Genomic DNA, 57,671 nt, shown 5'->3' with positions numbered 1-57,671 from the left:
GTCAGACGGCACGATATGAAATACAGGATAACTTCATCCGTTTTTGGTTCAACTATTTCGATCGTCACCGTTCTTTGATTGAAATCAAGAATTTCATAGGTTTACAGTCTATCGTCAAATCAGATTATCCAATTTATTCAGGCATCATGTTGGAGCGATATTTTAAACAACAATTTGCCGAAAGTTTCCAGTATCGTGCTATTGGTTCATGGTGGGAACCCAAAGGCAATCAAAATGAGATTGATGTTGTTGCACTAAAATTAGAGAAAAACCAAGCTGTTGCCGCTGAAGTAAAACGACAACGCAAAAATTTCAAGCCGGAACTATTTGCTAAAAAAGTGGAGCATCTAAAAAATAAATTATTGCCTAAGTATCATATTGATATGTGTTGTTTATCATTGGACGATATGTGATTTGCGTTTTAAAAATGACTTAAATCATTTTTATATAACACCTACGTTATTTTATCCCCATCATAAATTCCCGTATTTTGTAGTGTTACAGATGATATATGAAACACACGTTCCACATCCCGGTATTAGGTTTGGCTTTTTCCATCGACTCTCCATTAAAAGTTGCAAAATTTGGTATCTCTTCGGTGATGTCTATTGTTGACGATGAGCTTATCGAGCGAATACGGGCTTTCTATGCCCAAGAAAACCAATTTTATTATGTTCCCATAAAGAAAGCGGAGGAGGATTATCGTGCCAAGCGAATCACTGCTTATCTCAATTTAGTACAACAAATTATTGACACACAAATTTTTCATATCAAGAACGACGAATTTCTGCCGGATTCTGATTTAACAAACTACTTTGAACTATTGCCAGATACCGATCTGAGCAAACAGCGTTATAAAAAAATGTTAAATACGGATGATATTAATGAAAAAGCGGCTTTGCAGGAAGAATTAAAAGCCATGGTTGTTCCCGGAGAAATTGATGTCAATATTATGGCAAAGGTTGATAAACTCAACGTGGATACAAAAGGAAATATATTAGATGATAAGTATGCAGATGCTTTAGCTGCATTACGAGGTTTTGCCCAATCCAACCTACGTTCTTCCGTTGTTCTGTCAGCCGGTATGAATCCTCGTCTATATAATTACCTTACTGAATTACCGTCCTTCTTTCCAAATCGATACGGCGTATTGGAAAAACGGATTATCCTGAAAGTATCAGACTATCGCTCCGCCTACATTCAAGCGAAATATCTTGCAAAAAAAGGTTTGTGGGTTTCTGAATTTCGCATAGAGTCCGGGTTAAATTGCGGAGGACATGCTTTCGCAACAGACGGCTATTTACTAGGTCCTATTCTGGAAGAGTTTAAACAAAAGAAAGAGGAACTTGTTCAAGAGCTTTCCAGCATATATAGAGCGGCCCTCCTTGAAAAGGGCATATCGAGTGTACATACCCTTCCTATTAGGTTCAGTGTACAGGGAGGAATAGGGACAGCAGAAGAACATATATTTCTTTTAACATACTACGGTTTTGATAGTGCCGGATGGGGTTCACCATTTTTATTAGTTCCAGAAGCAACTACAGTCGACAACGATACATTAGCCAAATTGATACAGGCGAACAAAGAGGATTTCTATCTAAGCGATTCTTCTCCACTCGGCGTTCCTTTCCATAATTTTAAAGGAAGTACAGCGGAACAAAGGCGGATGGAGCGTATCGCCAAGGGAGTTCCGGGAAGTCCGTGTACAAAGCAATACCTCGTATCCAACACGGAGTTTTCTAAAGAACCGGTATGTACCGCTTCCCGAGTTTATCAGCACGCTAAAATCAAAGAATTAAAAAACCTCCAACTTCCCGAAACGGAATTTCAAGAGCAGTTCGATAAAATTACGGCAAAAACTTGTCTATGCGAAGGTCTTGCCGCTTCTGCTTATCTGAAATATAGCATACAGAAGCCTAAAGAGAACACAGCAGTCTCTATCTGCCCCGGTCCAAATATGGCCTATTTTAAAGGTCCTTACATGCTACAGGAAATGATAGATCATATATATGGTCGCCGTCCATTGAGCTTGAAAACTAGACCTCATCTTTTTGTAAACGAATTACAGCTCTACGTAGATTATTTCAAAAACTTGGTGAAAAACGGTGTTGATGATGTAAAGAAACTGAAAGTTATCCAGAAATTTAAGGATCAACTCGTACAAGGCATAGCCTACTATCGCACGATAACAAAAGAGATGGAGAAGTTCGGTTTTAAAGAAACGTCAGGTTTTATATCTGTTTTAAGCAATTACGAACAGGACTTGAAAGGGCAACCTACCCGGATGCACAGTCCAGCCCTTAACCGTTAGCCGTTCTATTTTATTTTTCTAAATTTCCCAAAAACGCCTAACGGAAGTTTAGATCCCGCAGTTGCTTGTAAATAGAGCTCCCCTATTTCGAGATTTTCCACTTGTGGAAAAGCCGTTATTATTAGGTTCTCTACAATGACCGAAGAAAATCCTAAAGAATACGTATTTAAAATCAGGAAATGTTCTTTCGGGTCGAGAAGCTGTACCACATCACGCATCATCTCCATAATATGGTCTTCAAGCTTCCACTTTTCTCCTTTAGGTCCATGTCCATACGCCGGAGGGTCCAATATAATGCCCTGGTATTTGTTACCACGCTTCAATTCTCTTTTTACAAATTTAAGTGCATCCTCTACCACCCAACGGATATTATCCAATCCTGACTGTTCCTGATTTTCGTTTGCCCAGGTAACCACCTGCTTAATAGAATCTACGTGTGTTGTATCCGCTCCCGCAGCCTTTGCAATGAGCGAAGCACCACCTGTGTAAGCAAACAAATTCAACACTTTAGGATGAGGGGTTTTAAAAGATTTGACGGACTCCGATATATAATCCCAATTCACCGCTTGTTCTGGAAATATACCAACATGTTTGAACGAAGTTAGTCCCAAACGGAATTTAATGGCTACATCCTTATTTTTATAGGTAATATGCCAACGATCCTGCGTTTGGATATTTTTTTTTATCCATTCCCCCGACGTTGCCGACCGTCCTTTAAAGCGGATATGGTGCCTTTTCACCCACTCCGCCTCCGAGAAGGTTTTTGGCCATACCGCTTGTGGTTCGGGACGAATCACCACCACATCCCCAAAGCGTTCTAGTTTTTCAAAATCACCACAATCAATAAGTTCGTAATCTTTCCAATGTCGTGGCGTAAGAAGTTGTATGTTTGTTATTGAAGTCATTATTAGATATGAGATATTTGTATTTAGATAATCGAGATGCTAAATACTTTATAATAAATATCAGATTAAATAGCGCAAAGATAGATATTAGAAGTGAGATGTTGTATTATTTAATAGAATCTCTTGCGGCCTTCATCAACGGACTTGCGAAGACAAAATCATTCAACTCCTGCACATCCGAACGCAGCATCTCTTCATTAGATCCTTCCCAAAATTTCTGTCCTTTATATAAAAACAAAATATAATCACCTATTCCCATCACGGAGTTCATATCATGTGTTACCACTAATGTCGTACATTGATACTCCTCTGTCAATTCCTGAATCAATTCATCAATTAATATCGATGTGGCCGGATCAAGGCCTGAGTTGGGTTCGTCACAAAACAAATATTTAGGGCTCATGCTAATCGCTCTTGCAATCCCAACCCTCTTTTTCATTCCTCCCGACAGTTCGGATGGATATAATTTATTGACATTCTTCAAATTGACACGATCGAGACAGAAGTTGGCACGTTCTATTTTCTCTGCCTGGCTCATATCAGTAAACATATTCAACGTAAAAATAATATTCTGTTCAACCGTCATGGAATCGAACAAAGCAGAGTTTTGAAACAACATACCAAGATTTCTTCGGATGGGTATACGTTCTTCAAAGTCCATTCCTGTAAATTCCTGTTGGCCAAAAAACACTTTTCCTTGGTCGGGATCATGAAGTCCGACAATACACTTTAACAATGTACTTTTGCCAGAACCTGACCCCCCTATAATTAAGTTCACTTTACCGGGTTCAAAAATGGCGTCAATGCCTTTCAATACCTCGTTATCCCCAAATGATTTGTATATATTCTGAATCTCAATCATATTAATTTGTCTAATGCTTAACTGTCTATGTGCTTAACTGCTACCGGTTGGGTAAACCGATTAATCAATTAAACGATTGACAATATTATAACATCAATGCGGTAATGATATAATCACAAACCAAAATCGCAATACAGCCAATCACTACTGCTTTTGTCCCAGCTTGTCCGACCTCCAATGCACCACCTCTAACATAAAAACCTTTATATGCAGGAACCGAAGTAATAATAAATCCGTAAATTATCGCTTTCACAATGGCTACAGTCACGGTGAAACCATTAAAACCTTCTTGTATACCTTGAATATAATCCGATGGAGCTACCGCACCAGACAGGCTACCTCCTATCAATCCACCGGTAATAGCACAGAAAATGGCAATAGTTACCAATACCGGAACCATAATAACACCCGCGATAATCTTGGGTAAGATCAAAAATCCAGGTGCATTAATGCCCATAATCTCCAAGGCATCGATTTGTTCTGTTACACGCATCGAACCTATTTGCGAAGAAATAGCCGAGCCAACCTTGCCCATCAACACCAAGCCCGAAATGGTAGGTCCCAGTTCTAAAATGTTGGAATCCCGGTTAATTTGTCCAATAACTGTGGTCGGAATGAGATCAGACACCAACTGAAAAGCGATTTGCAGTGTCATAACTGCTCCGATAAAGGTCGAAATAATCAAAATCAAGCTCAATGAGCCTATACCTATTTCGTTCATCTCATGAAAAATCTCTTTTAAATATATCTTCCATTTTTCAGGTTTTTTGAAGACCTTTCGCAACAACAGGATATAGGAACCAAAATGATGAAATATCATAGAATAATCGACCTTTCGTTAAATACTAGTGCAATATACACATTTGCATGGAAGAAATTTCACCGATAGAATGGTTTATTTCACCGAAAATATGAACAACATAACCTAAAAGTAGTTTTGTAAAAAAATCGTAACTTGTAGTTTTGTGAAGCATTTTATTTAGGTTTACGAGGAAATAGCGACGTATGGAGAATAAGATAACATCCGGCATTTGGTTTGTCTTTATAGGAGTGGTTCTTTTATTGCACAACCTGGACATCATACACTTTAATTTTTGGGCTACAATCAAATACTGGCCGTTACTCATCATTATTGTAGGAGTCAATTTAATCGCCCAAAATAAGCGATATGGAAACTACATTAAAGTTGGTTGTAACGTTCTATTTTTAGGATGGATTTTTTATGTGGGTATGACGGCTTCTAAAACAGATTGGACAGAACAGCTATATAACAGCAAATACATCAATATTGAAAATACGGATAAGGATGGTCCGCTATCCGATATGGTCCAACTCCCGTTTGATCCTGAAATGAAAGAGTCTATCCTGGAGTTTAACGGAGGAGCTGGGAAATTTGAATTGAGCGTTGAAGAAAGTGTTAATCTCGTATCGACCAGATCCAAGACGAACGACATGGGCATGACCATGAAAACAGAGCAAGAGAAAGGTAAACAAAAAGTCGTTATCAATGCGAAACCAACCTCAAAAAGTAAAAAGTCAGACGCGGTTCTAATAGATCTTCATCCCGATGTACTTTGGAACCTAAATTTAAACTATGGTGCAGCTAATATTAGCGGCGATTTGTCTACACTAAAATTCGAAAAACTGGAGATCAACACCGGAGCAAGCAACATGACCCTAAAATTAGGGCTCCCTCAAGTACCTAATTCAAAAATTGATATCGCCACCGCCGCATCAAAAATCCATTTTCGCATCCCAAAAGACGCAGCTATTAAAGTAGAATATACCTCTATTTTATCAAAAAATTCTTTTGAGGGTTTTGAAACGAACAAAAGTGGTATCGCAAAAACGGCGAATTATGACGAAGCGGAGAACAAGTTTGATATCGAGTTGGAAGGAGCCGCCAATAATTTCACCATATCTCGATATTAACTTTGTTCTTTTCCTTTTTCTTGATAAAAAGGAGACAAAACCGACCGGAGTGAGCTCATGGATACCAAAATAAACACGAATCCATAAATCAAGGCTGAATATAGTTTTGCTATTTCCCATCGAATCAATTGTTTTTCAAGGCGATGGGGCTATGATGAGCATCTGTATTATGCTCATCATGGTTTCTTTGTCTATTCCTAAACAAAATAAAACTCGCTACGCTCAAACATTATTTTGTTTTTAACGGAATAGCCTGCGTAAAATGTTCGCAAAACAATATAAGGCCGTTTGAATCCACACAACTGCTAAGCAATATTGATCGCGTTCAGTTACGCCCTTGCAATACCCCACCCTTAAACTCTAATGCCACATATAAAATTTTGAAATATGTAGAAATAAAATGAATGTATTACCCCTTCTTTCAAAATTTTAAAGTGGCGATTTTTTTGGTTCTTTTTTGAGGGAAAAAAGAACTTAAAACAATTACCTTTGTACCTAGGCATGGACACAAAAAACGCAATCATTTTACCCGGAGGATACTGTAATTCCAAAACATCTTATAGTCGGTTTTTGACGCGGGAGGTAACCGTGGGGGATATTCCTATGGGAGGAGACCATCCCATTCGTATCCAAAGTATGACGACTGTAGACACGATGGATACATTGGGGTCTGTAGAACAGACCATCCGCATGGTAGATGCCGGATGTGAGTATGTACGAATTACGGCGCCAAGCATCAAAGAGGCCGAAAATTTAGCCAATATTAAGAAAGAACTGAAAATGCGAGGGTATGACGTTCCTTTGGTTGCGGACATCCATTTTACTCCCAATGCGGCGGAAGTAGCCGCCCGTATCGTGGAAAAGGTACGTATAAACCCCGGTAACTACGCCGACAAAAAGAAATTTGACCAAATAGAATATACGGATGTGGCCTATCAAGGTGAACTGGAACGTATCTATAAAAAGTTTGCACCTTTAGTTAAAATATGCCAAGAATACGGTACTGCTATGCGTATTGGCACCAACCACGGTTCGCTTTCTGATCGTATTATGAGTCGATACGGTGATACGCCCGAAGGCATGGTAGAATCCGCATTGGAATTTATACGGATTTGTGAAGATCTACGATTCTATAATCTCGTCGTGTCGATGAAATCGTCCAACCCACAAGTAATGGTGCGCGCCTATCGTTTATTAGTCGAAAAAATGGTGGAAGAGAACATGAACTATCCGCTTCACCTAGGTGTTACGGAAGCGGGAGACGGTGAAGATGGGCGGGTAAAATCCGCCGTAGGTATTGGAACATTATTAGAAGATGGGTTAGGAGACACTATTCGGGTGTCCCTAACAGAAGAACCAGAAAACGAAATTCCCGTTGCTCGCGCTTTAGCCAATCGATATGCCGACCGCAAGAAACAACAGGAATCTACCGCCGCACGTGAACTTGTCAACTTATCCGGTCATACGGATACCAATCCTTATGAGGCATTGGAAGTTAACGCATTTATCGGCGGTTCTTTAGTTCCACGTGTGGTTGCAGATATTTCACGCGAAAATTTGAAAGACCCATTCATATTGACTGCCGTAGGTTATCGATACGACGCGTTAAATGATAAATACCATATGGGTGACCAATCAGTAGACTTTGTTTATCTCGGTTCGCAATTGCCTTCGTTTACATTGCCTGGAAATCTCAAAGTACTCTATGACTACGACACTTGGAAAAATTTAAAAGACAAAGCTAACAAACACCCTGTCTATACCTTGAAAAGCTTTCAAGACGCTGAAGTACACGATCCTTCTTTAAATTTGATAATATTAACAAACGATGATCTAGCGGGAGCATATTTTGCGAATTTACAGATAGACAACACCGTTGTTTTCATTTTGGGAACCAATCAGCCCCATGGAATGGCAGACCAACGGCAGTTTTTCAACAATATGCAAGCCATCGGTGTAAACAATCCGGTTATCATCAAACGAAGTTATCCGGTAGCGGAATTCTCGGGTCCTATCGGAGACATTATGCATCCAGAAGAACCGATCTCCAAGATCCAGCTATATGCTGCCACCGATATGGGGGCTTTATTGGTTGACGGATTGGGTTCGGGCATCTGGATAGATTCACCCGCAACTCCTTTGGATAAGCTAGTCTCATTATCCTTTGGAATCTTACAAGCAACGCGTTCCCGCATTTCAAAGACAGAATATATATCCTGTCCAAGTTGTGGAAGAACGCTCTTTGATTTACAGGAAACCACGCAAATGATCAGAAGCCGTACCAATCATTTAAAAGGTTTAAAAATCGGTATTATGGGCTGTATTGTAAACGGACCCGGCGAAATGGCTGACGCAGATTATGGATATGTAGGTGCAGGACCCGACAAAATAACACTTTATCGAGGTAAAGAAGTCGTGAAGAGAAATGTAAGCTCTGCCAATGCTTTAGATGAGTTGATAGAGATTATAAAAAGTGATGGATTGTGGGTAAATGAGGAATCTGATGACAATCTTTAGCGACAAAGTAAAGAAAACGGATTATAGAAAGGAGCACGAACTACCTTACAGAAATACGTTTCACAACGGTTTCGGTGCCGGAAGATACTCGTACAAAATAAAAGCCTGTAGAGAGTTTTCCATCCGTATCAAAAGACAGACTTTGTAACCCTGCATCCAGACGACCATTCATTAAGTTTAAAACCTCATTTCCTAACGCATCCATTACTTTAATGACTACGGTGTTTTGTTGGCTTAGCGTAAAGTTTAAAGTAATCTGCTCCGCTACGGGATTGTAAAATACCTTTACATTATTAATCAACTTTTCGTTCTCCGGATCGATGGCATGTTTAGTAAAATTAGCAAAAGAATGAAAGGTTGTATTTGTTTTGCCAGTGACAGTATGGATATGCATAGCGTTCCCTATGCTAAGCATTGCTATGCTTGCCAGAGTAAATAATGCTATTTTTTTCCTTAATTCTGTCATGTTATATGTTCATCTGTAAGTAGAAGTAGAGTAATTGATACTAACAAAGTTACTTTTTTTGATGTATGGTTGGATACTTTTTTTATTTTTTTTTCGCCCTTTAACAATTTTTAACAAGAATGTACGTTGTGATTTTTGTTACAAAAAAACTAAACATATTTTAATGTATGTTTGCAGTATAATTTTTAAAGAATGAAACCCAGTAAGCATTCCGGTGCAAATAAGCTAAGTCTGGCTGGCTTATTAATTAGTTTAGGCATCATTTTCGGAGATATTGGCACCTCGCCCCTCTATGTCGTAAAAGCGATTTTCAACAAGGGTATCATAGAAGAAAGCCTTATTTTAGGCAGTTTATCTTGTGTTTTTTGGACATTGACTTTACAAACTACGATAAAATATGTGTGGATTACTTTGCAGGCTGATAATAAAGGCGAGGGGGGTATCCTATCTCTTTATTCCTTGGTTCGTAAAAAGGCAAAATGGCTCATTATTCCTGCTATTATCGGCGCCAGTGCGTTACTAGCAGACGGCATGATTACGCCAGCGATCACTATTTCATCCGCCATTGAAGGTTTAGCCATACGAAACCCTGACATACCGACCGTACCTATTGTCATCACGATTATAAGTTTATTATTCCTTATACAACGATTCGGAACCTCCATTGTCGGGCGTATTTTTGGCCCGTTGATGTTTGTATGGTTTAGCATGATCGGCGTTCTGGGGTTATTATATATTGTACGGGCTCCGGAAGTATTTTACGCTTTGAACCCCTACTATGCTGTTGCGACGATTATCAGCCATCCAAACGCTCTTTTCTTAATCGGCGCAATATTCCTGTGTACAACCGGAGCAGAAGCGCTATATTCCGATATGGGGCATTGTGGAAAATCCAATATTCGCATAAGTTGGATATTTGTTAAGCTCATGCTCCTATTCAATTATTTCGGACAAGGAGGATGGCTCATGGAGCATGCGGGCTCACAAATCGGAGATACAAACCCTTTTTACGCTATTATGCCCAGTGCATTTGTCGGCTATGGTGTCATTATCGCTACTATAGCGGCAATCATAGCCAGCCAGGCGATGATATCCGGGTCTTTCACATTAATTTCAGAAGCCGTACGTTTAAATATCTGGCCAAAAGTCTCCATCCGCTACCCCAGCGAACATAAGGGACAGCTATACGTACCATCCATAAATCTTATTCTATATATCGGTTGTATGTTGATAATAGCCGTATTTCAACATTCTTCTAATATGGAAGCCGCCTATGGATTGGCTATTAACCTGACGTTTATTGCCACCACAATTTTAATGTGTGTTTTTCTGTCGAGGGTGCACGTCTCCAACGTATGGATTGTGATTTTTGCTTTGTTTTATTTCACTATAGAACTCGTATTTCTTGCTGGAAACCTAGTGAAGCTGACACATGGCGGATGGTTGACACTACTGTTAGCCACCGCCCTATTTGTGGTGATGTTTGCATGGTATGGTGCACGCAAAATCAAGAATAGTTTTGTCCGCTTCGCCGATATCCGACCGTATTTCCCCATTATTGCGGAGCTAAGCGAGGATAAGTCCGTCCCTGTATTTGCGTCGAACCTTGTGTATTTAACAAGTGCGAATAACAAAAATGAAATTGAATCCAAAATTATTTATTCTATCTTAAACAAAAAACCCAAACGAGCAGATGTATATTGGCTTGTACATGTTGATGTAATGGACAATCCCCACACCAGGGAGTACCTCGTGGAACAACTCATACCCCAAAAACTAATCCGAATAGACTTTAAATTGGGTTTTAGGGAAGAACAGCGTATTAGTTTATTATTTCGAAAAGTTGTCGAAGATATGGTTGAGAAAGGTGAGATTGATATCACGAGTAACTATAATACCTTAAGAAAACATGGCATAGCCGGTGATTTCAATTTTGTGGTATTGGAGAAAATAATCGCCAAAACACACGACCTGAAATGGCATGAAAAAATTATTTTGGAAATATATAAAACATTAAAGAAATTCAGTTTATCTGAGGAGAAAGGTTTTGGTTTGGACAGTAGCTTTGTAACGCTTGAACGTGTCCCATTAAATATGCCCAATACGAAGGAAGTTTCGCTCCGAAGACTCCCATAGCGGTTATCTTTTAAATTTTGTATCTTTACACGTTAAAAAAATAGCATTTCATGTCACATAAAGCAGGATTCGTCAGTATTATCGGGAAGCCCAATGCAGGGAAATCTACCTTAATGAATGCATTGGTAGGTGAAAAAATGTCCATCATTACACCTAAAGCACAAACTACCCGACATCGAATCATGGGAATTGTGAATGACGATGACCACCAAATCATATTCTCGGACACACCTGGTATCATAAAGCCAAACTATTCCTTGCAGGAATCCATGATGAATTTTGTGCAAGGGTCTCTTATTGGTGCAGACGTGATTTTATTTGTGACGGATATCCACGAGAAATACGACGAGAGTGATGTCATCGAAAAATTAAGTAAAACATCCTCTCCTGTAGCTGTTCTTATCAATAAGATCGATAAATCATCGGAAGAAGAAGTCAGAAGTAAAATAACTTTTTGGCAAGAGAAACTAAACCCTGATGCTGTTTTTGCTATTTCTGCCCTGCTCAACCATGGCGTAGCAGGCATTATGGAATATATTAAAGAGCAGCTTCCTATCCATCCTCCCTACTATGAAAAAGATGAGCTAACGGATAAAAGTATGCGTTTCTTTGCGTCTGAAATGATCCGGGAAAAAATCTTTAAGCTATACGACAAAGAAATCCCATACAGTACCGAAGTTATCGTTACGTCTTATAAAGAAGAACAAAACATCACCCGGATTGCAGCTGAGATTATTGTGGAACGTGACTCCCAAAAAAATATTCTTATAGGAAAAGCCGGAGCAATGATAAAAAAAGTGGGCACGTATGCTCGGCAGGATATTGAGGAATTTATAGATGGAAAAGTGTTTTTGGAACTTTTTGTCAAGGTAATTCCCGATTGGCGCCGCAAGAAAAACTACTTAAAAAAGTTCGGGTATGATGACTAGGCATGAAAATATTCCCTTAATGCCTTGACCTGTTTTTGATTAAGTACCTTACCAAGTTCTTCCTCAGATGCTTCTTTTACTTTTTTGGCAGACTTAAAGATCTTCAATAGTTTTTCTACGGAAGTTTTTCCTACCCCGGGGATATTCTCCAGTTCGGATACAAATGTTTTTCTACTACGCTGATTACGGTGAAAAGTAATCCCAAAACGATGTGCTTCATCACGTAGATGCTGGATAATTTTTAAGGTTTCCGATTTCTTGTCTAGATACAACGGATATTGATCGCCAGGATAATAGATTTCTTCCAAACGCTTGGCGATACCGATAACCGTCACTTTCTTTTCTATCCCTAGTAGCTTTAGACTTTTCATAGCGGCCCCTAACTGTCCCTTACCACCGTCAATTACGATCAATTGGGGGAGCTGTTGATCCTCATCCAATAATCTTCTATAACGTCGAAAAACCGCCTCTTCCATTGTCGCAAAATCATTGGGGCCGACGACGGTCTTTACATTGAAATGCCGATAATCCTTTTTAGAAGGTTTAGCATCCTTGAAAACCACAATAGCGGACACAGGATAATTCCCCTGTATATTGGAATTATCAAAACATTCGATATGCCGCGGAAGCACATTCAGACGTAGATCTTTTTGCATCTGGTTTAGAATACGCTCTGTTTTCACTTCTGGGTTCAACTTCTCGTACTGTAGCATACGCTCCTTTTTAAAATAAGCGACATTCTTACGCGATAATTCCAACAGGCTTTTCTTATCCCCTGCTTTGGGAACCGTGAACTTCATGTCGTTATTTTCTTCGATATGAATATCAAAGGGAACAATGATCTCTCTAGACGTACTTTTGAACCGTTCTCTAAATTCCGGAATCGCTAAAGCCAGTAATTCTTCTTCTGATTCATCCAAACGTTTCTTCATTTCCAACGTCTGGGTTTGGATAACAACCCCATGTACTACTTTCAAGTAGTTTACAAAAGCGTAATTATCCTCTGATGCAATATTAAATACATCCACATTCGTAATCGACGAGCTGACAACGGTAGATTTACTTTGATAATTAGCAAGTTTTTCTAACTTCGTCTTCACCTTATGTGCCGCTTCAAAATCTAGCGCCGTCACCGCATCATTCATTTGGGTTTTCAAACGGTTGGTCACCACGGCAATCTTGCCGTTCAATATATCTTTTATATCAGCAAGATTCTGATTATAATCTTCCTCCGATTGATAGCCCTCACATGGTCCCTTACAGTTGCCAATCTGGTATTCCAGACAAATTTTGTACTTGCCTTTGGCTATGTTTTCGGGAGATAAATTAAGATTGCAGGTACGCAAGGGAAAAAGTTCCCGAATCATATCCAGAATGATATGCATCATGCCTACAGAAGCATAAGGCCCATAATAACGTGACCCATCCCGAATGTATTTGCGTGTCCAAAAAACACGCGGAAAACGTTCGTTCTTAATGACAATCCAGGGATACGTTTTGTCATCTTTCAGCATGACGTTGTAACGAGGTTTATGCTTCTTAATGAGGTTATTTTCCAGCAACCACGCATCGATTTCCGTATCGACGATGGTAAACGCGATACGGTTTATTTTCCGTACTAATACACGGGTTTTACTATTGAGCTGATGTTCATTTACAAAATAAGAACCTACCCGATTACGTAAATTCTTCGCTTTTCCCACATAGATGAGTTCATTATTTTTATCAAAATATTGATAAACACCCGGTTTACGGGGTATTTTTTTTAACTCGTCTTTGTAATCAAATACGCTCATATCATCAAAATGCCGAACAACAAATTTCGTTAAAATCTGCTGTTCGGCGTTTATAAATTCTATTTAAATTAACCAAGAATATTAGAATCCCAACCGGTCATCGTTTAACGAACCTTCACTAGATGGTGCACCTAAAAACTCCTGATACTGACTACAATCTATTTCACGTGTTAATCCACCCGGAGGAAGTGGAAAATCCTCCTGTGTGTAATGCAGCTCTTTGTCACCATACACTTTCTTCATGTACAATCCAAATATGGGAAGTGCCGCCTGTGCGCCCTGTCCGGATGCCATACTATAGAAACGGATACCACGGTCTTCCGCTCCTGTCCATACGCCGGTTACCAAATCAGGCGTAATACCGATAAACCAAGCATCCGAGTTATCATTCGTTGTACCAGTTTTACCGCCGATCGGATTTTTAAATCCACCAAATTCCGCACGTCGTAGGCGAGAACCTGTACCTCCATCGACTACACCCTTCAACATATCGACCATAATATAGGCCGATTCGCCGTTTAAGGCTTTCACCACAGTCGGCGTTTTCTCATAGATAGGGGTACCATTTTTATCCTCCACACGCAAGATCATCGTCGGTTCAATCCACGTACCGTGGTTTACAAACGCGGCATAAGCTCCGACCATATCATATACAGAGGCTTCATAGGCCCCCAATGCAATAGACGGATAATTCGGTACATTAGATGTTATCCCCATGCGTTTGGTCAATGACGCGACCGTTGCCGCCCCCACTTCATTGATGACATAAGCAGAAGCAAAGTTTTGTGAATATTTTAACGCATTTTTCAACGTAATAGGGTCTCCGCCTTGAACTGTTCCACGAGGTGTCCAGTTGCCGTAAGTACGGGAATGGTTAGGAACCGGAAAACAGGGAGAATATCCATTATCAATCGCAGCAGCATAGGTAAACGGCTTCGCTGTTGAACCCACTTGCCTTTGCGCCAGCTTTACGTGATCGAATTTAAAATGCTCGAAACTGGTGCCGCCGACCCATGCCTTGATATGACCTGTTTTCGGTTCCATAGACATGACGGCGTTTCGTAGAAAAAGCTTGTTGTAACGAATAGAATCCATTGGTGTCATGACCGTATCTACATTTCCTTTATAAGTAAACAAGGTCATCGGCACTTTCTTATTAAATTCTTGTTTAATTTCCTCTTCCGACAGACCAGTCTCTTTCAACACACGATAACGGTCGGAGCGACGCATGCCAGAAATCAATAATTTCGCATTTTCTCCCTTAAATGGATCCAAATTCCGATACTGTCTATCAAAATCCCGCTGTAGTTTTTCCATCCATTCCCTTTGCGCATCTTCTGCATATTGCTGCATCGCGTAGTTGATCGGTGTATACACTTTCAATCCATCACGATCCAAATCGTAGGGTGTGCCATCTGCTCGAGTAATGGATAAACGTTTAAATTCCTTTTTTAATTCTTCTTTCAATACCGCGCGGAAATAAGGCGCCATGCCCTCTCCATAATTCGATATACGAAGCTTCAAATCCAATGCTTGCTCCTTAGCCTTCTGTCCTTCTTCCTTGGTTAGAAAATTTTGGTCAACCATATTATTCAACACGGTATTCCGACGTTTTATAGAATTCTCCGGGAATCTTACAGGTGAATAGATATAGGTACCTTTCAACATCCCTACCAACGTGGCAGCTTGTTCTGGAGTCAATTGATCAGGCGTAGTATCAAAATACGTTCTGGCAGCCGATTTTATACCAAAGGTATTGTAGGCTCCAAAATCGACCGTATTGAAATACATCGTGATGATTTCCTCTTTGGTATAACTCCTTTCCAGACGAACCGCGGTAATCCACTCCTGGAATTTCTGCATGATACGCTTAGACGTATTACGTTCTCTCCGTTCGGAGAATAGATTTAAAGCCAACTGTTGGGTAATCGTACTCCCTCCTTGCTTCTTATTAAGAAGTGTGGTGTAAATAACGGAAGTTATCGTACGAGAATAGTCAATACCGGAATGCTCATAAAAACGTTTGTCTTCTGTAGAAATCAGCGCGTGGACTAAATTGGGAGACAATTCGCTGTATTTTACATTGGAGCGATTGTGTTTATAATAGGTGCCCAAAACCTTGAGATCATCGGTCAATATCTCCGAAGCCAAATTGCTCTTCGGATTTTCCAGTTCCTCAAAAGATGGTAATTTGCCAAACGCGCCCAAACGCACACTTACGAGGAAAAGTGCTCCAAGTATAACGATGCTGCACAATATCATCCAAAAATTCCGGGTATATCGTTTAATATCGATGTCTGTCAACTTCTGCTTTGATTCTCTCTTCATTGCATCTATGATAGGGTTCCGCTACAAAGTTAACATTCTCGTTTTAATAAGTTTAAAAAAGTTTAGAAGGAAGTCCTAAGACTTCTCAATAAGGCACACAGCATAAGCCACAACACCTTCTTGACGCCCTATGAAACCCATTGTTTCATTGGTCGTCGCCTTGATGGATATGTCATCTATATCCATCCCCGCAGCTTTAGCAATATTTTCTTTCATGGCGAGGATGTACGGCTTAATCTTTGGAGCTTCCAAACAGAGCATACCATCAATATTGCCCAACATGTATCCCTTTTCTTTTAGGAGTTTTACACATTCTTCCAGCAATATGAGACTACTGATCCCTTTCCATTTAGGATCGGTATTAGGAAAATGAAATCCGATATCTTCTAAGTTTGCCGCACCTAGTATAGCATCACATATTGCATGCACTAAGACATCCGCGTCCGAATGTCCGAACGCTCCCGCGTGGTGTTCCAATTGTACGCCGCCTATTACAAATGGATGTCCTTCTTTCATTTGATGGACATCAAAACCAAAACCTACCTTTATCTTCATAACAACACGAACATACAAAAATTTATTTGCTACTTTTGATTTCTCATCTACTTGATGAAAAATTTTAAAATTTATCCGGCAAAATAGGTTACTATTTGATTAAAAAGGTATTAATAAGTGAGTAAGGAAAAAAGCGATTTACAGATTGATTCCGAAATCATTGACGGCATCAGGGAAGGGGATAACCTTGCTATCCAGCAATTATATCAAATACATTTCCCACCCATTGCCAATATGGTTATCAACAATCGTGGTAGCAGAGAGGAGGCGCAGGATATTTTCCAAGAAACCGTGATGGTGCTGTATAATAAAATCAGTGATGGTGATTTTGTTTTGAGCAGCAAATTACAAACATTCTTATATGCGATTTCCAAACGATTGTGGCTTAAACACCTTACTCGTGGCGAGGCGAAATATCGTAAGGATTCAATAGATGATTACGGGGAATCGCTAGCTGCTGAAGAAGTGATCGAAGATCATGAGATGAAGGAAGCTAATCTCGTTCAAATGGAAGATGCATTAAACGGATTAGGAGAACCCTGTCGAACGATCTTATATGATTTTTATATACAAGGGGAATCGATGGCAGCTATTTGTGAAAAATTTGGTTACACGAACGCCGATAATGCAAAGACGCAAAAGTATAAATGTCTTCAGCGTTTAAAAAAGATATTTTTCAAAAAGTAAGTTACAATTAAATGGGCATGAAAGGCTTAAATCAACAGGAGTTTACAGCGTGGGCGGATGCATACCTTCGGGGAGAACTTTCCCACGAAGATCAATTGAAGTTTGAAATGTATTGTGCAGAAAACCCGGCAAATGCCGAACTTTTCGCACAGCACAAAGCCTTTTTAACCACCATGAAAAGAGCAGAGTCACGTTCAAATTTCAAGCGAAATTTAGAACATATTGCGCAGGACTACCATAAAGTTCACACCCCAAAACCGGCAACTAAAGTTATCAGCTTATGGGATAGATTGAAGCTCAATGCTGCTGTGGCGGCTGCTATTGCCATTGTATCGGTATTTTCGACTTTATGGTTAACGGGATATTATAAAAACCTCAGAAAAGCGACATCCGATTACAGTGCGTTACGTCGAGATATGAATACGGTAAAACGTAATGTAAACGCACAGAATGCGGCTATTCAAAACATCAACAACACCAAAGACAACACCAAAGACAACGTTAAGGAAACGATGCATTACGGTGCGACGGGATTTATGATTACAAAAAATGGCTACGTCGTCACGAACTACCATGTTATCACCGGAGCTGACTCGGTACACTTGCAGAATCATAAAGGAGAATCTTTCAAGGCGGATATTGTATTCACGAATCCGGAAAAGGATTTGGCGATCCTACATATCAACGACTCCACTTTTAAATCTATAAAGAGCATCCCATATACTTTTAAGAGACAAGACTCTGATATGGGGGAAGATGTTTACACCATTGGCTTCCCTAGAGATGAGGCAGTTTATGGACAAGGTTATCTCAGTTCTTCTACTGGATACGCCGGCGACACACTTGCTTATCAAATATCAATCCCGGTAAACCCAGGTAACAGCGGTGGCCCATTACTAGATAAAGAAGGTAATGTCATTGGGATTATCAGTGGAAAACAAAAGGGAATAGATGGTGCCGCTTTTGCAATCAAGACGAAGGCGCTGATGGAAACATTGAATAGTATCCCGGCGGACTCTCTTAATGGAAAAAATGTCGTTCTGAACAATAAAAATTTATTGCAAAATTTGTCACGAACCGATCAGATAAAAAAACTACAGGATTACGTTTATATCGTGAAGGTTTATTAAAAAGAAACGGGCAAAATAAGATTTGCCCGTTTCTTTTTTATTTATTCGGTTGTGGCGTAACACGCAAGTAAGGTTTTACTTCGGTGTAGCCTTTTGGGAATTTAGCCGGAATGTCCTCTGTTTTTATCGCAGGAACAACAATTACATCCTCGCCATCTTTCCAGTCTGCAGGTGTAGCTACAGAATATTCGTCCGTCAATTGAAGTGAATCAATCACCCGTAAAATCTCATTGAAATTCCGACCTGTAGAAGCCGGGTAAGTTAATGTCAATTTAATTTTCTTATCCGGGCCGATAACAAATACCGAGCGTACCGTTGCTGTAGCAGAAGCATTTGGATGAATCATATCATACAACTCAGCTACCTGACGATCTTTATCTGCAATAATCGGGAAATCTACGTCGCAATTCTGTGTTTCGTTGATATCTTTAATCCAACCGAGGTGGTCTTCCACTGAATCGACACTTAATGCTAATACTTTCGTATTTCTTTTTTCAAACTCTGATTTCAACTGTGCAGTACGGCCAAGCTCTGTTGTACACACAGGAGTGTAATCTGAAGGGTGCGAATATAAAACTGCCCAGCCACCGTCAATATATTCGTAAAAGTCAATTTTTCCTATGGATGTGTCTGCCTGGAAGTTTGGAGCAACATCGCCTAATCGTAAACTCATATCTTAAAAATTTTAAGGTTTTTTAATAAACATTTTTATTCTCTACAAATTTAGTAGATTATTTGAGTTTTCAAAATGGAACTGCATCTCATTTCTGTAATCTTTCGGCGATAAGTGTCAGATTCCCGTAATCTTCAAAGGAGAAACTCCCCAACTTCTGCGACACATGCTCCAAGAGAAATTTCGAATTTCGTAGGAGTTGCTGTTGTGTTTCATCTGCAGGAGACAGCAAAGCATCGCGCAAGAAAAGTAGCGCTAATGGACGAATTTGCTCCGTCTGCAACTCCTGCTCCACATAAGTCAAAAGTTCATTCTGGGGAAGTCCTAATAACCAGTCTCTATCTTTTCCAAAAAAGTTACGATAGCCTTCCTCCACAACCGCTGGCTCAGCAGGTTCATCAAAAGCCTCATATTTATCAACGAGCAAACGCAAAAACTTGCCCATTTCATTGATCCAATTCAGGATTGTATCTTTCTCGTATCTAATACCCATTACGCACTTGTCATTTGTTAGGACCCATCGCTTTTAAAGGACGTAATTCTAGAGACAATACACTATCTAATTTGTCCATTGCCCATAACATACCATTTCTCCGTTACCAATTTCTCTAAAGCGAAAGGCCCTCTCGCATGGAGTTTCTGTGTAGAGATCCCTATTTCAGCTCCAAGCCCAAAAGCACCGCCATCCGTGAATCGCGTAGACGCATTCGTGTAAACTGCAGCTGCATCCACCGTTTCCATGTACGTATGGATACGTTCGGAATCTGTTGAAACAATACATTCCGAATGCTTGGAAGAATGTTCAGCAATATGTGTTAAGGCCTCATCAAAATTTTCCACTACCTTGATCGAACACTGCAACGATAGAAACTCTCGACCAAAGTCTTCTTCTTTAGCTAATTCCAACAATGGATAGCCAAGCTCTTTTAAAATGGAAAACGCCGTTTCATCTGCATAGATTTTTACACTACTTTCTTTAAAATAAGGAATAACCTTACCTAATAGATCTTTCGCTACTTCCTTATCAACCAAAACAGTATCCAACGCATTACATACCGATGGTCGCTGTATTTTAGCATTCGCTATAATTTTCGCAGCCTTATCCAAGTCGCCCGTCCGCTCTACATACGTATGGCATACTCCTGCTCCCGTTTCAATAACTGGAACCTTTGCCTGTTCACGGACTAAATCAATAAGCGCTTGTGACCCTCTTGGGATAATGATGTCTACATATTGTGTAGCGGAAAGCAATTCACTCACAAATGCCCTATCCGTCGGCAACAATTGCACAATATGTACATTTAAGTTATGTCTACGTAATTCTTCTTGTATAATCTCGACCAACACACTATTCGTAAACCAAGCATCGGATCCTCCTCGTAATACACACACATTCCCAGATCGTATACATAATGCAGCCACGTCTACGGTTACATTTGGCCTGGATTCATAAATCACGCCTACCACTCCGAGAGGAACAGTTTTCTTCTCAACCAACAATCCATTCTCTAGTTCTTTGCTAGAAAGCAATAACCCTGTCGGATCTGGTAGGTTTGCAACATCGATCAAACTAGCTGATAATGCCAAAATCCGGTCTCTATCCAACAATAATCTATCGAACCGCGGATCTTCTTGATCCATACGCTCCAAGTCTTTCTTATTCTCCAGAATAATATCATCTACACGTTGTTCAAGTGAATTAGCAATATCTCTTAATAACTGTTGTTTCCCATTATCGCTCAAACGTTTAATCGCTATGGTAGCTTCATGAGCAGCCTTTAACTCTTCCTGGATACTTTCCTTCGTCATCTAAAAATCCCTTTCCTTTTTTAATTATATGTTACAAAACAACCCATCACAATAACACAATATCATCGGCATGCGCTATTGCTACGTTCTTTTTCTTGCGGATCGATTCCACATTCATGACATCAATTTTTGATTTTGCCACAGCGAATACCTCTCCTTCTTCATTAGCTATTTGAAAAACCTCACCTGTTTCCAAGGCTTGATTGATGGCTACTACACCTACAGCTAACAGGCTTTTACGATTTTGAATGGCGTTCGCCGCACCCTCATCAACATGTACCAATGCTTTGATAAGACTGCCCGTTGCAAGCCACTTGTTCCTCGAAGATACCTTTTTTTTCTGGGGTAAACAAACGGTTCCTGTCTCACCTTTAACCGCTTTTAAAATCCCATCCTCCGTTTGCATACTGAAGATAACCGTTTGTATGCCCATTTGATTTGCCAGCCTTGCGAAATTGAGTTTGGAGGTCATTCCTCCTAAACCGACAGCCGATTTCTCTTTCTTCACAAATGAAAACACATCTTTATCAATCGTAGAGATTTGTGAAACCACCTTTCCTTTACTATCCAAAACCCCTGGAACAGACGTGCTGAACAGCAGTTGTTCTGCACCAAACCCTACCGCTATCAATGTTGCCAATTCATCATTGTCTGAGAATTTTAGTTCCTTATTGCTGACCACATCGTTCTCATTAGCAATCGGAATGATGTTATTCTTCCAAAGCTCTTGATAAGTATCCTTGAGTTGAAGAAATTGTGCTCTATTCGCAAAATGCTGTCTTTCGCATAGACTTTGCGCCAAGGCAATATTAAAAGGTTTAAAATATGTACTATATGTGCGGACAAGCAGCGGATTCCCAATGGCCGCTGCAGCCTTCCGCGCCGATAAACTTCCATCATAATTTTTTAAATACTTTTTTCCAGCAGCGACAGCACCTGACGATACCAGAACAATATTATATTTCGACTGCAGCTGAGCCGTCTGCCGGGCAATTTCCAACACAATGCGTTCATCAACATCTCCCTCTTTGGTTGTAATCGCAGCCGAACCAAATTTTATGACCAATACAGGTTTCTTCATCTATTTTAGCAATTTGACAAAAACAAAATAACTTGCTTAAAGAAATGTAAATGTAATAAGGATTTTTGTCGGAACAAATTATTTAAATTAGACTTTGGTATGGTTTATGGGAGTCTATTTGTAAAAAGAAAAAATACAATGAAGTACCTAGCACTCATATTGGTTTCGTTTACACTTTTTTCTTGTCAGGGTTCTGACCAGAAGGGCACGCTTAAAGACAGTTCTTCCTCCCTCCCACCTATCGGTGGAGCGAAAGATGAGCACGGTTGTCTGCTTGCTGCGGGTTATACTTGGTCAAAAATCAAGCAAGAATGTATTCGTCCTTGGGAAGGCACCATAACCATGAACGTTACAGACACGTCCACTAATTTTGAAACCGCGGCTTTTGTCTTGATGGATTCCGTCAAGCAGCAGGCAGAACTTTTCATAAAGGAAGAAGACGAAAGCGTATTATTGGATAGTATTGCTCCCCGTTTATACGCGAATAAGCAGTATAAGCTGGTGGAAGAAAACCATTGTTGGTCGTTGATTCATCAAAAGGAAGTTCTCTATGAAGAGAAGAAATAAAGTAAAGCTGTTACTTGATTTCTTCTCCAAAGCGTTCCTTATAAAGCTTCTCCATGGCAAACATTTCGTCACGTAGCTTTGCCGCCTCTAGAAAATCCATCTCTTTTGCCGCTTTTTCCATTTTTTTACGTACGTTATCAACCGCCTTTTTCATCTCCTTATCCCCTAAATATTCCATCACCGGATCCGCCGCTATGAGTGACGTTGGGTCGGGTTCTACGTAAGCTTTAGCCTCACCTGGTTTAAAATCTGCAACCGAAGTCTGTTCTAAAATTTCTTCACGCGTTTTACCCACTGTTCGCGGCACAATTCCGTGCTTTTCGTTGTAAGCAATCTGCTTCTCCCTACGTCGGTTTGTCTCCTCAATGGTTACTCGCATACTTTCCGTCATTTGATCGGCATACATGATAACGCGTCCCTTATCATTACGGGCCGCCCGCCCTATAGTTTGAATCAACGAGCGTTCTGATCGTAAAAATCCTTCTTTATCTGCATCCAGGATGGCAACCAACGTCACTTCTGGCAAATCCAGTCCTTCACGCAGCAGGTTCACGCCTACCAACACATCAAACTCACCTAATCGTAAACCTCGTAGGATTTCTACACGTTCCAATGTCTTTATTTCCGAATGGATATAGCGTACTTTGATATTCAATCGGCTCATATATTTTGTCAACTCTTCTGCCATACGCTTTGTCAGCGTGGTGGCCAATATCCGTCCTCCCTCTTTAATTGTTTTATCCACTTCTTCTAAGAAATCGTCAACTTGATTAATCGCCGGGTGCACTTCGATGATCGGATCCAACAAACCTGTGGGACGGATAACCTGTTCCACGACTACACCCTCCGTTTTCTGCAATTCGTAATCACCAGGTGTTGCAGAAACATAGATCGTTTGATTCGTTAAAGATTCAAATTCCGGGAAATTAAGGGGGCGATTATCAAGTGCCGCAGGTAATCGAAACCCATGTTCAACCAATGAAATCTTGCGTGAGCGGTCGCCGCCATACATGGCACGTAGCTGGGGTAGGGTAACATGACTTTCATCAATAACTAACAGATAATCGTCCGGAAAGTAATCTAACAAACAGAACGGTCGCATACCCGCTTGCCGTCCGTCAAAAAAACGAGAATAGTTTTCTATTCCCGAACAATAGCCCAGCTCCCGCATCATCTCCAAGTCGTAATTCACGCGCTCCTCCAAGCGTTTGGCCTCCAACAACTTACCATCGCCCTCTAATTGCGCCTTGCGCTGTTCTAACTCTTCCTGTATGGCCCAAATAGACTGTGTAAATTTCTCTTTAGGGGTCACGAACAGATTGGCGGGAAACAAGGCTATATCATCCATTCTGGAAATCGTTTGTCCCGAAACTGGATCTATTTCACTAAGTTCGTCAATCTCGTCACCAAAAAACGAAATCCGGAAAGCATTATCCAAATAAGCTGGATATACATCCACGATATCTCCTTTAACCCGAAATGTCCCGCGTTTAAAATCACTTGTTGTTCGGGCATAGAGTATTTCCACCAGACGGTGTAAAAATGCATTTCGGCTGATTGTAATGCCTACCGAAAAACGAAAAATAGATCGCGAAAAATCATCCGGATTTCCCATACCATATATACAGGACACGGACGATACCACAATCACATCTCGACGCCCAGACATCAATGCAGAAGTTGTTGCCAGCCGTAATTTTTCAATTTCTTCGTTGATCGCGAGATCTTTTTCGATATAGGTATTCGATGAAGCTATAAACGCTTCTGGCTGATAATAGTCATAATAGGACACAAAATAATTGACTGAATTATCAGGAAAAAACTGCTTAAACTCTCCGTAAAGCTGTGCCGCTAACGTTTTATTATGGCTAAGAATAAGCGTAGGACGCTGCGTCTCTTGTATGACGTTTGCAACCGTAAATGTCTTCCCTGAGCCCGTCACACCTAGTAATGTCTGATATTGATCTCGTTGCTCTATCCCTACAACTAATTCCTTGATAGCTTGTGGCTGGTCCCCCGTAGGTCTGTATTCTGATGTTAATTTGAATTTCATTAAAAATATTCCGTTGCCGAATAAAACTTAAATGTACGAAACTATCACGATTTATTCAAGCCGCATAGGAGGATGAATAAATAATGATATACAGCTGAAAAAAGAGTTTTTTTCACTAAATTGCTGCTATCAAATATACAGCTATGGTAACAATCTTGACGAAAGAAAACAGCATTGCCAATCACTATTTAGTAGAATTGCGAGATATCAACATACAGCAAGATCGCATGCGCTTTCGACGAAACTTAGAACGTTTGGGAGAGATTATCGCCTATGAGATAAGCAAAACGCTGGAGTACGAACCGGTAACAGTCGAAACTTCCTTAGGAACAGCCTCTCACCAAGTTTTGCAGGAACAGCCTGTATTAGCGACCATCATGCGGGCGGGTTTGCCTTTTCATCAAGGCATGTTAAATGTGTTTGACCATGCCGATAGCGCCTTTTTTGCAGCGTACAGACATACCAAAAAGAGTGGAGAAATGGAAGTGTACAAAAAATACGTCAATACACCTAATCTCGATGATAGGATCCTCATTATGGCAGATCCCATGCTTGCCACAGGAAGAAGCTTAGTGCTCTGCTGCAAAGATCTCCTCGCCGAATACAATATTAAAGAGCTTCATATAGCTGTCGTCATTGCTTCCGAAGAGGGGCTTCAACATGTGCGTGCGTTTCTTCCAGAAGCACACCTTTGGGTAGGCGATGTGGACAATGAAATGACATCCAAATCCTACATTGTTCCAGGACTGGGGGACGCGGGAGATTTGGCTTACGGAAATAAAGAGTGATGAGAGAGCTCATCTTAATCCGTAACTAAATAACAAAAAAACAAAATAGAATTAACATACAATGAACAACATAACATTAGATTTATTCAAAAATATCATCAACTATGGTCTGGCAAAAATACAATGGCGAGAAAATCCACGCCTCTATCAACGATGCTGTTGAGGACATTATCAAAACGGAAATCCACCTCGGTAACAAACTAAAAGTATACATCGGTACGGACTCGCAAGTAAAGCGAGGAATTGTTGAATTTGCTACCGTGATCGTTTTCCTACGCGAACATAAAGGAGGCTTCATGTTCATCAACCGCGACAAAATCTTCCGTCGGCTAAGCATTAAAGAACGTATGCTTACCGAAGTCCAAAAATCCATTGATATCGCTTACCAATTATGTCCACTTCTTGACCAATACCATATCGACCTTGAAGTGCATGCCGACATTAACACCAATCCCAATTTCGAATCCAATATAGCGTTAAAAGAAGCGATGGGATATATCATGGGCATGGGGTTTCAATTTCGGGCCAAACCGGAGTCATTCGCCAGTACAAATTGCGCCAATAAAATGGTACAATAGTCGATTTACAATCGAATGATGTTCTTTAGGTAGGTTTTAGTATAATTGTACAAACGATTATACAGTGGTTGATATTATTAAGAAAATTGCGGTTGTCGGTCCCGAATCTACCGGAAAATCGACGATGGCACAACATCTTGCACATGTCCTCGGAACAGTATGTGTACCCGAGTATGCTCGATATTATTGCAGGAATCTCAACAGGCAATATACTTTACAGGATGAAGTGAACATGTTCTACGGACAGGTTGCACTCGAAGATTCGTTGATTCCGTTAGTAAGAAATAATGTGTTGGTTTGCGACACTACGATGCTAACTGTAAAAATTTGGTGCGACCACCTTTTTGCGAGTACACCCAAAGAAGTAACCGACGAAATCAACGCCAGAAAATACGATTTTTATTTACTCATGAATATTGATTTACCGTGGGAAGATGACCCCTTACGGGATTTTCCGGAACAACGGGAACATTTTATGCGTATCTGGAAAAAAGAATTGGAAGCGTTGGACGCCTCGTATAAAATTATTTCGGGAACAGGCGATGAAAGACTAAAAAACGGTGTAGATGCTGTCCGTTTATTTATTGACGAAACACCGCATCATTTATTTTAAGATACTTTTTCAGTCCAATGAAGTCATAAATTCGTTTCCTTTTCAACATATCCTTCATGGTTTCTTCATCCATCACCAGTTCTTTATCCTTTGCCAGGATCCTACATTCTTTAAAATAATCAGGGAATCCATTGATTTTTGAAATGATATTGACAGTATAATCAGCGGGAATAACTACGCGAATCTTATCGCTCTCAATCAATTGATAAGGCAAATTTTCTTTCCGTCTGTCATGAAGCGAAATAAATCTGTATTCATTATCTAAATCAGCGGAAGGTATATAAGTCAAGCGTAGATTGGAAGTATCGGCAATATCTTTAAAGGTAACATCCAATACAATATGTTCATCCAATTGATTGACGAGTATTATCGGATACAAAAAAGAACAAGACGCCAAACACAGTAGTGTTATTATAGGAACCGTAATTTTCCACATTTTCATACCTTAAAGATAAAAAATCCTGTCGGATGTTCGACAGGATTTTTTATTCGTTATCTTTCTAATAACGATACGCTTCGGGTTTATAGGGCCCCTCCACCGTTACGCCGATATAGGCAGCTTGGTCTTCGGTTAAGGTATCCAGTTCTACACCGATATGTGCCAGGTGCAAACGTGCCACTTTTTCATCTAAATGCTTAGGGAGCGTATACACTTTTTTCTCGTATTGACCGTTGTTCGTCCACAGCTCAATCTGTGCTAATGTTTGGTTTGTGAATGAATTTGACATCACAAAAGACGGGTGGCCGGTTGCACAACCTAAATTCACCAAACGACCTTCTGCCAATAGGATAATGTCTTTCCCATCTACCGTATACTTGTCCACTTGCGGTTTTATCTCGACTTTTGTATCGCCATAAGTATTATTTAACCAAGCAACATCAATTTCATTATCAAAATGTCCGATATTACACACTACCGTTTTATCTTTCATTGCTTTAAAATGATCCGCACGAATAATGTCTTTATTACCGGTCGTCGTAACAACGATATTGGCTTCTTTTACTGCATCTGCCATTTTCTTCACTTCAAAGCCTTCCATTGCAGCCTGCAATGCACAAATCGGATCAATTTCCGTCACGATAACACGTACACCAGCCGAACGCAATGATTCCGCGGATCCTTTACCAACATCTCCATAGCCCGCTACAACCGCAACTTTTCCAGCCAACATCAAGTCGGTTGCACGACGAATAGCATCTACTAACGATTCACGACAGCCGTATTTATTATCAAACTTAGATTTTGTAACCGAGTCGTTTACATTGATTGCCGGTAAATGCAATGTGCCCTTTTTATATCGCTCATAAAGACGATGGACACCTGTAGTTGTCTCCTCAGATAATCCTTTGATTTCGTCGATTAATTCGGGAAATTTATCGAATACCATATTCGTCAAATCTCCACCATCGTCTAAGATCATATTCAAGGGCTTACGCTCTTCTCCGAAAAATAAGGTTTGCTCGATACACCAGTTAAACTCTTCTTCAGTTAATCCTTTCCATGCATATACCGGGATACCTGCCGCAGCAATGGCAGCGGCTGCATGATCCTGTGTTGAAAAGATATTACACGATGACCAACTCACCTCTGCACCCAATTCCACTAAAGTTTCTATCAAAACAGCTGTCTGTATCGTCATGTGTAAGCAACCTGCAATTCGAGCCCCTTGTAATGGCTTAGCGGCTCCATACTCTTGGCGCAGGCTCATCAATCCTGGCATTTCGGCTTCCGCCAATTCTATTTCTTTTCTTCCCCACTCCGCCAAAGAGATATCTTTTACCTTGTAAGGGACATACGTTGTTTCAATTGTTGACATATTGTTCTATTTTTTTATGGAAATACAAAAATAGCTGATAACCAACTCAAATCAAAAAGATAGGTATACTATTCCCCTAAATCTGACATTATCTTGAGGATAACGTCTTGATTGGAGACAGATAATCCATTACCTTTGTAATATGGCAACGAGGTTTATTATCCTTTATCTCCTGCCTATATTTTTTAACTTTACTTTTTAAGAGAGAGATGTATCCAGAATATTTAGTCGCTCCGATGCGCCAAGAGTTGGTAGACGCGGGATTTCAAGAATTAAAAACAGTGGAAGATGTAGATACGGAAATTCCATCTGAAGGAACTGTATTTGTTGTCGTTAATTCCGTTTGTGGATGTGCTGCAGCAAATGCCCGTCCTGCTGCACGCTTTGCTGTAGAAAACGGCAAAAAGCCCAGCAAATTGGTAACTGTTTTTGCTGGCATGGAAAAAGACGCTGTAGATAAAGCGCGGGAGTATATGCTTCCTTACCCTCCTTCTTCCCCAGCGATGGCCTTGTTCAAAGATGGTAAGTTGGTACACATGATCGAAAGACACATGATTGAAGGACGACCTGCACAAATGATAGCAGATAATCTTATTGCAGCTTTCGACGAGTACTGCTAATCATTACATTTTGATTTTTGAATGAAAAGGCTCTCCTGTGTTTTATCGGAGAGCTTTTTTATTTTGCGATATATAAAATGAAACAACAACTTGTCCTCATGAAACGATTATACTCCTTCTTATTGCTTTTTATTTCCGCGCTCTTTATGGTTCGATGCACAACCAATAAAGAAGTCGATCTTATCGTTTATAATGCAAAAGTCTACACGGTAGACTCTGTGTTTTCTCAAAAAGAAGCATTCGCTATCAAAGGAGGCATATTTGTCGATATGGGCACTTCGGAAGAAATTCAAAATAAATATGTAGCGAAAGAAGTTATTGATGCAGGGGGAAAAGCAATATATCCTGGTTTTTATGATGCTCATGCCCATTTTTTAATGTTGGCAGATATGTTGGAACAGGTTAATCTCAATGGTACGAAATCCTATGATGAAGTCATCAAAAAACTGATCGTTTACCAGCAAGAAAATCCGGATAAGCGTTGGATTATTGGAAGAGGATGGGATCAGAATCTATGGGAAGATAAAAGCTTCCCTACAAAAGACAGCTTAGATAAATATTTTCCCGAAACGTCGATTTTTCTTTCACGTGTCGATTATCATACTGCTTTAGTAAATAGCAAAGCACTACATATAGCACAGTTGGACACCACCCGTCCTGTTCCGGGAGGTCTAATGGCCGTTGACAGCTTAGGCAACTTAACGGGTATATTAATAGATAACGCAATGGAATTGGTTTCCCGTCATATCCCTGTGTCTGAAGAACATCATTTATTATTAGGACTACGCAAAGCACAAGATTCTTTGTTTTCTGTGGGACTAACATCTATCGTAGAAGCAGGACTTTCTTTGGAAGAATTAGAACATCTTAAGAAATTCTACCAGCAGGATTCCTTAAAAATAAGAAATTATGCGATGATTGGTGGGAATGCCCGAGATATTGAGCGATATATCCGAGAGGGGATTTATGAATCGGAGCGTTTAACCATCCGTTCTGTAAAGCTTATGGCTGATGGTGCATTGGGTTCCCGCGGTGCTTTCTTATTTGAGCCTTATAGCGATGACTCCCTTACACAAGGATTCCTTTTGCAAAGCCCCAAAGAGCTAGATGACATCATAAGAAAAATAATAAAAACGCCTTTTCAAATCAGTACGCATGCAATAGGGGATTCAGCAAACAGATTGGTATTGGATATTTATGGTAAATACCTAAAAAATGGTGAAAAGAAACGATGGCGAATCGAACATGCCCAAGTTGTATCGCCTTCTGATTTTTCCAAATTTGCCCAATTCCGTATCATCCCATCTGTCCAACCTACACATGCGACTTCCGACATGTATTGGGCTGAAAGTCGTTTGGGTGCTGAGCGGGTAAAAGGAGCTTATGCTTATAAAACATTATTGGAGCAATATGGGAAACTAGCTCTGGGAAGTGATTTTCCTGTAGAGCATTTCAATCCACTATATGGCTTTCATGCTGCTGTAACTCGCGTCGACAAAAATGGGTTTCCAGCCGGTGGTTTTCAAATGGAAAATGCCATAACAAGAGAAGAAGCGCTACGAGGAATGACCATATGGGCTGCTTTTTCCTGTTTCCAAGAAAAGAAGCGCGGCAGCATCGAGCGTGGGAAAGATGCCGACTTCATTATACTGGATGAAGACATCATGACAGCCCCCGACAATCAGTTACGTGATATAAAAACGTTACGTACTGTAATTGCGGGAGAAACCGTTTTTTTAAGACAGTAATCATCACGAAGATTACTGCATATCAAATAAATGTTTTTCAGCATGATAGGAAGAACGCACTAAAGGCCCTGACTCGACATATTTAAAGCCCATATCCAAGCCTATCTGTTTATATTTTTCAAATTGGGCGGGTGTAATCCATTCCACTACAGGATGATGAGCTTTTGTTGGTTGCAGATATTGTCCTACCGTGAGAATATGCACACCTACGTTATATAAATCTTGCATCGCTTCGATAACATCTTCTTCTGTTTCTCCAAAACCTAACATGATCCCAGACTTTGTACGCAAACCTGCTTCGGATATACGGCGTAAGCATTCCAACGAACGATCATACTTTGCTTGAATACGTACTTCACGTGTTAATCTCCGTACGGTTTCCAAATTATGGGAAACAACTTCCGGACGTACGGCTAAAACACGATCAAGATTATCCCATTGTCCCTTAAAATCTGGAATTAAGGTCTCCAGTGTAGTTTCGGGACTCTCCCTACGGATAGCGTTGACTGTTTCTGCCCAAATTGTCGAACCACCGTCTTTTAAATCATCACGATCTACCGATGTAATCACACAATGCTTTACCTGCATCAGTTTTACTGACATTGCCACACGATTCGGTTCGTCAGTATCGACGGCAAGAGGACGGCCTGTTGCTACTGCACAGAAAGAACAAGAACGAGTACAAATGTTACCTAATATCATAAAAGTAGCAGTACCAGCACCCCAACATTCACCCATATTCGGACAGTTTCCACTCTCACATATCGTGTGCAATTTATGCTCATCTACTAAGCTCCTTACATGACGGTATTCTTTACCCACAGGTAACTTCACACGCAACCAATCTGGTTTGCGTTGTGTTTCGGCCGCTGAAATTACAGGTAATTCAATCATGTTACAAAGTTACGCATTATTCTCCTAAAAAAGGGGTGGGCGGATTGTCAGTCTTTTCCCATGTTTTACTATGAAAATTTTGAGCATCAAGAAACAAAAACAGGCTTTACAAATTGTAAAGCCTGTTTTATATAGTACCTCATCATATGACGACGCTAAACTATTAATTGGAGGTCGGGTTTTGTGTTAATTTACCCGGATAAGCATTTATAGCATCTTGTGGGATATAATAAACCACACGGTAATCCTTCGGCCCTACCTCTAACGCTTGATCCTGAGCACCCGGATAGCGCCGAGTCAACGTTCCGCCATTACGGTATACGTCGTAAGCTTTTACCAAAAAAGGAGGGATTTGTAAATTTCTTTACCATAAAATACTCTTCAATGTTTTTGTTTATGTGTTCGGTATGTAATGTCAGATTAAGATAATACAATGGTTGCAATTTAAACCAAACAAAATAAAAGAAGACAATAAAAGCAACGAAAACGATTGCATAAAGAGAAACAAACGTTTGCGTTGAGATAATATGTAACAACAACCTTTAAATCGATATTTTGAAAAAAGAGCAAAAAAAAGAGACCCTACTGGGCCTCCCTTCTGTGTTAACTAGTGTTGTTTTTTCTTAGAATGTATAACGAGCCGTCAAACCACCATTAAAATAAAGTCCATTTGAATAATAAGATCCTTTTACAACATGGATTGTAGGACGAACATCTGCAGAAAAGGCAAAGGGTGCATTTTTTAATTTGTAATCTACACCACCTGTAGGATAAATTCCCGCACTGAACCCATCATACTCATCCCAATCAGAAAAAGTGTTTGCTAAAACAGCACCACCTCCAATAAACCATTTGAATCCCTGTATATTTGGAATTTGGAAATGATGTTGGTAAGCTCCTGACAGAGAAACAGACGTTAAATCGTTGGCTCCATAAGAATCAGGGTTAAAACCCAAATCAAACTCCAACGCAGCCGGTTCTGAAATAAATGTTTTGAATGCTACCCCTACAACATCATAATGTCCACTTCCCAAACGGATACCGATTGAATTTTTGTAATCTTGTGCAAAAGCACCAGCAGCAAATAATACTGCAACAAAAACTAAAGTAATTTTCTTCATAATCTTTTTTAATTTATTAAATACTAATTCTTCTTATCGATCCTCAATATCAAAAACTGTTCCATTAATTTTTTCAAATGAAAATCTACATTTACTAACCGTAAACAAAGCTAGAAAACTACAAATGCAAAAAAAATACCGGTAAACAGGTAATTTAAAATATTGATCCTTTATTTGGTTAGCGTGTTAGAGAAAAATATTAGTTTTTAAAATAAAGCATATTTTTATCAAAAAAAATGTAACTTTGCACTCCGACAAAGCAGTCGGAATACTTTCCTCTAAAAGGCATTTTTCGTTGCTTTTGTCTACACAACAAATTGATAATTAATTTTTTGAACAAGAGAAATAATGCCTAGAAACACCTCCATTAACTCCGTTTTAATTATTGGTTCAGGACCTATCGTTATCGGTCAAGCCTGTGAGTTTGATTACTCGGGATCACAAGCGGCTCTTTCTTTAAAGGAAGAAGGTATCGAAGTGTCCATTATCAATTCGAATCCTGCAACCATTATGACCGACAAGGTTATTGCAGACCACGTTTACTTGTTGCCTCTTACCTGTGAGAGCATAGAAAAGATTCTCCAAGAACAACAAATCGATGCTGTGTTACCGACTATGGGTGGACAGACAGCATTAAACTTATGTATTGAAGCCTCTAATATTGGTCTCTGGGAAAAATACAACATAAAAGTTATTGGGGTAGACGTAGCCGCTATCGAAAAAACAGAAAACCGCGAGGAGTTTCGTCAACTAATGGTCGACATCGGTGTGGGAGTTGCCAATTCTAAAATTGCTAACTCGTTCCTGGAAGGGAAAGAGGCAGCACAGGAAATAGGTTTTCCGCTCGTTATTCGCCCATCCTACACATTAGCCGGTACGGGTGGTGGGTTTGTGCACAGAAAAGAAGAGTTCGATGCCGCGCTAAACAGAGGTCTGCACGCCTCCCCTACACACGAGGTATTGGTAGAACAGGCTGTTTTGGGATGGAAAGAGTTTGAATTAGAATTATTGCGAGATAGCAATGATAATGTTATCATCATCTGTACTATCGAAAACTTTGACCCAATGGGTATTCACACCGGCGATTCTATCACCGTAGCCCCCGGGATGACGTTGAGCGACAAATGTTACCAAGATATGCGCAACCAAGCTATTCGCATGATGCGTTCCATTGGAAACTTCGCCGGAGGATGTAATGTACAGTTTTCTGTGAATCCCGAAAATGAAGACATCATAGCCATCGAAATTAACCCCCGTGTATCGCGCTCTTCTGCATTAGCATCAAAAGCGACTGGTTATCCTATCGCAAAAATTGCAGCCAAGCTCGCTATCGGATATAATTTGGATGAGCTTCAAAACCAAATTACAAAAACAACATCTGCTTACTTTGAACCTACATTAGACTATGTTATCGTTAAAATTCCACGCTTTAATTTTGACAAATTTAAAGGTGCCAATAAAGAGTTAGGTTTACAAATGAAAGCCGTAGGTGAGGTTATGGCAATTGGCCGCACCTTTATAGAGGCTTTACAAAAAGCTTGTCAATCCCTTGAAACAAATCGTGGCGGATTAGGAGCTGACGGGCGTCAACTGCGTAACCTGGAAGAAATCATGGATAGCCTAGAACATCCAAGCGCTGACCGTGTATTCCATATCAAAGATGCTTTCGAACTTGGTGTTCCTTTAGAATCCATCCGCAAAGTAACACGCATCGATAAATGGTTTTTAGTACAAATTCAAGAATTGGTACAACTGGAAACAGAATTACGCAGATACCAATTGAATAATATTCCTCGTGATTTCTTCTTAACACTAAAACAAAAAGGTTATTCTGACTTACAGATTTCCTGGTTGCTGGGCAATGTAAGTGAAGATGATGTTTATGCGCGTCGAAAAGAGTTAGGAATTAATCGTGTTTATAAAATGGTAGATACTTGTGCTGCGGAATTCCCCGCGCACACGCCTTACTATTATTCTACTTTTGAAGACGAAAACGAATCGATTGTTTCCGACAAAAAGAAAATCATCGTATTAGGTTCTGGCCCGAACCGTATCGGCCAAGGAATCGAATTTGATTACTCTTGTGTCCATGGTTTAATTGCGGCTAAAGAGGCGGGTTATGAATCTATTATGGTAAACTGTAACCCGGAAACGGTATCTACGGACTTTAACATGGCGGATAAGCTATATTTCGAACCTGTATTTTGGGAACATGTCCGTGAAATTATCGAGTTGGAAAAACCAGAAGGTGTTATTGTACAATTAGGCGGCCAAACGGCACTAAAGATGGCTGAGCGCCTGGAAGCACTTGGGGTGAAAATTATTGGGACTTCATTTGCCGACATGGACTTGGCAGAAGACCGCGGTCGTTTTTCGGATCTTTTGAAAGAATTAAACATTCCTTATCCAAAATATGGTGTTGCTACATCAGCAGAGGAAGCATTAAAGGTTGCAAGTGAAGTAGGATACCCCGTACTGGTACGTCCTTCTTATGTATTGGGAGGACAAGGAATGAGCATTGTCATCAATGACGAGGATCTGGAAAAAGCGGTGGTTAATCTATTGAAAAACCTACCGGGCAATCAAATCTTAATCGACCATTTCCTTGACCGTGCCGAAGAGGCGGAGTCAGATTCTATCTGTGATGGCGAAGACGTTCATATTATTGGTATGATGGAACATATAGAGCCCGCTGGTATTCACTCAGGGGACTCTTCTGCTGTATTACCCCCATTTAGCTTATCTGAAAATGTACAGCAGAAAATGGAAGAATATTCCATTCGCTTAGCAAAAGCTTTAAATGTAAGAGGCTTATTGAATATTCAATTTGCAGTGAAGGGTGAGGACGTATATGTGATCGAAGCAAATCCACGTGCATCCCGCACCGTTCCTTTCATCGCTAAAGCTTATGATGTACCTTATATCAACATCGCCACAAAGGTTATGTTAGGCATGAATAAATTAAAAGACTTTCAAATCGAACGTAAGTTGAAGGGATATGCCATTAAGGAACCTGTATTCTCCTTTAGCAAATTCCCGGAGGTTGATAAACAATTGGGGCCTGAAATGAAATCTACAGGTGAAGCTATTCGCTTTATCAAAGATTTGCAAGATCCCTACTTTAGAGAACTCTACAATAAAAAGTCGATGTTCTTGAATGCACAGTAAGATCATAGCACGACATAGCGAATGACATGTACCATATCTAAAAAGAAAATCCCCACCTTCAGATGAAGGAAGGGATTTTCTTTTTACTTTCACAAACGACTAGTTAAATTCATCAGCTCCTATGTCTATTCTTACATTGACCAATCTTGCTCCCCTGTCAATATCCAGTTCGTCTGGTTGCGGTATATAACCTGGAATACCAGCGTCAATACATGCTGACGTACTTGTTTAAATGTAAATCCGGATTGGGCAATGTAGCGGAAAGAAATCCGGGATCACCGTAAGTCGAATTTGCATCAAGCCCTGTTGCAGCACGATAACTTGCCAACGTAAGATAGGTCATACCTGTGTTACCTCCCCAGTCGAATATGATATCAGTATCTGACCCAGACAATGTGAAATACCGATTATAATCGAACGTTAGATTCGTTGATGTATAGCCAGAGGAAGCGATAACGGAAATATTTGATCGAGAGTGGATGATGTTGTTAAGAAATGACACATTATCCATGTTCTGCATGGAAATCTCACCTCCCCAACCGTCTGCGGAATAATTCATATAAAGGGTATTGTTACTAACGGTCGAATAAGTTACCTTACTATTGGGTTGGTTAGCTCCTATTAAAATATAGATTGATTTCTTTTGCGCTTTCAGCATTGCGGCTTCAAGTTCAATATTTATCTCTTCATTGATTTCATTTTTTTGGGAGCACGACACCAGAATTATGGCGAGCACCCCAAGAAATAACAGCTTTTTCATAACGATTACAATTAAAAATTTACTATTCCTTATTCAATAATTCAAATACGGGTAATCTATCAATCGGGATATGCTTTTCTATAATTTTAGGTCCTACAAAAGTTTCTCCTTCATCGCTTTTCCAAACTCCTTTTGGCAGATTAATTTTTCGCTTATTTTCTTTCGTGACAACGGGCGCTACTAGATATTTTTCGCCCAACATGAACTGGTCTTGTATTTCTGCCATTCCTTGATGCGGAAACTCATATTCCATGGTACGTACAATAGGCTCTCCGGTTTCGGCAGACCGTCTTACCAGTTCCATAATATAAGGAACATATTGTTGCCGTATAGCTACCAATTTTTTTACAGCCATCAGATTGTCTTCGCTCAACACCCGCCATGGAGCGACGGAAAATTGCATCATCGGCATTAAAGCCGAACACGAGGCGGAACGCACCACGAGTTCTTCATCTAAATTATCCCTTCCGATAAAAGAGCCGAATTCACCTCCTCCAATCATATCCGGACAAGTAAATTGATAACCTAATAGACCAGCAACAGTCATATGCGGAATTAACTTTTGAAGATCTTCCCAACTATGTTTTTTATCGCGTAGACGTTGTACTAAAGGCTCTCCACCCATTTTCCACATCGCCCGGTATTCGTTTAGCGGATAATATTTCCCGAGATTTCCCCAAAGACGGCTATGCTCATTGGGTGTTGCTGGACGAAAGGATATAGCATTTACTGGATAAAAATCTGCATCACCAGCATCCAGCTTGAATCCGTCCAGATGATACGTTCTAACCATGTATTCCAGCCTATCATGAAACCATTTCTCTGCTTCGGGATTCGTAAAATCCATTACAGCACTGTAGCCATTCCACCAGTTTACAATCATTGGTTTATCTGCATCCTTCCAGCTCTTTTTGTCTGATCCATCATACAAAAGATATTTTTTAGCTTGTAGTTCTCTAAAGACCTCCGTATCCGGAGAAATAAACGGACTAATCCATAACATCACCTTAAATCCCATTTGATGTAATGTATCCACCATTCCCCTCGCATCACTGAATCTATCTGGCCGGAAATCAAACCGCCCGTAATAATCAGCCCAGTTATCATCAATCATAAGCACCCCCGGAGGGAAACCATTATCAATAATGGATTTTGCGTAAGTAAGGATATCTTTTTGGTTTTGATTATAAACGAGTTCTATCCAAGTGTTGTATTGTGGACGCGTGAACAATAAGGTATCGGGAAGTTGCCCTTTTGATGGAAAAAACCGTTTACTGGCATTTAGATATGCGTCACGCAGGTTTTTACCTAAAGAATCTACTGTAATGGTTTCACCTCGGTTTGCTATCGTTATTTGATTATTTTTAATCGCGAAACGGAATGGTTCTTCACTCCAAATAAACTTCCCTTTGGTGGAGACAAGTAAAGGGACAGCTTGATTCGTTCCGGTATTGCCATACAGGTCGAAATCATAACCTTCCGCTAATGGCATTAGGTGAGCTTCATTAACGACACCGCCGAACCATTTTTCATCTTTTTCAATAGGAATTACTGTTTCTTGGGCAGTTGTTTTATACATTACCCCTACAGAAGCTATGATGATTAATCCTAAACGGATGAATATGCTCTTCATAGCATGTTAGTTGACTGTAATTTTATGATTCAATTTATTGTAACCCGTTGCTGCTTCCCATACATCATTATTGGCCAAACGAATACTATATTCCGGACGGTTAGCAATACTCTCGTACGCATCGGGGAGGTTCATAAGCAGTTCATATTCGCCTTTTTCCACATTCGAAGGAATAGCAACGGAAGTTTCCAAATTGGTTGTTCCGGGATACCATTTTCTAACATCGGTATTGATCGATAAAATCACAACATCCTGTGCCCCTACCTTGCGCAATAGCAGTTGTACCGGTCTCGCATTATAAGGAGATGCATAACCTTTATTGATTAAGTTAATCGTCAAAGGCATGTTACTACCCGCATTAACAGCATCTGGAAAGAGTGCATTTTGCAGGACAAAGCGATATCCCAGATTCTTCTTGATATTATCCATACAGCCAGAAGTTTGCCATTTATTGTTCAATTGATTATTGTAATGCGCATTGATATAGCTATAATGCATTTCCGCAAATGCTGCCTGTGCTTTACCTGCAGGTTCACATTCGTTATCCGGCGTAAACGTATTATTGCAAGTTTCTCCTCCGACGACCACATATTTGCTGTCTTTATTCTTATATGCTTTTAATGCGTCAATCACGGAAGCACTACCGCTCCGGTTACTCGAACTGTTTCCATAATCTTCGTACGTACCGGTATCACTTGGTCCTGAAAGAAAGCAGTCATTATGAAAACCTAATCTTGCCTTATCATCTGCCGAAAAAGCCTCTGACTCTGTTAAAGGTTGAGCTGTTATAGGAGTACTAACACCATAGATAAAACGTTGTTTCTGCTGTGGGTATCTTACCTGTACCATTCTACTTTCAGGAACCGCATCTAGCAGTGCTGCAATTATCTCAGCTCGGTCTGCCCAATTCGCATCCAGTAATTTACCCTGCCCCCCGTTGGACGAGGGGTCTCCAAAGAAATCGGTATAATATTGTTCTCCCCAAAGACCTACAAAACCAAGCTGTACACAAGCTATTACATCCGCATTCTCTTGTAAGACAGGTTTTAGATCTGCTATATGCTGTAGCATGTGCTCTTTTGCTGTATCACCATAAGGGGGGCAAATAAATCCTTCCGGACAATTGCCGGCATTTGAGGTTATGGAATAAACAAACCTAGGGATCAATTTAACCCCCGCGGTTCTAGCGGCGACCATATCCGCATTGATTTTTTCTAACGTACTTTGTGGTATAGAAACTGTTTTTACATCATCTAACACATAATACCGGAAAACCAATGTACTATATACCCGATAATTAGCATTTTGAATGCTTTGTAGTTGCCGATAGCCGGCAAGGGTATTGGCATCCAAAACCGTAAAATTGCTCGTATGTGTTTCGGTGTACCGATAAAATCCCCGTTCCGGATTAGCGAAATCCTCCATACTTTCGGTGTAAGTTACAGTAGGTTGCGGCTCCTGTTCCGGCGGTGAATCATTTCCGTTTTTTGAACAACTGCAGCTCATCAGCGCAGGGGCAAACATGCATATATAGATCGATAATTTTATTGATAATTTCATACGTATCGTATTAAATAGTTAGAGTTTAAAAAATATTTTCTTTTTGAATAGCCAGAAACATATATACCATTCCATAAAAAGTGTTACCAAGGCCGATATCACAGACATCACTTGATCCGAAAGACCTGTGAAACCTAAAAACCCTTTGACAAAAATTGCCGTTGTGCCATTTAACCATTGCATGCCGACTGTTTCGAAAAACAGATAGATGAAAATAGCATTCATGCCTACTACGGTGAATATCCATGCGTATTTCGACTGTTTCTTTATATCATTGATCCAGAACAGCAAAGCCATAATGAGTAACACCCATCCGCCAGACACCAAAACAAAAGAACTGGTGCTAATCCGCTTTACAATGGGGGTGAAATCGCTGATGTCTAAAGCATATCCCGCTATTAATGCTATTATTCCGGCACCAATCAGGTACTTCATCTTTTGTCTGTTGGCAAGTGGAGACACCAATAGTTTCCCTGCTACAACACCCCATATCGTGTGCGCTGCTGTAGGGATAAAATTAATGGCAACCCAACCATCGGAATTTATTTTCCCCATTAAAACGGTATCCATATAGGCTCCGAAATTATGATGCTCCGTAAAAGGCTGATCAAAACCAGGAAACTGTATAAAACGGTACAAGCATTCAGTAAGCACCAATAGGAATAAGGAAAAAACAATTTGCCAAGGACCAGATTTCCGGATAATCAGATAGGCAATAATAGTCGTTATAGAGAGCTGGGTAAGTACATTCCACAATTCCCAGACTAGCTCACCGGCATAAACGCAATGTAACGCTGTTCCAAACAAGAACAGTCGGAAAGAGCGTATAAGTATGTGTTTGAAGTTACTCTCCCACGTGACATTTTTTTTTGATTTCCTATACCACGAAATATACAGTGCGGAACCCGCCATCAACATAAATGCCGGCTGCACTAAGTCCCAGAACCGCAGTCCATGCCAAGGGTGATGGAAGAATTGCTGTACGATGCTACTTGCCCATGAATGCTCAGCAGTAATACCATTCAACATACTATAGAGCCTACAGCTCTCGGCTGCGAGTAGAATCATGATAAGTCCACGCATGACATCGAGCGAAACTAAACGCTGACTGACGAGACCTGCATTTAACGGTTCTTTTTCCATATTATTTTTTACGTTAATGTAATAAGTAGGATTCCCCCCTATAAAGGAAAGGCACCGTATTTTGCTTCCGGATATTGATTGGCGGGTATAGCTCCTATTTGTAAATAGGCAGACGTCGCTTCTATAATCGCAAAATTTAACGAACCGGCTAACGTCCCCAAGACATTTCTTTTTACAGAAAATTCAATAACATTCTTTCCCTCTGTTGTCTTCATTTCCGAATAGTCAATAACTTCCGGAAAAGATGCTATATCACCGGAAAAGCCACCCCAATCATCTGCAGGATTACCAGAATGTACTTGCAAACCTCCCCATTCATCGGTTATACTGCCCTCCAACTTATAATCTGCACCGGAACCTGCCGGATACTGCCACCCGGGATAACCTGTCGCTGGATTTTTATCCGTATCTAAATAGACCTGTAAGATGGCAAACTCCATATCCATCGTCCCTTCCAGTAAGAAATTAAGGTGCGTAGGTGATGCAAATGTCTTTACTGACGAAATAGTTCCACCAGATGTGCCCTCATTGATAATATTATACTCTACATGCTCCCAATCGGTAAAATCACCATCTATTTTAATATTGGGGCCAATAATAGTTACCGTATCGATAAAAGTACTTGTCAAATCACCATTTTTAGCCGTTAACGACACCAGATAATCTCCTTTAGCTTTAAATACATATTGAGGTGATTTTCTCGTCGATGTTTCTCCCGTTCCATCGCCAAAATCCCATAGGTATTCTGTCGCTTCGGTGGAGAAGTTCGTGAAATTAACCACAAAGCCATCTGCTACGTAGCTAAAAACGGCCTTCGTTTCACTATCTCCGTCCTCCTTATCGCAGCTGAATATCAACAGTGTTATCGCAATACCAGCCAACTGAATCATATATCTTCTCATAATACAATCTCTTTTATATTGTGTTATCTGTTTCTGTTAATTATAGCCCGGGTTTTGAATAAATAATCCCTTTCCTTCCGAAATCATGGTTCTGGAGAAAGGAAAAAGTTGCTTCTCGGGGGAAGTATATTCTGATCCTCTCACTTCCATTGCACGTGAAACAAATTTATCGTGCCGGATTAAATCTGCTCGGTATTGTCCGTTTTCGCACCAAAACTCATGACTTCTTTCTGTCAGCAACATATCATTAAATGTTGTTAGATTGGAATAGTTAGCGAGTTGTAAATCTCCAAGCCCAGCTCTGTTGCGTACCTCATTAATGAGGGCTATGGATTCCTGCGTTGGTGTACCACCACCATTAGCCAATGCCTCTGCTTTGGAAAGCAACACGTCAGCATAACGGTACATGATAATATCAACCGTTGTGAAACTTGTTGTTCTCGCCGCATCTTCGTGTATTTTCAATGGCAAAGGCCCGTAATTAAGAAATGTTTCTGGATTATTTCGATTATACGTCCTGCCTTCTGCATCCGTAAATTCAGCAATTAGCATTGTCCGTCTTCTATCTTGCGATTCAAAAGTATCGTAGAACCACCAGGTACTTTGTATCGTTCCCCAACCTCCTTTCGGTAGATAAACACCTGGTAGCACCATTAACTGCCATTGATTTTCACTGGTGCCTTCATAATCACAGGGAATGGCCCAAATCACTTCCCTACTGGTTTTCGCACCGTTCAGATTCCACATACCAACGTAATCGGCATCAAGCTGGTAATGATTATATTCTATAATATCATTTGCCAATGCCACCACCTGATCCCATCTCTTCTCATGCAGATTGAGCCGGATCAGAATCATCTTCGCCAATGCTTTATTAAACCTGCCATAAACTGCCTCTGCAGGATGAGGCAAGTCTTCTGCTGCCGCTAATAAATCTGCTTCTATAAAATCCACCATCTCATTATAGGGCATTCTGGCGAGAGGTGCTTCTATCAATGGGTTTTTCAAGACTTCCAGGGGTGCGATAACCAACGGGCCGTACAGATCGAATAACGTATAAGCCAACAAACCTCGGGCACAACGTACTTCGGCAATTGCTTTTCTTTTTAATTCATCGCTGACTGTCGATTCTTCTATCAAATTGATGGTCATCGTCATCATGCTGATTTTGTTATAGAACCAATCATAGAAATAGGTAATACCGGCATGATCGGGCATATAGCTATGTTGCGTAGCCTGCAATTTTTCATCATACCAACCAGTCAATATTTCGGTCGTACAATCACTGATCATCATGACACCTCGTTCAGAGGTTGAAAAAATACCATCCCACCAAGATCCTCTGAGCGGATAGTAAGCTGCATTTACCATAGCTTCGATATCGGTTTCCGATTTAGGAAAAATTTCGGGGTTTATATCGCCATAATCAATAGATACTAAGTCTTTGGTACAGCTGGCCAACAAGCATACAGCTGATATAATCAATAACTTAATCTTTTTCATATTTATTTTTTTTTAGGTCCTTTCCAATTAAAATGTAAAATTTACCCCTGCGGTAAATGTCCTGATATTGGGATACGCAGCCGTGTAGCTATCGGTTTCGGGATCAACGCCACTGTATGGCGTAATTACAAAGATATTATGAGCCGCTACATTCACCCGAGCAGAAGAAAATACGTTACCCATCCATTTGTTGGGCAATTCGTATCCTAAAGCAATATTCTGCAAGCGGATAAACCAAGCTCTTTGCAAAAAGAAATCGCCGTAACCATCATTCGAATAATTGGCAAACGTACTCGGGTTTTCCGTTGACGGATTGGTGGGCGTCCATCGGTCCCTTACACTTCTTAACGCATTATATCCCTGCACGGCAACACCCCAGGCACTGTAACCATAGTTCACATAATTTGGATCTGCCATTCTTCTGCCCAACAATCCATTAAAATCAAAATTTAGCGTAAACTTCTTGTAGGTAATAATATTAGTTAAACCAATCATATATCCCGGATCCGAAGAACCCAAAAACATATAGTCTGCTTCATCTATAATGCCATCCGGTTGACCGGTTCTCAAAAATCTACCGTTTTCGTCTACCATTGGTTCACCTGCTTCGTTTCTTAACAGGCCGTTGATATCTCTTATTTTTATTTGTCCCGGCTTTAATGATGGCTGCCCTTCGGGTGCTGTTTCACCGATTTGCATAATACCATCAGACAATCTATAAAACATCGACCGTATCGGATCATTCACATTTTCGTAGACACTGGGCTTCCAATCCGGTGCTCTTTCCCGCCAGGTATCTCTGTAGAAAGAAAAATTCGCAATCGTTCGCCATTGAAATTCTTTACGCTGAATATTCCTTGTCGTCACACTAAACTCTATCCCCCGGCTTCTTGTTTTACCAACGTTAGCCCAGACCTCATTTACCTCATGATAGGAGTTCAACGGCTTCATCTGGAGCAAATCGGAGATAACATTACTAAACAATTCGATCGAACCTTCTACCTTTCCACCCCATAAAGAGTAATCTATCCCCAAATTAGCTCCGGTAGTTGTTTCCCACTTCAAATCAGGATTTTCCAATCGTGATAAAGAAACCGCCATCATCCGTGCATCTTCATCGGACAACCAGCCCGCATAAGAACCATAGGCCGAAAATGCATTTCCGCCAATATCCGCATTCCCCGTCTGTCCGTAGCTCAATCGCAATTTTAATTGGTTCACTGTACCATTCAGACTCTGAAAGAAAGGTTCTTCGGCAATATTCCATGCTGCAGCGACAGAAGGGAAGGTTGCCCATTTATTATTTCTGGCAAATACACTGGCACCGTCTGTACGCATGGTAAACGTGAATAAATACCGGCTGTTGTAGTTATAATTTAAACGTCCGAAATAAGACGCAATCATATTCTCCGAACTATACGAACTTGAAGGAAGCTGTGTACTACCTGCGCCGAGATTATTCCACAAAAAAGCATCCGTAATAAATCCTGAAGCAGCACTCCCAGAAGTTCGTTCATAAAACTTTTGTCTGGAAATACCGCCTAACAAATCAACCTTATGTCCGTCGCCAAGCATTTTAGTATAATTTACCGTTCCTTCCAGCAGGTAATCATCGCGATCAAAGTTATTAATAGATCCTCTTCCGTTCTCCAACTCACCGTGTATGGTTGTTCTGGGTAGATAGGCCATTCTTTTACTAACTCCTCTGTCTAAACCTGCTTTAAGCCTAATAGTAAGATCGTCTATCGGTTTAAAATCAGCAAAGGTATTCAGTAACATCCGTTCTACCCGCCCTTTATCTCCGATGGTCAGCATCGACGCAGGGTTGGGTTGAAGAGGAGCACGTGGATTCCGCGTATAATTACCATCTTCATCCATCGCAGAAAACTGCGGTCCCATCTGCAATGCCATCCGGATGATTCCGGAGTTTTCATGTTCACTGCCTCCCAGTTGCGTATTATCATTATCTATGCGGCTAGCAGTAAGATTTACGCCTAATTTTACATATTTTCCCAAATCCTGATCGATATTTGTTCGTACAGAGTATCTTTTGAAGCCAGAGTTTTTTACTACCCCTTTTTGATCATATGCATTCCCCGATATCATGTACTTCGTCGTATTACTACCACCCGCCACGGATAAATTATGCTGCTGGGTACTGCCGTTCCGCATCACCAAATCAAACCAATTGGTTCCCTTACCGATATGATTAATTGCATTCTGGGTAAATGGCTTTCTATATACGGGTGCATTGGGGTTTTCCTGCACTTCCTCGGCTGTGTTGCTACCATAGGGATAGACCTGGTTATCAAACATCCATTGGTCATAAGATGCTTCGTTGCTCACTTGCATCCATTCTTTCAATGACAACATATCGAACGAATTATCATACGTTTGCCATGAAAAGTTACCGGAATAGTCTACCCTTGCCTTGCCTTCTTTCCCTCTTTTCGTTGTAATGAGGATAACCCCATTTGCCGCTCTGGCACCATAAATAGCCGTTGCACTGGCATCTTTCAGTACGTCTATTGATTCGATATCATTCGGGTTAAAGGAATTCAGTATACTTTGTGTTCCGCCATCATACCGGTTTTCTGTATCCGGTTGCTGTAAGTCCGAAATCGGGAATCCGTCCACCACAATTAAGGGTTGGTTACTAGCATTAACGGAACCCGCTCCACGAATCAGGATATTTAGCCCCCCGCCAGGCTGTGCACTGTTCTGCTGAATCGTTACCCCCGCAACTTTACCCTTCAACATATTACCAATCTCCGGTCCCTGAGACATCACAATGTCATCGGCTTTTACAGAAGATATCGCACCGGTAAGGTCTCTCCGGGTCTGCGTTCCATAACCGATAACCACCACCTCGTCCAAATCACTCGTTACGGGTTGAAGCGAAATCGATATTTCTGTCCTACCCGCCGTAGAAAGTTCTTGTGATACATAACCTAAAGAACTAAATACCAACACACTATTCGCAGTTGGCAATTCTATGATAAACACGCCATCTTGATCCGTGACCGTCCCTATACTTGTTTCTTTCACCGTGACACTGACACCAGAAAGTGGTTCATCTTTTTCGTCGATCACACGTCCTTTAATCGGTTGTTGCTGTTCTTCCTTAATCGCAACTTTATTTTTTACCCTGGTAACCGGTTTAATCAAGATCGTCTTATCCAGTATCTCCCATGTAAATCGTTGCCCAGCAAAAGCTTTTGCAAGCGTCTCTTCTATAGAAGCGTTGTTGACTTCCATACTGACAGGAGCCGCTTCTTGCAAATAGGCGGCATCGTAAAAAAACGCATATCCAGTCTGCTTTCGGATTTCTTTAATTACCCTTTCTAACGATGCTTTCTTTACAGATAAATTGATCTGCTGGGAATAAACTGACGCCTTTATTTGTAAACAGGCAAATAACGTTAGTAATAAAGTCAGTTTCATAATCAATAAGATTTGGGGTAGTTTCCTATTATTATTCATACATTTGTATTAGTTTAAGGTTAGTAAATTTGATGAATTACTTTCGTCGGTATTATTCTCGGAAACAAAAACCTTACACAAAACATGGGGTGTTAGAGCACCGCTGTTATTGGGCCCCTTGTATGCACACAGGGGGTTCTTGTTTTTCAGTCGGACTTATTTTAGCATAGATATCCTCCTTTCGTCTATTTTAAATTTCAGTCCACTTGTTGTCTCCATCATTTTGAGGACTTGAGAAAGCTTCACATCTCTCGGAAGGGCACCATTAAATTTCTTTTGTGGCATATTGTCTATGTCCACCTCTACATTATACCAACGTGAAAGTTGCCTCATGATCGTAGCGAGATCGGTATTGTTAAAATAGAACATGCCATCTTTCCATGCCGTCACTTCTTCTACATCGATATCTTCCAACAGTCTGATATGGCCTGTTTTAGCAATTTGTGTCTGCTCTCCCGGGTTAAGCGTTCGAGTTTCTTTCGTGACGATCGAGGAAACCCTTACCTTGCCTTCTACCAATGTCGTCTTAACAACTTCCTCATTACGATAAGCATTCACGTTAAAATGTGTCCCTAAAACTTCAATTTGCTGTGAAGAAGTCTTCACTATAAACGGCTGTCTTTGTGAACTATTCTTTCGATACACCGTTGCTACTTCAAAATAGGCTTCCCCTTCTAGTTCTACAACACGACTATTTCCGGTAAACGAAACGGGAAATTTCAAGGAACTGGATGCGTTTAGCGAAACCTTTGTGCCATCTGGGAGTACAAGTTGATATTGCCCTCCCCGTGGAATTGTAATCGTATTAAAAACATTTTCGCCGAGATTACCATTTTGCGGATTTTCTGCCGAAGTGTAGGCTACTTCTCCATCTTCCAGTTTTTTAATCTGTGCACCGCCCTGATCAGCCAATACACCCCTTTTTGATTCGTCCAAATTGAGCACCGTTCCGTCGCTCAAGGTTAACACAGCTTTGTTAGTTCCAGGGTCGACGTCCTGTTTCAATCGGCTTTCCACTGTATACGCTGGTGAAAGCTCCTGCTGTTGATTTTGTATTAAAACTCCAATAGAAATAGCTATCAGTACCACCGCCGCCACAATTTTAAGAAACGGAAACGACCTAAATTTTGTTTTATACCCAGGCAAATCCATACGGATGCGTTCATACAATTCTCTTTCAACCGCTTCTTTTTCTCCCAAAACACTGCTATCCCATTCGGTATCCTTCTGAAACTGATCGTAATAATAATTGTACAACGCCACCTCCTTTTCGGTAGCCATTCCGCTGCTAATTTTTTCAGCTAATTGTTGAAACTCTTTAGGGTTCATATCAGGTGCTTGTATATATAGGGCACCTATGAGGACGATTACCCCCAAGGCAAAGTGAGTTTTTTTAAAATTAATCGGATATAGCTAAAAAAACAACAAGAAAAAGGACGATATCCTTGCCAGAGAGGCTCTCATTTTTTTTAGCGCTATGGTCATTTGATTTTCAACCGTCTTAACGGAAATATTCAAACGCTCGGCAATTTCTTTATTGCTTAAATTCTCCTGACGACTTAATAAAAATATTTCCCTGCATTTCTCGGGAAGTTGATTGGTAAAGTGATTGATAATTTCCATCATCTCTTTGACTTCAAAGCTGTCTTCCACTAATTCATAGGGTTCATCTATTTGCTTCAATTTATCAAAAAAAGACATCCTTACCTTACCTCGTTTAATATAATTGGCAACTTTAAATTTTACGGCGACCAATAGATATGGTTTAAGTGACGCGACATTTAAACCGCTACGATGCTCCCATAACCAGAGGAAAAGTTCTTGTACAATATCTAAACAAGCCTCTCTTTCTTTCAGTACATTATAAGCTGAACCAAACATAGCATTCCAATAACGCCGATATATTTCGTCAAAGGCGCGTTTATCGTCGTGGCTAAGCTTCAATAACAGCTCACTATCCTGAAAGTCGTCGTACTTCATTATTGAGGTCTAAATCCAAGACCAATTTAATAATTTTCCTCAAAAAATCAATAAAAAAACTATGCAGGCTATAGCTTTAGGAGCAATGGTATTATATATCCTTCACGCAGCGAAAACCCACATTATTCGTCGGGCTGTTTATTTCACCTTTCCCCCGACTACCAGCCTTATAACGTTCGCAATATTGGTCATTACATAAGAATGAGCCGCCACGCTGCACACGTTTTATCAGGCCTGGCTCTTGTGGATCATGCGAATCTACGGGACCTTTCGGATTTGCTTTTGGGCTATGCGCATAATAATCTGGTCGATAAAAATCAGAGCACCATTCCCAAACATTACCTTCCATATCGTATAAGCCATATGTATTCGGTGGAAAAGATTTTACCGGAGCTGTCGTTTCGAAACCGTCTTCTTTGGTATTGTTGGATGGAAAATCACCTTGATATATATTCGCCAACCATTTTCCATCTTCCTTTTTTTCGCTTCCCCAGTAATAAGTCTCGTCCTTATGTTTTCCTGCTTTAGCTGCATACTCCCATTCTGCTTCGGTAGGTAGTCGTTTTCCTATCCATTTGGCATAAGCTTCTGCATCTTGATATGCCAACTGTGTAACAGGATATTTTTCCTTTCCTTCGATCGAGCTATTAGGACCCTCCGGATGTTTCCAACTCGCGCCAGGTACGTACTGCCACCACTGCATATAATTATCTAAACCTTTCACCCCCTTCGGTGCAGCAAAAACTGCTGATCCAGGAACAAGCATATCTGGATCCACACCCGGAAACTCATTTGGGTCTAACGGCCGTTCGGCGACCGTTACATATCCGGTCGCATCTACAAAGGCCTTAAATTGAGCATTGGTAACCTCATGTTCATCCATGTAGAAAGAAGAAACTTCGACCCCATGTATCGGCTGCGCATCAGGAAAATTGGAAGATCCCATCTGAAATGTCCCTCCTTCAATCAAGACCATCCGAATATCGTCCTTACCCTGTGCATAAGATAAAGAATCTGTTTTTTTAACAAAACGTGATGGAATTGCTCCCATATGGCATAATGCTACCGAATCTTCGATAACCTCATTTTGCGCAGTTTTTGTTCCTGACTGACAAGCTACCATACAGCAAGCAAAAACGGCTAGTAAAAAACATCTTGAAAACATAGGCTCTAATATACAGATAATCAGCTTAAAAATAAAAGATGCCCATGTGATTGGTGGGCATCTTTCTCTTTATTCTACATTCAACTGATTATTCGAATTTTTCGTTACTTTCGGACGAATCCCTGTATTTCCTCCGTCTTTCAAGCTTAGATCATGTGGTTGATTAGTTTTCCACGCTCCTTTCGTAAAATCAGGGATATTCACAGTCTTACTATTTTTAGCAACCGACTCACAGCTCAATGGTACGATGGCACTCCACGATGCCCCTTCATACACAGGCTGTTCGATCGGCAACCCATTGCGCAAGCAATCAATCAAACGCCAATCCATCATAAAGTCCATACCGCCGTGTCCTCCGACTTGTTTTGCTTGCTCACCGATAAATTTCACCAATTCTGGTGTGTATTTTTCTTTAAGGCTCTTTAATTCATCTTCTTCTAAAAAGCTATGTCCAAATGCAATTCCCTGTTTCGGATATTTTTGGGCAAAACCCTTGGTACCGCTCAACAAGTGAATACGAGAATAAGGTCTAGGCGAAGTGACGTCATGTTGCACCATCAATGTTTTACCTTTTTCCGTTTTAATTAATGTGGTATCCATATTTCCACGATATTTCTTACCTACAAATTCTTGGAAAAAAGAATCTTCAGCTGCCAATTCGCGCGCTTTATCTCCCATTTGAAAATCAGCCGTCTGCATAGCGACCAAATGGGTCATTCGATCTCCACTATTGATATTCATACATTGTGCTATTGGACCGATTCCATGTGTTGGATAAAGATTTCCATTCATCTTAATATTCTCCCGCAAACGCCACATTTTATCATAACCCTGTTTGCTAAAGTTTAGATCTAACAAATCATGGATATAAGCTCCTTCTGCATGTACGAGTTCGCCAAACAGTCCTTGACGAACCATGTTTAACGTCAACATTTCGAAAAAATCATAGCAACAATTCTCCAACATCATACAGTGCTTTTTGGTCTGTTCCGAAGTTTTAACGACTTCCCAACATTCTTTCACCGTTAAACCAATAGGTACTTCACATGCGGCATGTGCTCCAGCTTTCATTGCAGCAATACACATCGGTGCGTGAAACTCCCAAGGGGTACAGATATAAACCAAGTCTATCTCCTCTTCTTTCAGTAACTGAACCCAGCCCTCGTCACCAGAATAAGATTTAGCCGCTTTTAAGCCTTTATTGGCCAATATCTTCTGTGCTTTTTCCACTCTATCTGCATGACGGTCGCACAACGCTACAATTTCTGTTCCTTCAATATAAGACAGACGATCGACAGCTCCCGGACCGCGCATCCCCAAACCGATGATCGCAATACGCACCGTATCTATCTTCGGTGCAGCGTATCCCCACATATTGAAATTTGGAGCAGCGGCAAAAGCCTCGGTGTTTAATGCTGGCAATGTAATTGCTGCACTAGACAACAGCGATGCCTTCTTTAGAAAATCTCTTCGATTAGTATCCATAAATTTAATAAATTTCTCTTTTAACATTAAAGGGGACAATATTGCGCCCCCTCTAAAATCACCTATTTTAAAACAAACTAACAGTCTACTCGCCATAACCCTTATATTGTGAGACAGTATACAAATGGTTATCAAAAAAGGTTTTGTATGACCTTTCCCAACACAAGTATAATAGTATTCTCAACTAAAAAAAAGTAAAAACACAAAGCAAACGTTTGCTCAATTTTTCATCAATAGAATTGATACAATCTTTTTCCTCTTCAAAAATCGATCTGTCCAACAAGCTCTTTCAGCTGTATTTCCGATAATTTAGCTTGTAGTTGAGCCGCATTGAAGCGTGAAATAGCATTTATAAAATTTTCTTGGGCATCTCTAAACTCTACGGCACTAATGGAGCCTATTGTATATTTAGCTAGCGTAATCTCAAGATTTTGACGCGCAATATCTTCATTCTTTTCTTCCATCCTAACCAATTCTATATTGGTTAGATAGGTCTCATAAGCCGTTTTCAAACCTGTCTGTACAGCTAATCGCTGTTGTTCGATTTGCAAAGCTGCATTATCAATCTGAATTTTAGCAATACGCTCATTACGACGTTGGTTCAAGCCATCAAAAATATTAACAGAAGCTGTAAGTCCATAAGTAAGTCCTCTAGAGTTGGACTGTGCAACAAACCCCAAACTGGATTCCGTTCGAGCAAAGTTATATCCTCCGTTTAAACGTACAGTGGGATAACGAGCCGATTTAACATCTTTCAAATCCAATTCTGCAAGCTTTTTGTTGAGAATAATAATTTGTAAATCAGGATTAAACTGATCAGCTCTTTCGAGCAAATCGCCGTATATCAGACTCTCATCAATACCGACCTCTGTATCTATTATGAAATCTATGTCTAAGTCTCTAACCAAGATGCCATTCAGCATTGTCTTCAAATTCTTTACTGTTTCCACTTGCCGAAGTCGAGCAGAAAGATCTTCGTTCAAATTTACCTGCACGTTCAATACTTCCAATTTCGCAGCCTTACCAATAGAAAATCTATTTTCTGCAGTACGAAGTCGCTCTCTGGAAATAAGAATACTAGAATCTAATGCCGATAGCAAGTTTAGTTGTTCCACGATCGTATAATACAAGGTGATAACGTCACCTACCGTAGAAAGGACAGTTCTCTTCAATTGCAAATCACCTTGTTTCTCTAATTCCTGCAGTTTTTCATAACGAGCAAACATACCTAAACCATCAAAAATGGTCCATCCGATATTTACTCCGTAGGTTAAACTATTGTTTCTAGCATTATCCAAAGAACGTTCAACACCGCTATTCTGAAGTTGTGTTGCATTTTGCACACTATTATTCTGGGTAAGATCCGCCGTCACTGTGGGAAGCATCCCTGCACTTCCATACGTTTTATTCTCTTTGGTCGCAAGCAGTTCATTTTTGGATAATTGTATATCATAGTTATTTTCTAACGCAATCTCCACCGCACGTTTAACCGTTAACAATTCCTGCCCAATTACCACAGTGAAGATGCCTATCCCTAAATACAGCGAAATCAATATTCTTTTCATAGCCTATTCTTCAATATTATCAAACTCCGATCTTTTTTTTCTGGATCTCGACATCATTAAATAAAAAGCAGGAATAACATATAAGGTCAAAATTAACGAAAACATAGTTCCTCCAACAATAACAACTCCCATACCTACGCGACTTGTAGAAGCAGCTCCTAGAGAAAGTGCAATGGGAAGAGCGCCCAAAGCAATAGCCAGTGATGTCATCAATATGGGGCGTAAACGTGCTTCGGATGCTTTGACTACGGCTTGGTATTTTTCATAGCCCTGATCTCGAAGCTGGTTGGCAAATTCCACAATCAATATTCCATTTTTTGTCACCAAACCGATCAACATAATGGTTCCAATCTGACTAAAAATATTCCAACTTTGGGCAAATAACCATAATGAAAATAAAGCCCCTCCAACAGCCATAGGTACCGTGAGTAAAATAATAATGGGATCCATAAAACTTTCAAACTGTGCTGCGAGAATAAGAAAGATCAGAAGAACAGCTAATCCAAATGCAAACATCGTATTCGAACTACTCTCCACAAAGTCCCTGGCTTCTCCTCCCAGATCTGTTGTAAAAGTAGCATCCAACACACGATCTTTTATGGTATCCATAGCGGCGATACCATCCCCCATGCTATATCCCTGCGCCAAACCCGCTGATACCGTAGCTGACATATAACGGTTATTATGGTACAATTGGGGTGGACTACTTCGCTCCTCTATTTCCACGATATTATCCAATTGAACAAGAAGACCATCCTTATTTTTTACATAAATAGCCGCTAAATCCATTGGTGTTGCTCTGTCCTTTCTATCGAATTGCCCCATTACTTGATACTGCTTCCCATTCATCATGAAGTACCCAAACCGTTGCCCCGATAAAGACATCTGAAGTGTCTGGGCAACATCTAACACGGAAACACCCATCGATTCCGCTCGATCACGATCGATCGTTACGTATACTTCCGGCTTGTTAAACTTTAGGTTGACATCCACAACAGAAAATGTCCTGTCTCTTGACAGCTCTTCCATAAATTCCGGAATCTTCTCCTCTAATCGCTCAAAATTAGGTGCTTGAATAATGTATTGAATGGGTAGCCCACCACGTCTGTTGACCGATATAGTAGGTTGTTGCGATACAGAAACCCTAGCTTCGGAGTACTGTCGGGTCATTCGGGAAAGGTCGTCAACTATTTCCTGTTGGGTTCGCATACGTTCTTCTGGTTGTACCAATCCCAATCTTACAAAACCACTGTTAGAAGAGGCTGTTCCAAATCCCGGGGAGGTAATGACGAGGCTGACCTTTTTCTCCGGAACAGAGTCATTTATGAGCGTGGTAAGCTCTGTCATAAAGCGATCCATATAATCATAAGAGATCCCTTCCGGCGCGGTAGCATTCAACCTAATATAACTTCTATCGTCATACGGGGCAGTCTCTTTTGGGAGTATGGAATAAAAGAAATAAATAAGACCAAAACATCCGGCAATAATAACGATGCTTAGCCATTTCATTTTCAAAAACCCCTGCAAGGAATTTTCATACTCCTTGTTCATAATCTGGAAATAACGCTCTGTTTTGTCGTAGAATTTAGATTTACGTTGTTCCCCCCCTTTCATTAAATAAGCGTTGAGCATAGGCGTCAACGACAAGGATACAAAGGCTGAAATTAGCACGGCAGCACCAATAACAACTCCAAATTCCCTAAACAAGCGCCCAACAAATCCCTCTAAAAAAATCACTGGTAAAAACACAGCAGCCAACGTAATGGAAATAGAAATGACGGCAAAGAATATCTCATTAGAGCCTTTTATAGCGGCTTCAATTGGAGACATCCCCTCCTCCACCTTCTTAAATATATTTTCCGTTACAACAATACCATCATCCACCACCAACCCTGTAGCTAACACGATAGCCAGCAATGTTAGCACGTTAATAGAAAAACCACACAAATACATGATAAAAAACGTGGCAATCAAAGAAACGGGGATATCGACTAAGGGGCGGAAAGCTATTGACCAGTTTCGAAAGAAAATATAAATAATCAAAACAACCAGAACAATAGCAATGATTAATGTTTCTACCACTTCAAATATCGCTTTGCGTACAAACTGCGTATTATCCATTGCGATATTTAGTTCGAAACCCGCTGGAATATCTTCCTCTAATTTATCGTATTCTTCATAAAAGTGTTCAGCAATCTCTATGTAATTAGTTCCCGGTTGCGGAATTATCGCTAAACTAACCATAGGGAACCCAGAATCTGACATTTTCGTTTCGAAATTTTCAGCTTCTAATGCCGCATTGCCTACATCTCCCATCCGCACTACACGTCCTCCATCTGCCCGAATAATAATATTATTAAATTCTTCCTCTGTCTCCAAGTTCCCCAGGGTTTTAACAGCTAATTCTGTATTTGCTCCCGTGAGCCTACCCGAGGGTAATTCCACATTTTGATTATTCAAAGCCGTTCTAACATCCAATACAGTGAGGCCATAAGATGCCAAACGTACAGGATCTATCCATAGCCGCATAGCATATTTACGTTGTCCCCAAATCTGGACCGAACTTACCCCAGGGATAGTTTGTAGTCGTTGAGCAATAAAATTATCAGCATAATCCGACAGTTCCAACACATTTCTTGTCGTACTCTGAACTGTCATCGTAATGATAGGTTCCGAATCTGCATCAGCTTTAGAAACGACAGGAGGAGCATCAATATCCTGCGGTAGATTCCGCATAGCCTGCGATACCTTATCCCGTACGTCATTTGCCGCTGCTTCCAAATCCTTATCTAAATTAAACTCGATTGTTATATTACTCGCTCCTTGGCTACTAGAAGATGAAATATTTCGGATGCCGTCAATCGAGTTAATTGATTTTTCCAGTGGTTCGGTAATTTGGGACTCTATAATATCTGCATTTGCTCCTGCATAGTTTGTCCGCACAGAAATTTGAGCCGGGTCAATAGAAGGGTACTCCCTTACGCCCAAAAAAGTGTATCCGATAATCCCAAAAAGGATTAGCAGTAAGTTCATGACTATAGCGAGAACAGGACGCTTAATACTTAATGTAGATAAACTCATTACAATGCTCTATTTAACGCAGGGTTACATTTACAGGGCTGCCGTCTCGCAATGACATCACGCCAGAAGTCAAAACAGTATCTCCCTCATTTATGCCTTTAACAATCAATACGTCAGCATCCGTTCGGGCACCGGTTTCAACCAATACCTCCTTCGCTAAACCGTCTTTCTTAACAAATATTTTTTTACCATTCTGAATCGGAATCAATGCTTCCGCCGGTACCAACAGACCTTTTTCCACAGTCTCTAGCGGGAAGATAACGTTGGCGAACGTCCCTGGAATAAGCCGGCTATCTTTATTATCGGCCCAAGCGCGAACCCGCAGCGTGCGGGTTGCTGTTTCTACCAGAGGTTCTATAGCATATACCGTCGCCGGAAATTCATCACTTGTACCTTGCACGGTAAATCGCACCGAAGTGCCTATTTTTACTTTGGCAGCATATCGTTCAGGAATAGAAAATTCCAATTTCACTTTGCTCATATCCACGAGTTGAGCAATATCGGTCATGGGTGTAATATAACTTCCTTTAGAAATATTTCGAAGACCTACCGTTCCTGAAAATGGGGCACGAATGGCTGTTTTTATTAATTGTGCCTCTATAAGCTGTATCTGTGATTGGGCGGTCCGATGGTCCGCGCTTGCGATATCATATTCCTCTTGACTGATAGCTTCTTTTTCTAAAAGAAGCTTAGCTCTACGTTCATTCTCTGCTGCCAAACTATTTCTTGTTGTCGCCTGTGCCAATTGAGCTTTCAATTCAGCGTCATTTATCTTAATCAAGATCTGTCCATTAGACACATTCCCGCCTTCGGAAAAATTTAACTCTTCTACGATTCCTGAAATCTCCGAACGTAAATTGATAACTTCATTGGGCTCGATAGAACCAGAGAGTGATAAAAAATCGGAAAAAGGTTTTCCAGAAACTATTATGCCGTATACTTTTGCCTCCGCACGCTGTCTTCCCCCAACATTTTCAGCAGTTTTTTCCCTATTAACGATAACCCGATAGGATACCAATGCCGCTATTATCAACAAAATAATAATTAAAACCGTTGCAAATCTCTTACTCATAACTATTTTGAAACTTCATAAAAAGGAAATACATAAAGACAAGATACCGCTATTTTATCGGATTCACTTGTAAAAATCTTATTATAAAGGATAATCAGCGATGTATAGGAACGATAGCAAGCATTGTCCAAGGTAAGATTTAGGATAACTGATAGGGAGCCTCATTTGAGAAATAAACAAAAAGCCCCTGCAGTTATGACTGCAGGGGCCTGTATAGGATTCGGCACCGACCTACTCTCCCACCTTTTACGGCAG

The 57,671-nt window shown here is 40.4% G+C and carries 46 protein-coding genes (1 of these 46 running past the window's edge); 15 read left to right on the top strand and 31 right to left on the bottom strand.

Annotated elements, in window-relative coordinates:
• Positions 1–413 carry the final stretch of an ATP-binding protein gene (locus FXV77_RS16760; RefSeq protein ID WP_148920395.1) on the top strand. Its footprint begins 910 nt before the window's first position, so only the last 413 of its 1,323 coding nucleotides appear in the window; its start codon lies beyond the left edge, outside the window; the stop codon is at positions 411–413.
• A 98-nt stretch (positions 414–511) separates the two neighbouring features.
• A complete protein-coding gene (locus tag FXV77_RS16755; protein ID WP_148920394.1) occupies positions 512–2,311 on the top strand; it encodes a hypothetical protein in 1,800 nt (599 codons plus the stop codon).
• Between the two features lie 5 nt (positions 2,312–2,316).
• Here FXV77_RS16755 and FXV77_RS16750 read toward each other — a convergent pair whose 3' ends face one another.
• The 3 genes from FXV77_RS16750 to FXV77_RS16740 all read right to left on the bottom strand — a co-directional run bounded on the left by FXV77_RS16750 (position 2,317) and on the right by FXV77_RS16740 (position 4,898).
• On the bottom strand, positions 2,317–3,216 hold the full coding sequence (locus FXV77_RS16750) for a class I SAM-dependent methyltransferase (protein WP_148920393.1): 900 nt from the start codon (positions 3,214–3,216) through the stop codon (positions 2,317–2,319).
• Between the two features lie 106 nt (positions 3,217–3,322).
• Positions 3,323–4,078: an ABC transporter ATP-binding protein gene (locus FXV77_RS16745; RefSeq protein ID WP_148920392.1), complete on the bottom strand. Its 756-nt coding sequence runs from the start codon at positions 4,076–4,078 to the stop codon at positions 3,323–3,325.
• An 85-nt stretch (positions 4,079–4,163) separates the two neighbouring features.
• Positions 4,164–4,898: an MlaE family ABC transporter permease gene (locus FXV77_RS16740; RefSeq protein ID WP_148920391.1), complete on the bottom strand. Its 735-nt coding sequence runs from the start codon at positions 4,896–4,898 to the stop codon at positions 4,164–4,166.
• A 185-nt stretch (positions 4,899–5,083) separates the two neighbouring features.
• Here FXV77_RS16740 and FXV77_RS16735 point away from each other — a divergent pair, with 185 nt between their 5' ends.
• Entirely contained in the window at positions 5,084–6,010 is a 927-nt protein-coding gene (locus FXV77_RS16735) for a LiaI-LiaF-like domain-containing protein (RefSeq protein WP_148920390.1), read from the top strand.
• A 501-nt stretch (positions 6,011–6,511) separates the two neighbouring features.
• Positions 6,512–8,527 (top strand): (E)-4-hydroxy-3-methylbut-2-enyl-diphosphate synthase, encoded by a 2,016-nt coding sequence (gene ispG, locus FXV77_RS16730; RefSeq protein ID WP_148920389.1) that lies wholly within the window; start codon positions 6,512–6,514, stop codon positions 8,525–8,527.
• Positions 8,528–8,567: 40 nt separating this feature from the next.
• Here the strand turns inward: ispG and FXV77_RS16725 are convergent, their stop codons facing one another.
• Complete coding sequence (locus FXV77_RS16725) at positions 8,568–8,993, bottom strand: T9SS type A sorting domain-containing protein (protein WP_148920388.1); 426 nt, start codon at positions 8,991–8,993, stop codon at positions 8,568–8,570.
• A gap of 192 nt (positions 8,994–9,185) precedes the next feature.
• Here FXV77_RS16725 and FXV77_RS16720 point away from each other — a divergent pair, with 192 nt between their 5' ends.
• Together FXV77_RS16720 and era are read left to right on the top strand one after the other, a co-directional pair.
• Positions 9,186–11,129, top strand: a complete 1,944-nt coding sequence (locus FXV77_RS16720) for a KUP/HAK/KT family potassium transporter (protein WP_148920387.1) — start codon at positions 9,186–9,188, stop codon at positions 11,127–11,129.
• A 50-nt stretch (positions 11,130–11,179) separates the two neighbouring features.
• Positions 11,180–12,058: a GTPase Era gene (era, locus tag FXV77_RS16715; protein ID WP_148920386.1), complete on the top strand. Its 879-nt coding sequence runs from the start codon at positions 11,180–11,182 to the stop codon at positions 12,056–12,058.
• Here era and uvrC read toward each other — a convergent pair.
• The 3 genes from uvrC to ispF all read right to left on the bottom strand — a co-directional run bounded on the left by uvrC (position 12,055) and on the right by ispF (position 16,737).
• The gene (gene uvrC / locus FXV77_RS16710) at positions 12,055–13,854 is read right to left on the bottom strand and encodes an excinuclease ABC subunit UvrC (protein WP_148920385.1); all 1,800 of its coding nucleotides are present in this window, start codon (positions 13,852–13,854) and stop codon (positions 12,055–12,057) included. The two genes, era and uvrC, sit on opposite strands and share 4 nt — an antisense overlap.
• An 81-nt stretch (positions 13,855–13,935) precedes the next feature.
• On the bottom strand, positions 13,936–16,182 hold the full coding sequence (locus FXV77_RS16705) for a penicillin-binding protein 1A (RefSeq protein ID WP_148920384.1): 2,247 nt from the start codon (positions 16,180–16,182) through the stop codon (positions 13,936–13,938).
• A 75-nt stretch (positions 16,183–16,257) separates the two neighbouring features.
• Complete coding sequence (gene ispF, locus FXV77_RS16700) at positions 16,258–16,737, bottom strand: 2-C-methyl-D-erythritol 2,4-cyclodiphosphate synthase (RefSeq protein ID WP_148920383.1); 480 nt, start codon at positions 16,735–16,737, stop codon at positions 16,258–16,260.
• Positions 16,738–16,854: 117 nt separating this feature from the next.
• Here ispF and FXV77_RS16695 point away from each other — a divergent pair, with 117 nt between their 5' ends.
• Both FXV77_RS16695 and FXV77_RS16690 read left to right on the top strand, forming a co-directional pair.
• On the top strand, positions 16,855–17,424 hold the full coding sequence (locus tag FXV77_RS16695) for an RNA polymerase sigma factor (protein WP_148920382.1): 570 nt from the start codon (positions 16,855–16,857) through the stop codon (positions 17,422–17,424).
• A 17-nt stretch (positions 17,425–17,441) separates the two neighbouring features.
• A complete protein-coding gene (locus FXV77_RS16690) occupies positions 17,442–18,554 on the top strand; it encodes a trypsin-like peptidase domain-containing protein (protein ID WP_148920381.1) in 1,113 nt (370 codons plus the stop codon).
• 37 nt (positions 18,555–18,591) lie between these two features.
• On the opposite strand, the gene FXV77_RS16685 is transcribed toward FXV77_RS16690, so the two are convergent.
• The 4 genes from FXV77_RS16685 to proB form a co-directional block, all read right to left on the bottom strand.
• Positions 18,592–19,227: a peroxiredoxin gene (locus tag FXV77_RS16685; protein ID WP_148920380.1), complete on the bottom strand. Its 636-nt coding sequence runs from the start codon at positions 19,225–19,227 to the stop codon at positions 18,592–18,594.
• 88 nt (positions 19,228–19,315) lie between these two features.
• Positions 19,316–19,720 carry a hypothetical protein gene (locus tag FXV77_RS16680; RefSeq protein ID WP_148920379.1) on the bottom strand — a complete coding sequence of 135 codons (405 nt, stop codon included), beginning with the start codon at positions 19,718–19,720 and terminating at the stop codon, positions 19,316–19,318.
• A gap of 62 nt (positions 19,721–19,782) precedes the next feature.
• Complete coding sequence (locus FXV77_RS16675; protein WP_148920378.1) at positions 19,783–21,036, bottom strand: glutamate-5-semialdehyde dehydrogenase; 1,254 nt, start codon at positions 21,034–21,036, stop codon at positions 19,783–19,785.
• Between the two features lie 46 nt (positions 21,037–21,082).
• Positions 21,083–22,117 (bottom strand): glutamate 5-kinase, encoded by a 1,035-nt coding sequence (gene proB, locus FXV77_RS16670; protein ID WP_148920377.1) that lies wholly within the window; start codon positions 22,115–22,117, stop codon positions 21,083–21,085.
• A gap of 138 nt (positions 22,118–22,255) precedes the next feature.
• On the opposite strand from proB, the gene FXV77_RS16665 reads away from it, so the two are divergent.
• Entirely contained in the window at positions 22,256–22,684 is a 429-nt protein-coding gene (locus FXV77_RS16665) for a hypothetical protein (RefSeq protein ID WP_148920376.1), read from the top strand.
• Positions 22,685–22,694: 10 nt separating this feature from the next.
• Here FXV77_RS16665 and uvrB read toward each other — a convergent pair whose 3' ends face one another.
• On the bottom strand, positions 22,695–24,737 hold the full coding sequence (gene uvrB / locus FXV77_RS16660) for an excinuclease ABC subunit UvrB (RefSeq protein ID WP_148920375.1): 2,043 nt from the start codon (positions 24,735–24,737) through the stop codon (positions 22,695–22,697).
• 143 nt (positions 24,738–24,880) lie between these two features.
• Between uvrB and upp the strand changes: the two genes are divergently transcribed.
• From upp to FXV77_RS16645, 3 genes are all read left to right on the top strand, one after another.
• Positions 24,881–25,525, top strand: a complete 645-nt coding sequence (upp, locus tag FXV77_RS16655; RefSeq protein WP_148920374.1) for a uracil phosphoribosyltransferase — start codon at positions 24,881–24,883, stop codon at positions 25,523–25,525.
• Between the two features lie 104 nt (positions 25,526–25,629).
• Entirely contained in the window at positions 25,630–26,103 is a 474-nt protein-coding gene (locus FXV77_RS16650) for a ribonuclease H-like YkuK family protein (protein WP_148920373.1), read from the top strand.
• Between the two features lie 64 nt (positions 26,104–26,167).
• Positions 26,168–26,716, top strand: a complete 549-nt coding sequence (locus FXV77_RS16645; protein WP_148920372.1) for an AAA family ATPase — start codon at positions 26,168–26,170, stop codon at positions 26,714–26,716.
• Here the strand turns inward: FXV77_RS16645 and FXV77_RS16640 are convergent.
• Together FXV77_RS16640 and ahcY are read right to left on the bottom strand one after the other, a co-directional pair.
• Entirely contained in the window at positions 26,685–27,158 is a 474-nt protein-coding gene (locus FXV77_RS16640; RefSeq protein ID WP_148920371.1) for a hypothetical protein, read from the bottom strand. The genes FXV77_RS16645 and FXV77_RS16640 overlap by 32 nt on opposite strands.
• Before the next feature lie 58 nt (positions 27,159–27,216).
• Entirely contained in the window at positions 27,217–28,533 is a 1,317-nt protein-coding gene (ahcY, locus tag FXV77_RS16635) for an adenosylhomocysteinase (RefSeq protein ID WP_148920370.1), read from the bottom strand.
• 209 nt (positions 28,534–28,742) lie between these two features.
• On the opposite strand from ahcY, the gene FXV77_RS16630 reads away from it, so the two are divergent.
• Both FXV77_RS16630 and FXV77_RS16625 read left to right on the top strand, forming a co-directional pair.
• A complete protein-coding gene (locus tag FXV77_RS16630) occupies positions 28,743–29,153 on the top strand; it encodes a BrxA/BrxB family bacilliredoxin (RefSeq protein WP_148920369.1) in 411 nt (136 codons plus the stop codon).
• A gap of 98 nt (positions 29,154–29,251) precedes the next feature.
• A complete protein-coding gene (locus FXV77_RS16625; protein ID WP_148920368.1) occupies positions 29,252–30,901 on the top strand; it encodes an amidohydrolase in 1,650 nt (549 codons plus the stop codon).
• A gap of 12 nt (positions 30,902–30,913) precedes the next feature.
• Here FXV77_RS16625 and lipA read toward each other — a convergent pair whose 3' ends face one another.
• From lipA to FXV77_RS16615, 3 genes are all read right to left on the bottom strand, one after another.
• Positions 30,914–31,795 (bottom strand): lipoyl synthase, encoded by an 882-nt coding sequence (gene lipA, locus FXV77_RS16620; protein WP_105727083.1) that lies wholly within the window; start codon positions 31,793–31,795, stop codon positions 30,914–30,916.
• Positions 31,796–31,958: 163 nt separating this feature from the next.
• Positions 31,959–32,135, bottom strand: coding sequence for a hypothetical protein (locus FXV77_RS22195; protein WP_187444165.1), 177 nt, complete (start codon positions 32,133–32,135; stop codon positions 31,959–31,961).
• Positions 32,136–32,418: 283 nt separating this feature from the next.
• Positions 32,419–32,916 carry a hypothetical protein gene (locus FXV77_RS16615; RefSeq protein ID WP_148920367.1) on the bottom strand — a complete coding sequence of 166 codons (498 nt, stop codon included), beginning with the start codon at positions 32,914–32,916 and terminating at the stop codon, positions 32,419–32,421.
• Positions 32,917–33,264: 348 nt separating this feature from the next.
• On the opposite strand from FXV77_RS16615, the gene carB reads away from it, so the two are divergent.
• Positions 33,265–36,084 carry a carbamoyl-phosphate synthase large subunit gene (gene carB / locus FXV77_RS16610; protein WP_148920366.1) on the top strand — a complete coding sequence of 940 codons (2,820 nt, stop codon included), beginning with the start codon at positions 33,265–33,267 and terminating at the stop codon, positions 36,082–36,084.
• A 205-nt stretch (positions 36,085–36,289) separates the two neighbouring features.
• On the opposite strand, the gene FXV77_RS16605 is transcribed toward carB, so the two are convergent.
• The 14 genes from FXV77_RS16605 to FXV77_RS16540 form a co-directional block, all read right to left on the bottom strand.
• On the bottom strand, positions 36,290–36,844 hold the full coding sequence (locus FXV77_RS16605; protein WP_148920365.1) for a hypothetical protein: 555 nt from the start codon (positions 36,842–36,844) through the stop codon (positions 36,290–36,292).
• A 22-nt stretch (positions 36,845–36,866) separates the two neighbouring features.
• Complete coding sequence (locus tag FXV77_RS16600; RefSeq protein WP_187444164.1) at positions 36,867–38,477, bottom strand: glycoside hydrolase family 31 protein; 1,611 nt, start codon at positions 38,475–38,477, stop codon at positions 36,867–36,869.
• A gap of 6 nt (positions 38,478–38,483) precedes the next feature.
• Complete coding sequence (locus FXV77_RS16595) at positions 38,484–40,037, bottom strand: DUF4832 domain-containing protein (protein ID WP_148920364.1); 1,554 nt, start codon at positions 40,035–40,037, stop codon at positions 38,484–38,486.
• Between the two features lie 18 nt (positions 40,038–40,055).
• On the bottom strand, positions 40,056–41,180 hold the full coding sequence (locus tag FXV77_RS16590; RefSeq protein ID WP_148920363.1) for an acyltransferase family protein: 1,125 nt from the start codon (positions 41,178–41,180) through the stop codon (positions 40,056–40,058).
• A 38-nt stretch (positions 41,181–41,218) separates the two neighbouring features.
• A complete protein-coding gene (locus FXV77_RS16585) occupies positions 41,219–42,082 on the bottom strand; it encodes a PKD domain-containing protein (protein ID WP_148920362.1) in 864 nt (287 codons plus the stop codon).
• A 36-nt stretch (positions 42,083–42,118) separates the two neighbouring features.
• Positions 42,119–43,585: a RagB/SusD family nutrient uptake outer membrane protein gene (locus tag FXV77_RS16580; protein ID WP_148920361.1), complete on the bottom strand. Its 1,467-nt coding sequence runs from the start codon at positions 43,583–43,585 to the stop codon at positions 42,119–42,121.
• A gap of 27 nt (positions 43,586–43,612) precedes the next feature.
• Positions 43,613–47,029, bottom strand: a complete 3,417-nt coding sequence (locus tag FXV77_RS16575; RefSeq protein ID WP_222867812.1) for a TonB-dependent receptor — start codon at positions 47,027–47,029, stop codon at positions 43,613–43,615.
• Positions 47,030–47,224: 195 nt separating this feature from the next.
• Positions 47,225–48,397, bottom strand: coding sequence for a FecR family protein (locus tag FXV77_RS16570; protein ID WP_148920360.1), 1,173 nt, complete (start codon positions 48,395–48,397; stop codon positions 47,225–47,227).
• Between the two features lie 84 nt (positions 48,398–48,481).
• A complete protein-coding gene (locus FXV77_RS16565; protein WP_148920359.1) occupies positions 48,482–49,048 on the bottom strand; it encodes an RNA polymerase sigma-70 factor in 567 nt (188 codons plus the stop codon).
• Positions 49,049–49,139: 91 nt separating this feature from the next.
• Positions 49,140–50,213, bottom strand: coding sequence for a formylglycine-generating enzyme family protein (locus FXV77_RS16560; RefSeq protein WP_148920358.1), 1,074 nt, complete (start codon positions 50,211–50,213; stop codon positions 49,140–49,142).
• A 69-nt stretch (positions 50,214–50,282) separates the two neighbouring features.
• Positions 50,283–51,698 (bottom strand): Gfo/Idh/MocA family protein, encoded by a 1,416-nt coding sequence (locus FXV77_RS16555; protein ID WP_148920357.1) that lies wholly within the window; start codon positions 51,696–51,698, stop codon positions 50,283–50,285.
• A 260-nt stretch (positions 51,699–51,958) separates the two neighbouring features.
• Positions 51,959–53,263: a TolC family protein gene (locus FXV77_RS16550; RefSeq protein WP_148920356.1), complete on the bottom strand. Its 1,305-nt coding sequence runs from the start codon at positions 53,261–53,263 to the stop codon at positions 51,959–51,961.
• Positions 53,264–53,266: 3 nt separating this feature from the next.
• Positions 53,267–56,344, bottom strand: a complete 3,078-nt coding sequence (locus FXV77_RS16545) for an efflux RND transporter permease subunit (RefSeq protein WP_148920355.1) — start codon at positions 56,342–56,344, stop codon at positions 53,267–53,269.
• A 13-nt stretch (positions 56,345–56,357) separates the two neighbouring features.
• A complete protein-coding gene (locus FXV77_RS16540; RefSeq protein WP_148920354.1) occupies positions 56,358–57,416 on the bottom strand; it encodes an efflux RND transporter periplasmic adaptor subunit in 1,059 nt (352 codons plus the stop codon).
• Positions 57,417–57,671 lie beyond the last annotated feature (255 nt).

Source organism: Sphingobacterium phlebotomi, from assembly GCF_008180195.1.
Lineage (GTDB): Bacteria > Bacteroidota > Bacteroidia > Sphingobacteriales > Sphingobacteriaceae > Sphingobacterium > Sphingobacterium phlebotomi.
Note: the sequence above shows the minus strand (reverse complement) of the source record. Positions and strands in the feature narration are given on the sequence as shown.

Bases quoted from the DNA above. Each gene is read 5' to 3' on its own strand.
- FXV77_RS16755 (WP_148920394.1), top strand. From the start codon at position 512: ATGAAACACACGTTCCACATCCCGGTATTAGGTTTGGCTTTTTCCATC.
- FXV77_RS16750 (WP_148920393.1), bottom strand. From the start codon at position 3,216: ATGACTTCAATAACAAACATACAACTTCTTACGCCACGACATTGGAAA.
- FXV77_RS16745 (WP_148920392.1), bottom strand. From the start codon at position 4,078: ATGATTGAGATTCAGAATATATACAAATCATTTGGGGATAACGAGGTA.
- FXV77_RS16740 (WP_148920391.1), bottom strand. From the start codon at position 4,898: ATGATATTTCATCATTTTGGTTCCTATATCCTGTTGTTGCGAAAGGTC.
- FXV77_RS16735 (WP_148920390.1), top strand. From the start codon at position 5,084: ATGGAGAATAAGATAACATCCGGCATTTGGTTTGTCTTTATAGGAGTG.
- ispG (WP_148920389.1), top strand. From the start codon at position 6,512: ATGGACACAAAAAACGCAATCATTTTACCCGGAGGATACTGTAATTCC.
- FXV77_RS16725 (WP_148920388.1), bottom strand. From the start codon at position 8,993: ATGACAGAATTAAGGAAAAAAATAGCATTATTTACTCTGGCAAGCATA.
- FXV77_RS16720 (WP_148920387.1), top strand. From the start codon at position 9,186: ATGAAACCCAGTAAGCATTCCGGTGCAAATAAGCTAAGTCTGGCTGGC.
- era (WP_148920386.1), top strand. From the start codon at position 11,180: ATGTCACATAAAGCAGGATTCGTCAGTATTATCGGGAAGCCCAATGCA.
- uvrC (WP_148920385.1), bottom strand. From the start codon at position 13,854: ATGAGCGTATTTGATTACAAAGACGAGTTAAAAAAAATACCCCGTAAA.
- FXV77_RS16705 (WP_148920384.1), bottom strand. From the start codon at position 16,182: ATGAAGAGAGAATCAAAGCAGAAGTTGACAGACATCGATATTAAACGA.
- ispF (WP_148920383.1), bottom strand. From the start codon at position 16,737: ATGAAGATAAAGGTAGGTTTTGGTTTTGATGTCCATCAAATGAAAGAA.
- FXV77_RS16690 (WP_148920381.1), top strand. From the start codon at position 17,442: ATGAAAGGCTTAAATCAACAGGAGTTTACAGCGTGGGCGGATGCATAC.
- FXV77_RS16685 (WP_148920380.1), bottom strand. From the start codon at position 19,227: ATGAGTTTACGATTAGGCGATGTTGCTCCAAACTTCCAGGCAGACACA.
- FXV77_RS16680 (WP_148920379.1), bottom strand. From the start codon at position 19,720: ATGGGTATTAGATACGAGAAAGATACAATCCTGAATTGGATCAATGAA.
- FXV77_RS16675 (WP_148920378.1), bottom strand. From the start codon at position 21,036: ATGACGAAGGAAAGTATCCAGGAAGAGTTAAAGGCTGCTCATGAAGCT.
- proB (WP_148920377.1), bottom strand. From the start codon at position 22,117: ATGAAGAAACCTGTATTGGTCATAAAATTTGGTTCGGCTGCGATTACA.
- FXV77_RS16665 (WP_148920376.1), top strand. From the start codon at position 22,256: ATGAAGTACCTAGCACTCATATTGGTTTCGTTTACACTTTTTTCTTGT.
- uvrB (WP_148920375.1), bottom strand. From the start codon at position 24,737: ATGAAATTCAAATTAACATCAGAATACAGACCTACGGGGGACCAGCCA.
- upp (WP_148920374.1), top strand. From the start codon at position 24,881: ATGGTAACAATCTTGACGAAAGAAAACAGCATTGCCAATCACTATTTA.
- FXV77_RS16650 (WP_148920373.1), top strand. From the start codon at position 25,630: ATGGTCTGGCAAAAATACAATGGCGAGAAAATCCACGCCTCTATCAAC.
- FXV77_RS16640 (WP_148920371.1), bottom strand. From the start codon at position 27,158: ATGAAAATGTGGAAAATTACGGTTCCTATAATAACACTACTGTGTTTG.
- ahcY (WP_148920370.1), bottom strand. From the start codon at position 28,533: ATGTCAACAATTGAAACAACGTATGTCCCTTACAAGGTAAAAGATATC.
- FXV77_RS16630 (WP_148920369.1), top strand. From the start codon at position 28,743: ATGTATCCAGAATATTTAGTCGCTCCGATGCGCCAAGAGTTGGTAGAC.
- FXV77_RS16625 (WP_148920368.1), top strand. From the start codon at position 29,252: ATGAAACGATTATACTCCTTCTTATTGCTTTTTATTTCCGCGCTCTTT.
- lipA (WP_105727083.1), bottom strand. From the start codon at position 31,795: ATGATTGAATTACCTGTAATTTCAGCGGCCGAAACACAACGCAAACCA.
- FXV77_RS16615 (WP_148920367.1), bottom strand. From the start codon at position 32,916: ATGAAGAAAATTACTTTAGTTTTTGTTGCAGTATTATTTGCTGCTGGT.
- carB (WP_148920366.1), top strand. From the start codon at position 33,265: ATGCCTAGAAACACCTCCATTAACTCCGTTTTAATTATTGGTTCAGGA.
- FXV77_RS16605 (WP_148920365.1), bottom strand. From the start codon at position 36,844: ATGAAAAAGCTGTTATTTCTTGGGGTGCTCGCCATAATTCTGGTGTCG.
- FXV77_RS16600 (WP_187444164.1), bottom strand. From the start codon at position 38,477: ATGAAGAGCATATTCATCCGTTTAGGATTAATCATCATAGCTTCTGTA.
- FXV77_RS16595 (WP_148920364.1), bottom strand. From the start codon at position 40,037: ATGAAATTATCAATAAAATTATCGATCTATATATGCATGTTTGCCCCT.
- FXV77_RS16590 (WP_148920363.1), bottom strand. From the start codon at position 41,180: ATGGAAAAAGAACCGTTAAATGCAGGTCTCGTCAGTCAGCGTTTAGTT.
- FXV77_RS16585 (WP_148920362.1), bottom strand. From the start codon at position 42,082: ATGAGAAGATATATGATTCAGTTGGCTGGTATTGCGATAACACTGTTG.
- FXV77_RS16580 (WP_148920361.1), bottom strand. From the start codon at position 43,585: ATGAAAAAGATTAAGTTATTGATTATATCAGCTGTATGCTTGTTGGCC.
- FXV77_RS16575 (WP_222867812.1), bottom strand. From the start codon at position 47,029: ATGAAACTGACTTTATTACTAACGTTATTTGCCTGTTTACAAATAAAG.
- FXV77_RS16570 (WP_148920360.1), bottom strand. From the start codon at position 48,397: ATGAACCCTAAAGAGTTTCAACAATTAGCTGAAAAAATTAGCAGCGGA.
- FXV77_RS16565 (WP_148920359.1), bottom strand. From the start codon at position 49,048: ATGAAGTACGACGACTTTCAGGATAGTGAGCTGTTATTGAAGCTTAGC.
- FXV77_RS16560 (WP_148920358.1), bottom strand. From the start codon at position 50,213: ATGTTTTCAAGATGTTTTTTACTAGCCGTTTTTGCTTGCTGTATGGTA.
- FXV77_RS16555 (WP_148920357.1), bottom strand. From the start codon at position 51,698: ATGGATACTAATCGAAGAGATTTTCTAAAGAAGGCATCGCTGTTGTCT.
- FXV77_RS16550 (WP_148920356.1), bottom strand. From the start codon at position 53,263: ATGAAAAGAATATTGATTTCGCTGTATTTAGGGATAGGCATCTTCACT.
- FXV77_RS16545 (WP_148920355.1), bottom strand. From the start codon at position 56,344: ATGAGTTTATCTACATTAAGTATTAAGCGTCCTGTTCTCGCTATAGTC.
- FXV77_RS16540 (WP_148920354.1), bottom strand. From the start codon at position 57,416: ATGAGTAAGAGATTTGCAACGGTTTTAATTATTATTTTGTTGATAATA.